At 35.0% G+C, this 53,521-nt stretch carries 75 protein-coding genes (1 of these 75 running past the window's edge); 63 read left to right on the forward strand and 12 right to left on the reverse strand.

Annotation, left to right across the window (positions count from 1 at the left end):
* Positions 1-801, reverse strand: partial view of a DUF4091 domain-containing protein gene (locus tag HMPREF0631_RS08480; protein WP_002844481.1) — the 5' portion only. Its footprint begins 1,035 nt before the window's first position; the window shows 801 of its 1,836 coding nt (coding positions 1-801); the start codon lies at positions 799-801; its stop codon lies off the left edge, out of view.
* A 175-nt stretch (positions 802-976) separates the two neighbouring features.
* Here HMPREF0631_RS08480 and HMPREF0631_RS08485 point away from each other — a divergent pair, with 175 nt between their 5' ends.
* From HMPREF0631_RS08485 to nox, 6 genes are all read left to right on the forward strand, one after another.
* Positions 977-1,300 (forward strand): hypothetical protein, encoded by a 324-nt coding sequence (locus tag HMPREF0631_RS08485; protein WP_002844455.1) that lies wholly within the window; start codon positions 977-979, stop codon positions 1,298-1,300.
* Between the two features lie 70 nt (positions 1,301-1,370).
* Positions 1,371-2,378 carry an ORF6N domain-containing protein gene (locus HMPREF0631_RS08490; RefSeq protein ID WP_002844429.1) on the forward strand — a complete coding sequence of 336 codons (1,008 nt, stop codon included), beginning with the start codon at positions 1,371-1,373 and terminating at the stop codon, positions 2,376-2,378.
* A 232-nt stretch (positions 2,379-2,610) separates the two neighbouring features.
* On the forward strand, positions 2,611-3,840 hold the full coding sequence (locus HMPREF0631_RS08495) for an ABC transporter substrate-binding protein (RefSeq protein ID WP_002844521.1): 1,230 nt from the start codon (positions 2,611-2,613) through the stop codon (positions 3,838-3,840).
* 83 nt (positions 3,841-3,923) lie between these two features.
* Positions 3,924-4,808 carry a carbohydrate ABC transporter permease gene (locus tag HMPREF0631_RS08500; protein WP_002844413.1) on the forward strand — a complete coding sequence of 295 codons (885 nt, stop codon included), beginning with the start codon at positions 3,924-3,926 and terminating at the stop codon, positions 4,806-4,808.
* Positions 4,809-5,723 carry a carbohydrate ABC transporter permease gene (locus HMPREF0631_RS08505; RefSeq protein WP_002844502.1) on the forward strand — a complete coding sequence of 305 codons (915 nt, stop codon included), beginning with the start codon at positions 4,809-4,811 and terminating at the stop codon, positions 5,721-5,723.
* Between the two features lie 173 nt (positions 5,724-5,896).
* A complete protein-coding gene (gene nox, locus HMPREF0631_RS08510) occupies positions 5,897-7,237 on the forward strand; it encodes a H2O-forming NADH oxidase (RefSeq protein ID WP_002844435.1) in 1,341 nt (446 codons plus the stop codon).
* A 60-nt stretch (positions 7,238-7,297) separates the two neighbouring features.
* Here nox and HMPREF0631_RS08515 read toward each other — a convergent pair whose 3' ends face one another.
* The 5 genes from HMPREF0631_RS08515 to HMPREF0631_RS08535 all read right to left on the reverse strand — a co-directional run bounded on the left by HMPREF0631_RS08515 (position 7,298) and on the right by HMPREF0631_RS08535 (position 11,984).
* On the reverse strand, positions 7,298-8,329 hold the full coding sequence (locus HMPREF0631_RS08515) for a site-specific integrase (RefSeq protein ID WP_002844536.1): 1,032 nt from the start codon (positions 8,327-8,329) through the stop codon (positions 7,298-7,300).
* Between the two features lie 396 nt (positions 8,330-8,725).
* The gene (locus HMPREF0631_RS08520) at positions 8,726-9,460 is read right to left on the reverse strand and encodes a type II toxin-antitoxin system PemK/MazF family toxin (RefSeq protein WP_002844416.1); all 735 of its coding nucleotides are present in this window, start codon (positions 9,458-9,460) and stop codon (positions 8,726-8,728) included.
* A 26-nt stretch (positions 9,461-9,486) separates the two neighbouring features.
* Positions 9,487-10,053, reverse strand: a complete 567-nt coding sequence (locus tag HMPREF0631_RS08525) for a 3'-5' exonuclease (protein WP_002844497.1) — start codon at positions 10,051-10,053, stop codon at positions 9,487-9,489.
* 152 nt (positions 10,054-10,205) lie between these two features.
* Positions 10,206-11,150, reverse strand: coding sequence for an Abi family protein (locus tag HMPREF0631_RS08530; protein ID WP_002844405.1), 945 nt, complete (start codon positions 11,148-11,150; stop codon positions 10,206-10,208).
* A gap of 165 nt (positions 11,151-11,315) precedes the next feature.
* Positions 11,316-11,984 carry a LexA family protein gene (locus HMPREF0631_RS08535; protein WP_050774527.1) on the reverse strand — a complete coding sequence of 223 codons (669 nt, stop codon included), beginning with the start codon at positions 11,982-11,984 and terminating at the stop codon, positions 11,316-11,318.
* 180 nt (positions 11,985-12,164) lie between these two features.
* Here HMPREF0631_RS08535 and HMPREF0631_RS08540 point away from each other — a divergent pair, with 180 nt between their 5' ends.
* A complete protein-coding gene (locus tag HMPREF0631_RS08540) occupies positions 12,165-12,383 on the forward strand; it encodes a helix-turn-helix transcriptional regulator (protein ID WP_002844488.1) in 219 nt (72 codons plus the stop codon).
* Positions 12,384-12,604: 221 nt separating this feature from the next.
* On the opposite strand, the gene HMPREF0631_RS09925 is transcribed toward HMPREF0631_RS08540, so the two are convergent.
* Positions 12,605-13,192, reverse strand: coding sequence for a hypothetical protein (locus HMPREF0631_RS09925; RefSeq protein ID WP_002844407.1), 588 nt, complete (start codon positions 13,190-13,192; stop codon positions 12,605-12,607).
* Between the two features lie 70 nt (positions 13,193-13,262).
* Between HMPREF0631_RS09925 and HMPREF0631_RS08550 the strand changes: the two genes are divergently transcribed.
* Positions 13,263-13,469, forward strand: coding sequence for a hypothetical protein (locus tag HMPREF0631_RS08550; RefSeq protein ID WP_002844463.1), 207 nt, complete (start codon positions 13,263-13,265; stop codon positions 13,467-13,469).
* On the forward strand, positions 13,470-13,721 hold the full coding sequence (locus HMPREF0631_RS08555) for a hypothetical protein (RefSeq protein ID WP_002844493.1): 252 nt from the start codon (positions 13,470-13,472) through the stop codon (positions 13,719-13,721). It abuts the gene before it with no gap.
* Positions 13,722-13,724: 3 nt separating this feature from the next.
* On the opposite strand, the gene HMPREF0631_RS08560 is transcribed toward HMPREF0631_RS08555, so the two are convergent.
* Positions 13,725-13,946, reverse strand: coding sequence for a hypothetical protein (locus tag HMPREF0631_RS08560; RefSeq protein ID WP_039866502.1), 222 nt, complete (start codon positions 13,944-13,946; stop codon positions 13,725-13,727).
* A gap of 97 nt (positions 13,947-14,043) precedes the next feature.
* Here HMPREF0631_RS08560 and HMPREF0631_RS08565 point away from each other — a divergent pair, with 97 nt between their 5' ends.
* Complete coding sequence (locus HMPREF0631_RS08565; protein WP_002844432.1) at positions 14,044-14,238, forward strand: hypothetical protein; 195 nt, start codon at positions 14,044-14,046, stop codon at positions 14,236-14,238.
* 108 nt (positions 14,239-14,346) lie between these two features.
* On the opposite strand, the gene HMPREF0631_RS08570 is transcribed toward HMPREF0631_RS08565, so the two are convergent.
* The gene (locus tag HMPREF0631_RS08570) at positions 14,347-14,814 is read right to left on the reverse strand and encodes a hypothetical protein (RefSeq protein WP_157755929.1); all 468 of its coding nucleotides are present in this window, start codon (positions 14,812-14,814) and stop codon (positions 14,347-14,349) included.
* 162 nt (positions 14,815-14,976) lie between these two features.
* On the opposite strand from HMPREF0631_RS08570, the gene HMPREF0631_RS08575 reads away from it, so the two are divergent.
* The 48 genes from HMPREF0631_RS08575 to HMPREF0631_RS08795 all read left to right on the forward strand — a co-directional run bounded on the left by HMPREF0631_RS08575 (position 14,977) and on the right by HMPREF0631_RS08795 (position 44,841).
* A complete protein-coding gene (locus HMPREF0631_RS08575) occupies positions 14,977-15,162 on the forward strand; it encodes a hypothetical protein (RefSeq protein ID WP_002844545.1) in 186 nt (61 codons plus the stop codon).
* Positions 15,163-15,164: 2 nt separating this feature from the next.
* Complete coding sequence (locus HMPREF0631_RS08580; RefSeq protein ID WP_002844444.1) at positions 15,165-15,344, forward strand: hypothetical protein; 180 nt, start codon at positions 15,165-15,167, stop codon at positions 15,342-15,344.
* A 23-nt stretch (positions 15,345-15,367) separates the two neighbouring features.
* On the forward strand, positions 15,368-16,081 hold the full coding sequence (locus tag HMPREF0631_RS09595) for an ORF6C domain-containing protein (protein WP_002844490.1): 714 nt from the start codon (positions 15,368-15,370) through the stop codon (positions 16,079-16,081).
* A gap of 116 nt (positions 16,082-16,197) precedes the next feature.
* Complete coding sequence (locus HMPREF0631_RS08590; protein ID WP_002844525.1) at positions 16,198-16,419, forward strand: hypothetical protein; 222 nt, start codon at positions 16,198-16,200, stop codon at positions 16,417-16,419.
* A gap of 116 nt (positions 16,420-16,535) precedes the next feature.
* Complete coding sequence (locus tag HMPREF0631_RS08595; protein WP_002844441.1) at positions 16,536-17,075, forward strand: hypothetical protein; 540 nt, start codon at positions 16,536-16,538, stop codon at positions 17,073-17,075.
* Between the two features lie 8 nt (positions 17,076-17,083).
* Positions 17,084-17,941, forward strand: a complete 858-nt coding sequence (locus HMPREF0631_RS08600; RefSeq protein ID WP_002844505.1) for a phage replisome organizer N-terminal domain-containing protein — start codon at positions 17,084-17,086, stop codon at positions 17,939-17,941.
* 2 nt (positions 17,942-17,943) lie between these two features.
* Positions 17,944-18,171, forward strand: a complete 228-nt coding sequence (locus tag HMPREF0631_RS08605; RefSeq protein ID WP_002844427.1) for a hypothetical protein — start codon at positions 17,944-17,946, stop codon at positions 18,169-18,171.
* A complete protein-coding gene (locus HMPREF0631_RS08610; RefSeq protein WP_039866505.1) occupies positions 18,158-18,550 on the forward strand; it encodes a YopX family protein in 393 nt (130 codons plus the stop codon). The genes HMPREF0631_RS08605 and HMPREF0631_RS08610 overlap by 14 nt, the downstream gene beginning before the upstream one ends.
* A complete protein-coding gene (locus tag HMPREF0631_RS08615; protein WP_039866506.1) occupies positions 18,540-18,746 on the forward strand; it encodes a hypothetical protein in 207 nt (68 codons plus the stop codon). The genes HMPREF0631_RS08610 and HMPREF0631_RS08615 overlap by 11 nt, the downstream gene beginning before the upstream one ends.
* A complete protein-coding gene (locus HMPREF0631_RS08620) occupies positions 18,736-19,041 on the forward strand; it encodes a hypothetical protein (protein WP_002844436.1) in 306 nt (101 codons plus the stop codon). The genes HMPREF0631_RS08615 and HMPREF0631_RS08620 overlap by 11 nt, the downstream gene beginning before the upstream one ends.
* Positions 19,042-19,043: 2 nt before the next feature.
* Positions 19,044-19,313 carry a type II toxin-antitoxin system HicB family antitoxin gene (locus HMPREF0631_RS08625; RefSeq protein WP_002844467.1) on the forward strand — a complete coding sequence of 90 codons (270 nt, stop codon included), beginning with the start codon at positions 19,044-19,046 and terminating at the stop codon, positions 19,311-19,313.
* 47 nt (positions 19,314-19,360) lie between these two features.
* A complete protein-coding gene (locus HMPREF0631_RS08630; protein ID WP_002844510.1) occupies positions 19,361-19,789 on the forward strand; it encodes a single-stranded DNA-binding protein in 429 nt (142 codons plus the stop codon).
* A gap of 250 nt (positions 19,790-20,039) precedes the next feature.
* Positions 20,040-20,456, forward strand: a complete 417-nt coding sequence (locus HMPREF0631_RS08635; protein ID WP_002844482.1) for a hypothetical protein — start codon at positions 20,040-20,042, stop codon at positions 20,454-20,456.
* A 65-nt stretch (positions 20,457-20,521) separates the two neighbouring features.
* Complete coding sequence (locus HMPREF0631_RS08640) at positions 20,522-21,337, forward strand: hypothetical protein (protein ID WP_002844498.1); 816 nt, start codon at positions 20,522-20,524, stop codon at positions 21,335-21,337.
* A gap of 142 nt (positions 21,338-21,479) precedes the next feature.
* On the forward strand, positions 21,480-22,028 hold the full coding sequence (locus tag HMPREF0631_RS08645) for a site-specific integrase (protein ID WP_002844501.1): 549 nt from the start codon (positions 21,480-21,482) through the stop codon (positions 22,026-22,028).
* 190 nt (positions 22,029-22,218) lie between these two features.
* On the forward strand, positions 22,219-22,635 hold the full coding sequence (locus HMPREF0631_RS08650; RefSeq protein ID WP_002844543.1) for a hypothetical protein: 417 nt from the start codon (positions 22,219-22,221) through the stop codon (positions 22,633-22,635).
* Between the two features lie 151 nt (positions 22,636-22,786).
* Positions 22,787-23,638 (forward strand): ParA family protein, encoded by an 852-nt coding sequence (locus HMPREF0631_RS08655; RefSeq protein WP_002844491.1) that lies wholly within the window; start codon positions 22,787-22,789, stop codon positions 23,636-23,638.
* A gap of 3 nt (positions 23,639-23,641) precedes the next feature.
* Positions 23,642-23,983 (forward strand): hypothetical protein, encoded by a 342-nt coding sequence (locus HMPREF0631_RS08660; protein ID WP_002844460.1) that lies wholly within the window; start codon positions 23,642-23,644, stop codon positions 23,981-23,983.
* A gap of 2 nt (positions 23,984-23,985) precedes the next feature.
* The gene (locus HMPREF0631_RS08665; RefSeq protein ID WP_002844424.1) at positions 23,986-24,699 is read left to right on the forward strand and encodes a hypothetical protein; all 714 of its coding nucleotides are present in this window, start codon (positions 23,986-23,988) and stop codon (positions 24,697-24,699) included.
* 44 nt (positions 24,700-24,743) lie between these two features.
* Positions 24,744-25,223 carry a phage terminase small subunit P27 family gene (locus HMPREF0631_RS08670; protein WP_002844528.1) on the forward strand — a complete coding sequence of 160 codons (480 nt, stop codon included), beginning with the start codon at positions 24,744-24,746 and terminating at the stop codon, positions 25,221-25,223.
* A complete protein-coding gene (locus HMPREF0631_RS08675) occupies positions 25,220-27,001 on the forward strand; it encodes a terminase large subunit (RefSeq protein ID WP_002844411.1) in 1,782 nt (593 codons plus the stop codon). The genes HMPREF0631_RS08670 and HMPREF0631_RS08675 overlap by 4 nt, the downstream gene beginning before the upstream one ends.
* Positions 27,002-27,022: 21 nt before the next feature.
* The gene (locus tag HMPREF0631_RS08680; protein ID WP_039866508.1) at positions 27,023-27,265 is read left to right on the forward strand and encodes a hypothetical protein; all 243 of its coding nucleotides are present in this window, start codon (positions 27,023-27,025) and stop codon (positions 27,263-27,265) included.
* 25 nt (positions 27,266-27,290) lie between these two features.
* On the forward strand, positions 27,291-28,532 hold the full coding sequence (locus HMPREF0631_RS08685) for a phage portal protein (RefSeq protein ID WP_002844449.1): 1,242 nt from the start codon (positions 27,291-27,293) through the stop codon (positions 28,530-28,532).
* Positions 28,513-29,259, forward strand: coding sequence for a head maturation protease, ClpP-related (locus HMPREF0631_RS08690; protein ID WP_002844431.1), 747 nt, complete (start codon positions 28,513-28,515; stop codon positions 29,257-29,259). Before HMPREF0631_RS08685 ends, HMPREF0631_RS08690 begins: the two co-directional genes overlap by 20 nt.
* 17 nt (positions 29,260-29,276) lie before the next feature.
* Positions 29,277-30,419 carry a phage major capsid protein gene (locus tag HMPREF0631_RS08695; RefSeq protein ID WP_002844415.1) on the forward strand — a complete coding sequence of 381 codons (1,143 nt, stop codon included), beginning with the start codon at positions 29,277-29,279 and terminating at the stop codon, positions 30,417-30,419.
* Between the two features lie 17 nt (positions 30,420-30,436).
* The gene (locus HMPREF0631_RS08700; RefSeq protein WP_002844548.1) at positions 30,437-30,730 is read left to right on the forward strand and encodes a head-tail connector protein; all 294 of its coding nucleotides are present in this window, start codon (positions 30,437-30,439) and stop codon (positions 30,728-30,730) included.
* Complete coding sequence (locus HMPREF0631_RS08705) at positions 30,731-31,105, forward strand: phage head closure protein (protein WP_002844448.1); 375 nt, start codon at positions 30,731-30,733, stop codon at positions 31,103-31,105.
* An 8-nt stretch (positions 31,106-31,113) separates the two neighbouring features.
* Complete coding sequence (locus tag HMPREF0631_RS08710) at positions 31,114-31,560, forward strand: HK97 gp10 family phage protein (protein ID WP_002844554.1); 447 nt, start codon at positions 31,114-31,116, stop codon at positions 31,558-31,560.
* A gap of 8 nt (positions 31,561-31,568) precedes the next feature.
* The gene (locus tag HMPREF0631_RS08715; protein ID WP_002844539.1) at positions 31,569-32,000 is read left to right on the forward strand and encodes a phage tail terminator family protein; all 432 of its coding nucleotides are present in this window, start codon (positions 31,569-31,571) and stop codon (positions 31,998-32,000) included.
* Position 32,001: 1 nt separating this feature from the next.
* Complete coding sequence (locus tag HMPREF0631_RS08720) at positions 32,002-33,102, forward strand: phage tail sheath subtilisin-like domain-containing protein (protein ID WP_002844538.1); 1,101 nt, start codon at positions 32,002-32,004, stop codon at positions 33,100-33,102.
* A gap of 10 nt (positions 33,103-33,112) precedes the next feature.
* Positions 33,113-33,541: a phage tail tube protein gene (locus HMPREF0631_RS08725; protein WP_002844492.1), complete on the forward strand. Its 429-nt coding sequence runs from the start codon at positions 33,113-33,115 to the stop codon at positions 33,539-33,541.
* Between the two features lie 133 nt (positions 33,542-33,674).
* On the forward strand, positions 33,675-34,076 hold the full coding sequence (locus tag HMPREF0631_RS08730) for a phage tail assembly chaperone (RefSeq protein WP_002844523.1): 402 nt from the start codon (positions 33,675-33,677) through the stop codon (positions 34,074-34,076).
* 17 nt (positions 34,077-34,093) lie between these two features.
* A complete protein-coding gene (locus tag HMPREF0631_RS09930; RefSeq protein ID WP_157755930.1) occupies positions 34,094-34,252 on the forward strand; it encodes a hypothetical protein in 159 nt (52 codons plus the stop codon).
* A gap of 42 nt (positions 34,253-34,294) precedes the next feature.
* Positions 34,295-36,607 (forward strand): phage tail tape measure protein, encoded by a 2,313-nt coding sequence (locus HMPREF0631_RS08735; protein WP_002844542.1) that lies wholly within the window; start codon positions 34,295-34,297, stop codon positions 36,605-36,607.
* Positions 36,608-36,622: 15 nt separating this feature from the next.
* The gene (locus HMPREF0631_RS08740) at positions 36,623-37,321 is read left to right on the forward strand and encodes a LysM peptidoglycan-binding domain-containing protein (RefSeq protein ID WP_002844423.1); all 699 of its coding nucleotides are present in this window, start codon (positions 36,623-36,625) and stop codon (positions 37,319-37,321) included.
* A complete protein-coding gene (locus HMPREF0631_RS08745) occupies positions 37,321-39,276 on the forward strand; it encodes an XkdQ/YqbQ family protein (RefSeq protein WP_002844433.1) in 1,956 nt (651 codons plus the stop codon). The genes HMPREF0631_RS08740 and HMPREF0631_RS08745 overlap by 1 nt, the downstream gene beginning before the upstream one ends.
* The gene (locus HMPREF0631_RS08750; protein WP_002844531.1) at positions 39,276-39,605 is read left to right on the forward strand and encodes a DUF2577 family protein; all 330 of its coding nucleotides are present in this window, start codon (positions 39,276-39,278) and stop codon (positions 39,603-39,605) included. Before HMPREF0631_RS08745 ends, HMPREF0631_RS08750 begins: the two co-directional genes overlap by 1 nt.
* Positions 39,602-40,039 (forward strand): contractile injection system sheath initiator, encoded by a 438-nt coding sequence (locus tag HMPREF0631_RS08755; RefSeq protein WP_002844540.1) that lies wholly within the window; start codon positions 39,602-39,604, stop codon positions 40,037-40,039. Before HMPREF0631_RS08750 ends, HMPREF0631_RS08755 begins: the two co-directional genes overlap by 4 nt.
* Positions 40,039-41,067 carry a baseplate J/gp47 family protein gene (locus HMPREF0631_RS09600; RefSeq protein ID WP_002844519.1) on the forward strand — a complete coding sequence of 343 codons (1,029 nt, stop codon included), beginning with the start codon at positions 40,039-40,041 and terminating at the stop codon, positions 41,065-41,067. Before HMPREF0631_RS08755 ends, HMPREF0631_RS09600 begins: the two co-directional genes overlap by 1 nt.
* Positions 41,067-41,621 (forward strand): putative phage tail protein, encoded by a 555-nt coding sequence (locus HMPREF0631_RS08765; RefSeq protein ID WP_002844534.1) that lies wholly within the window; start codon positions 41,067-41,069, stop codon positions 41,619-41,621. The genes HMPREF0631_RS09600 and HMPREF0631_RS08765 overlap by 1 nt, the downstream gene beginning before the upstream one ends.
* Position 41,622: 1 nt before the next feature.
* Positions 41,623-42,048 carry a hypothetical protein gene (locus HMPREF0631_RS08770; RefSeq protein WP_002844500.1) on the forward strand — a complete coding sequence of 142 codons (426 nt, stop codon included), beginning with the start codon at positions 41,623-41,625 and terminating at the stop codon, positions 42,046-42,048.
* 3 nt (positions 42,049-42,051) lie between these two features.
* Positions 42,052-42,699, forward strand: coding sequence for a hypothetical protein (locus HMPREF0631_RS08775; RefSeq protein WP_002844515.1), 648 nt, complete (start codon positions 42,052-42,054; stop codon positions 42,697-42,699).
* Between the two features lie 11 nt (positions 42,700-42,710).
* Positions 42,711-43,169 carry a hypothetical protein gene (locus tag HMPREF0631_RS08780; protein WP_002844551.1) on the forward strand — a complete coding sequence of 153 codons (459 nt, stop codon included), beginning with the start codon at positions 42,711-42,713 and terminating at the stop codon, positions 43,167-43,169.
* Complete coding sequence (locus tag HMPREF0631_RS10310) at positions 43,169-43,282, forward strand: CD1375 family protein (protein ID WP_002844537.1); 114 nt, start codon at positions 43,169-43,171, stop codon at positions 43,280-43,282. The genes HMPREF0631_RS08780 and HMPREF0631_RS10310 overlap by 1 nt, the downstream gene beginning before the upstream one ends.
* A gap of 11 nt (positions 43,283-43,293) precedes the next feature.
* Entirely contained in the window at positions 43,294-43,494 is a 201-nt protein-coding gene (locus tag HMPREF0631_RS08785) for a CD1375 family protein (protein ID WP_039866511.1), read from the forward strand.
* An 86-nt stretch (positions 43,495-43,580) separates the two neighbouring features.
* Complete coding sequence (locus HMPREF0631_RS08790; protein ID WP_002844526.1) at positions 43,581-43,976, forward strand: phage holin family protein; 396 nt, start codon at positions 43,581-43,583, stop codon at positions 43,974-43,976.
* The gene (locus HMPREF0631_RS10055; protein WP_002844547.1) at positions 43,976-44,116 is read left to right on the forward strand and encodes a hypothetical protein; all 141 of its coding nucleotides are present in this window, start codon (positions 43,976-43,978) and stop codon (positions 44,114-44,116) included. Before HMPREF0631_RS08790 ends, HMPREF0631_RS10055 begins: the two co-directional genes overlap by 1 nt.
* On the forward strand, positions 44,116-44,841 hold the full coding sequence (locus HMPREF0631_RS08795) for an N-acetylmuramoyl-L-alanine amidase (RefSeq protein ID WP_002844530.1): 726 nt from the start codon (positions 44,116-44,118) through the stop codon (positions 44,839-44,841). The genes HMPREF0631_RS10055 and HMPREF0631_RS08795 overlap by 1 nt, the downstream gene beginning before the upstream one ends.
* 14 nt (positions 44,842-44,855) lie before the next feature.
* Here HMPREF0631_RS08795 and HMPREF0631_RS08800 read toward each other — a convergent pair whose 3' ends face one another.
* Complete coding sequence (locus HMPREF0631_RS08800) at positions 44,856-45,053, reverse strand: hypothetical protein (RefSeq protein WP_002844507.1); 198 nt, start codon at positions 45,051-45,053, stop codon at positions 44,856-44,858.
* Between the two features lie 1,220 nt (positions 45,054-46,273).
* Here HMPREF0631_RS08800 and HMPREF0631_RS08805 point away from each other — a divergent pair.
* The 5 genes from HMPREF0631_RS08805 (at position 46,274) to HMPREF0631_RS08820 (ending at position 50,882) form a co-directional block, all read left to right on the forward strand.
* On the forward strand, positions 46,274-46,480 hold the full coding sequence (locus tag HMPREF0631_RS08805) for a DUF1659 domain-containing protein (protein ID WP_002844471.1): 207 nt from the start codon (positions 46,274-46,276) through the stop codon (positions 46,478-46,480).
* A gap of 43 nt (positions 46,481-46,523) precedes the next feature.
* Complete coding sequence (locus HMPREF0631_RS08810; protein ID WP_002844553.1) at positions 46,524-46,754, forward strand: DUF2922 domain-containing protein; 231 nt, start codon at positions 46,524-46,526, stop codon at positions 46,752-46,754.
* Positions 46,755-46,757: 3 nt separating this feature from the next.
* Positions 46,758-46,913, forward strand: coding sequence for a YvrJ family protein (locus HMPREF0631_RS09795; RefSeq protein ID WP_002844546.1), 156 nt, complete (start codon positions 46,758-46,760; stop codon positions 46,911-46,913).
* Positions 46,914-47,268: 355 nt separating this feature from the next.
* A complete protein-coding gene (locus HMPREF0631_RS08815; protein WP_002844421.1) occupies positions 47,269-48,171 on the forward strand; it encodes a hypothetical protein in 903 nt (300 codons plus the stop codon).
* Positions 48,172-48,620: 449 nt separating this feature from the next.
* Complete coding sequence (locus tag HMPREF0631_RS08820) at positions 48,621-50,882, forward strand: cell wall-binding repeat-containing protein (protein ID WP_002844404.1); 2,262 nt, start codon at positions 48,621-48,623, stop codon at positions 50,880-50,882.
* 234 nt (positions 50,883-51,116) lie between these two features.
* Here the strand turns inward: HMPREF0631_RS08820 and HMPREF0631_RS08825 are convergent, their stop codons facing one another.
* Positions 51,117-52,427, reverse strand: a complete 1,311-nt coding sequence (locus HMPREF0631_RS08825) for an ISL3 family transposase (protein ID WP_002844533.1) — start codon at positions 52,425-52,427, stop codon at positions 51,117-51,119.
* A 192-nt stretch (positions 52,428-52,619) separates the two neighbouring features.
* On the reverse strand, positions 52,620-53,447 hold the full coding sequence (locus HMPREF0631_RS08830; protein WP_039866512.1) for an undecaprenyl-diphosphate phosphatase: 828 nt from the start codon (positions 53,445-53,447) through the stop codon (positions 52,620-52,622).
* Positions 53,448-53,521: the final 74 nt, after the last annotated feature.

Below are 53,521 nucleotides of genomic sequence, written 5' to 3' on the forward strand. Positions count from 1 at the left end.
GAGCCTTGAAGGATTCTTATCTACAGCAAAACACATTTGACCAGCCCAAGGAAAGTCAGATACTATTAGGTCTATTACCTTTTGACCTAGTCTTTTCATGCCCCATAGGTATTTTTCTATCAGTTCAAAGTGTTCATTACTATAATATTCAAGATCCGCTTGTCTAGCCCATGACGAAGGATGCTGCCATAGATCCATATAGAAATAATCGTCATCATCTTCTAGACTAAAATCTAGGACATTGATATTAAATCGTGAGCTATCAACAATTTCTTCTGAATCGTATCCATCAGACCTATAGAGATTAATGTCAAGATAAAGGTCTTTTGAATTTTTGTATTCAGTATATATATTAGATGATGAGTTTAAATGTTCAACAGATACATATACAAGGACCTGAGATTTGGAGCAGAGCATACTTTTTTTATCTAGGAGTATATCTGCTTTTTCAATATTGTCATCATCTACAACAAATCCTACGAAATTGGTACTAATATTTAGACTTGGAGATGATGATTTTACAGCCAACCTGTAATTTTTATCCAAACCCCACCAACCAAGATCTTTTGATGAATTTATATTCACTTGTGATTGCTCTTCAAGGTCTAAAAGAATAAAGAAACCAACTTCTTCGTTTGATATTACTTCAAGTCCGTATTTTGGTTCAAGACTGTATAGGTCATCTAGCCTTGTATCTGCAATATTTGTTATTGTGTTATTGCCACAAGCTCTATTGTTGATACAAATTAAGCCTGATTTATCCGACTTACTAAAATTAGTAATTGAATTATAGAATCTCATAAGTACCCCCCTTTTTTTATAAAACACATTAATAATAGCATATAAAACAATCAATAGCAAGAATCAATTAGAAACTTGACATTGTCGCTTAAAATTGCAGTATGGAAAAAATATCGTATTCATGATAAAATGATAATGATATGGTAATAAACTCAGTTATAAGGAGAGGATATAAATGCGAATTCAATTTACTGTAACCGATGAAGAACTTGAAATTTTAACTAAAAAAACAATAGAGGGAGGTTTCCCAAGCGTTACTGAATATTGTAAGTGTAGCAGTTTACAAGAAAATACAAGCTATGCTGACCTATATACTACCTTATTAAACAAAATTATCTCTTTACCAAAGGACAAAGAATTTGTTTTAAGAGAGTTAATCGCAACACCGCCGGCATTGATTGGCAGATGGTTTTATGAAAATGTAAATAAGGGACTTGTAAAAAATGTAGAACACATCGGAAAAGCTGAAGGTGGAGTAGAAAAATATAAAAGAATATAAGACTTATTCAAATAGCTACGCACTGCATAGCAAATTGGAAAAGGATATTTAGATAATGTTGGAGGGCATCATGGCAGAAGAAAACAGAGAGATCGTTATTGTGGATAATAAAACTATACAAGAAAAAATATATTTTATTCGTGGGCAAAAAGTAATGCTTGATTCAGATTTAGCCGAAATATATGGGTATGAAACTAAAAACTTTAATAGACAGGTGAAAAACAACGCAGAAAAATTTGAAGGTGAAGACTTCATGTTCCAATTAACGGACCAAGAAATGGTAGAACTTTCAAGGTGCAAAAATTTCACCTTGAACAGAGGTACTGGTAGAGGAAGTAATATTAAATACAATCCTTATGCCTTTACAGAACAAGGAATCTATATGCTCATGACTGTACTAAGAGGTGAACTTGCTGTTAAGCAAAGCAGAGCCTTAGTTAGAACATTTAAGCAAATGAAAGATTTTATCATAGAAAACCAAGATTTTATTGGTTCAAAAGAATTAGTTCAAATAATAGTACAGACAAATCAAAACACAAAGGATATAGCTGAAATAAAGTCCCAAATGGCTACAAAAGAAGATTTGAAAAAAGTTATGGATAATTTTATAGATCCGGACACATACAAGCATTTCCTTTTAATGAACGGAGATAAAATTGAAGCAGATGTTGCCTATACAAAAATATATAAGTCTGCAAAGAAAAGTATTTATGTGATAGACAACTATATAGGATTGAAAACCTTAGAGTTATTAAGGGCTGCAAAAGACAATGTTGAAATTATAGTCTTTAGCGACAATGTGAAGAACAAGGATATGCTGACAAAAAATATCCTAAACGATTTTAGAAAAGATTACCCTAATATCAATCTGAAGATGAAAATTGCAGGTAAAAAATATCACGATAGATATATTGCCATTGACTATGGAACAGACAGTGAAGCCTTTTATCTTTGCGGAGCTTCATCAAAAGATGCAGGAAATAAAATATCAAGTATTACAAAGATAGAGGAATCCTCTAAGGATATGTATCATACAATGTTTGGCGGAATGCTGAGCAATAAGGATTTGAAAATTTAATATGTAAATGCTAAAGCGTTATTCGAGGTTGTAATCTCTATTTTTTATTTCAAAAACTCCATACTTATTTTACACTATCTTAAGATAATTAATTGGTATATATTTTATATATAAGTGAATACCTAAATATAGATAAAAACAATCATACATAAACTAGTTTAATATAACAAACATATATATAAATATTTGAAATAGTGGTATAATTGATATAATTAATTATGGGAGGTAAGATATGAAAGGATTATTTGCAAAAAGTTTGGCAGTTACTATGGCTATGTCTATGGTCTTAACTGGTTGTGGCAAGTCTGATGATAAGAAAGCGGACAGCAAAGAAGCAACTACGTTAAAAATGTTAGTACCTGGTTATGATGGAGGTTACCTAAAGAAGGAACTAGACACAGGTATAGCAGGATTTGAAAAGGCAAATCCAAATACTAAGATAGAAATAGTATCTGTTGGATGGGAAGAACTAAACTCAAAGGTTGTACAGATGTATCAGTCAAAGGAAGCTCCGGACATCATGCTTGTAGGTACTAGAACATTACAGCAGCTTGGAGAAATGGGAGCAGTAGAAGACCTATCTAAGTATATGAATGATGATTTCAAGGCTAAGAGAGTAGAAAATGTACTAAATACAGCAAACTTCTCAGGTAAGCAGTATGGTATACCAATGGCATTTTCATCAAGAGCCCTATACTATAGGACTGACCTAGTTAAAAAGGCACCAACAACTTGGGATGAATTACTGGCTACTGCTAAGCAGGTTCACGCTGACAATCCTAAGGTATATGGTTTTGCTATACCTACAGATATGGAAAGTGGTACAGATGAAATATTGAACTTTATATACCAGAACGAAGGTAGAATGGTAAATGAAAAGGGTGAATTTACTCTAAATGATTCAAAGAATGTTGCAACTCTTGAATACCTAAAGAAGTTCAATGCTGATGGTGTAATACCTGATCCAGTATCTATGAAGAGAAATGACCAGTCTAAGCTATTCAAAAATGGTAACTTGGCTATGTTCATATCAGGTCCATGGGAAAAAGAAACAATGGACTCAGGCAAGGAAAAAGCTCCATATGCAGTAGCTCCACTTCCAAAGGGTGCAGTCGCAGCTGAGACACTAGTTACTGACTCATATGTTATATCTTCACTAAGCAAGAACAAGGAAACAGCATGGAAGTTTGTAGAGTTTATGGGACAGCCTGAATACCAGAGACCAGTATCAGAAGCATTTGGATGGTTCCCAATACTTAAGGACGAAGAAAATGACGCTCGTTTCAAGGATGACTTTATGAAGCCATTTGCAGCATCAATACCAAATGGTGTTGCTGAGCCACACGTTCCAAACTGGGATGATTTCAACAAGAGTTTTATAACAGCAGTTCAGAAGACTATAACAGGTAAGATGGCTGCTAAGGATGCACTTGATGCAGCTCAGGCTGAATTAGCTAAATAAGCAATATAAAACTAGCGAAATAATAAGAAAAATATTAGCCTGATTAGTTTACTAGTCGGGCTTTTATTATACGAGGAGGTAGTATGGAAAGTAAAAAAATAAATAAAATGATGCCATACATACTAATTGGTCCTGTGCTATTGATAATGCTGGCTCTTTATGTATACCCAATAGGTCTAGTATTTTTGGAGTCAGTTTCAAAGACATCTATCTTGACTGGACAAATGGATTTTGTAGGTCTTGATAACTTTAAGGCAGTACTAGGTGACAAGCTATTCAAGGACACTATGCTATTGACTCTTAAGTACACTATTATAACTGTTATTATAAAAATGGTGCTAGGATTTTTCATGGCTATGTTTTTGAACAGTGATATGTATTTTACCAAGACACTCAGGTTCTTATCCTTGCTACCTTGGGCTATACAACAGGTCAGTGTAGCAATAGTATGGAAGTGGATTTTGGACGGCAACTACGGATACTTGAACTATTATTTGATCAAGTTTGGAATTATAGAACACAATATAGTATGGTTATCAGATCCTGACATAGCATTTATATGTGCAGCATTTGTAGATGCATGGCTGGGTGTATCCCTTGTGTCAATGATATTCTTGTCAGGTCTTACATCAATAGATAGGTCATTATATGAGAGTGCCAAGATAGATGGCGCCAATATATTCCATAGGTTTAAATTTATAACATTAGAAGAGATGAAAAAGCTGATTCTTGTGACAGGTCTTTTGGTTACTATATGGACCTTCAACTCATTCAATGTGATATTTGTACTGACAGGTGGTGGCCCAATGAGGTCTACAGAGACCATAGTGATCAGGATATACCAAGAAGCATTTTCTAGGTTTGACCTAGGTGCTAGTTCAGCCCTATCAGTAATAGTATTTACATTTTTGCTTATGATAACATTTATCTATATTAGACTCATAAGTAAAATGGACAAGGAGGCCTAAATGAAACATATAAAAGATAAGAGCTTGAAAACTAAAAATATAGGATACAATAGTTTTAAAAAGGGTTCAAGCTTTAACTACAAGAAGAGGTCTGATTGGTACAAGCTTATAAGGACACTTGTCTATTTTGTCTTTGTAGCTTTACTCATATCTCCTATATTCATAATGCTAAATACATCCCTAAAGACCTACAATGATGTGACTGTATGGCCACCTACTTGGTTTGGTGGTCAATTACAGTGGTCAAACTACTATGACATACTAGCAGGGGACAAGTCTATAGTAAGACCCCTTATAAACAGCCTTATAGTATCAATAGTACCAGCAATAGTGTGTGTAATACTGGGGACTTTTGCAGCCTATGGTGCCAATAGGTATAGGTTCAAATTCAAGAATTATTTTTTGATGATAATTGTAGTGACACAGATGTTTGCTGCAGTGGTACTCGCCAACCCTATGAGTATTATATTTAGGGATATGGGAATCTTAAATACCCACCTGTCACTTATAATCGCCAACACTGCTGTGAGTCTACCTATGACAGTATGGTTGATGTATTCATATATATCGTCTATACCAATAGATCTAGAAGAGGCAGCATGGATAGATGGGTGTTCAAGGGTCAAGGCAGTCAGGATAATATTGATGCCCCTACTAGCTCCGGGTATAATAACTGCTGGTCTCTTTGCCTTTATAGTTTCATGGGGAGACCTCTTGTTTGCCAATGCCTTTATAGTTGATCCAGCTATGAAGACTATACCCCTAGCCTTGACAGATTTTCAGTCACTTTACAAGACTAGTTGGGAACTACAGACAGCAGCCAGTCTAGTTGCTACCCTACCTACATTTTTTATATTTATTTTGATACAGAAGCATATAGTCCAAGGTATTGCAAAGACTGGGGTCAAGGGTTAGGCTAATGCTATAAATAACCTCGGTTATAATTGTTATAATAAAATTTTATCAGATACTTGTTTAAAACAAAAACTTGTGGGGTAATATAGTACTAGCATTAAATGGTTGTGTAGAGAAATGCTTTTCACACCAAATAAGCTTTAACTAAAAAATAAAAATTTTGGAGGATACTTATGAGCAAAATAGTAGTAGTAGGAGCAAACCACGCTGGTACAGCGGCAGTTAAGACATTATTAGGTAACTATGCAGACAAACATGAAGTTGTTGTATATGACAGAAACAACAATATTTCATTCCTTGGATGCGGTATGGCACTTTGGATTGGTAACCAGATATCTAAGCCAGATGGTCTATTCTACGCTGACAAGGCATCTCTAGAAGCTATGGGAGCTAAGGTAACAATGGAAGCTGAGGTATATAAGGTAGATTACGATCAGAAGAAGGTATTTGTAAAATTAAATGATGGAACAGAAGTTGAAGAGTCATATGACAAGTTAATACTTGCAACTGGTTCTCTTCCAATAATACCAAACATACCTGGTAAGGACTTAGAAAATGTACAGCAGGTTAAGTTATACCAGAATGCTGCTGAAGTAATAGAAAAGATAAAGAATCCAGAAATAAAGAATATAACAGTTGTTGGTGCAGGTTATATAGGTGTTGAATTAGCAGAAGCATTTGAAAGACATGGCAAGAACGTAACTATGATTGATATAGCTGATACTTGTCTTCCAGCATACTATGACGAGCCATTCACTAGCATGATGAAGGAAAACCTAGCTAAGCACAACATAAACCTTGAGTTTGGCCAGATGGTTAAGGAACTAAAGGGCAAGGATGGTAAGGTTTGTACAGTTGTTACAGACAAGAAGGAAATACCAGCAGAAATGGTAATTCTATCAATAGGATTTAGACCAAATAACGCTCTTGGTAAAGAATCATTAGAGCTATTTAGAAATGGTTCATACCTAGTAAACAAGAAGCAGGAAACTAGCATGAAGGATGTATATGCTATAGGTGACTGTGCTACTGTATACGATAATGCAATAGACAATACAAACTACATTGCACTTGCTACAAACGCAGTTAGAAGTGGTATCGTAGCAGCTCACAATGCAGCAGGTACAGAAATAGAATCAATAGGTGTACAGGGATCAAATGGTATCTGTATATATGACCTAAAGATGGTATCAACTGGTATAACAGTTGGTAAGGCTGAAAAGCTTGGAATAGAAGTAGAATACACTGACTTTGAAGATACACAGAAGCCAGGATTTATAGAAACTACTAACCCAGACGTTAAGTTGAGAATAGTATATGACAAGAAGACTAGAGTAGTACTAGGTGCTCAGATGGCATCAGAATACGATATGTCAATGGGTATCCATATGTTCTCACTAGCAATTCAGGAAAAGGTAACAATAGACAGAATAGCTCTTCTAGACATCTTCTTCCTACCACACTTCAACCAGCCATATAACTACATTACAATGGCAGCTCTAGGAGCTAAATAATAGATATATCAATAGTTTCAGCCGAGGGATTTCCTCGGCTGGCAATGATTTGGCAAAGTTTTATAAATTAGCTAATTTATTCAATAGGTCTACTGCTTCAGTAGATCTATTTTTGTACAGATGAGAATAGGTATTTAAAGTTGTTGTTGGATTAGAATGTCCTAGCCTATGACTGATGATCAGTACATCAATGCCGTTGTTTATTAGTAATGTAGCGTGGGAGTGTCTAAGATCGTGTACTCTTATTTTATGTAGGTTGTATTTTTCGCAAGTTACCTTTAGCTGACGGCTTAACCATGTATTGGTTGTTTTAGAAAATAGGCGGTCTTTTTTGCCAGGTTTGTATAGGGTAGATATGTAGGCTCTAATATCGTCCATAATTTTATCGGGCATTACAACCTGTCTTACGGACTGCTTATTTTTGGTAGGACAGAATTTTTTTGATCTATAGTCATATGATTTATTGATATCTATATATGTATCATAAATATCTCCTATTTGAAGTCCTAACAGCTCTCCATATCGTATGCCACCATAGAATAATATTTTGAATGCTAGAGACTTCTCAGGGTCCTCTACAAAACCTAGGAATGTGTTGAACTCATCTAGTGTCCAGTAATCCATTTCTTTTTTTTCTGTGGGCAACTTTTCAATAGCTTTTACTGGGTTGTGTGTGTTAGAATACATTTTGCAGTTGTGTTTAAATATGCCGTATAAGACTTCTGTAGACTGATTGATAGTTTTGTTAGACTTTCCTATATCCTGCATATGTTTTTGCCAGTCTAAGATTGTTTTGGGGCTGATGTTAAGTAGATTTATGTGTTCTATGTACTCTAAGTTTTTTGCATACCATCTTTTATTTCTGACTGTTGACTCTCTAAGACGAGTAGATATATAGTCGAAGTATTCTTCTTTTGCTTGTTTCAGCGTAATATCCTTTGTGAATTTAGATAAAAAATCTCTCTCAAATTCTTTTGCTTCTCTCTGCGTTTTAAAACCTCGTTTTTGTTTTATGTGTGGTTCACCCCTGTAGTCTTTGTAGTAGATGAGGGTTCTCCATTTGCCTGTTTTTTTATCTTTATAAGTTGGCATTTAAAAATCACCTCCGTTATGGTATAATGTAGGTACAACAAATAGACCTACTGTGTAGGTATTTGTGTACGTTAAAGAAGTAGTCTGGTCGCCAAACTTGATCTACTTCTTATTTTCATTCATAAAAAAAACTCCTTATAACACTATTTTGTTGACGTCAACAAAATAGTGTTTTTCAATGCTTTGAGTGGTATTTTCAATTTTGGAAACAATTATACTTTCAATAATGTATATCGTTTTTATAAAAATCGATATTTTATATTTATTTGTTTTAAAACAAAAGGGTCACATACGATTAAGTATGTGACCCTGTGCCGCAAAGGGCATTGTCTTTAATTAGAGCTCGCAAGGAGCTATGTTCTACTCACTCATTATACCGAATATTTTATATGGTTGTCAATATTTAAAGAAAAATTTCTTTATATTTTCATCAATTAAATCCAATGTTTCGTCAGAAAATCTAATACCATGTAAAACATCTCTAGTTGTTTTGGGGTCATATATTCGTATCTTACTAATAGTTGTAATTTGATTTATCATACAGATACTACCAGTTTTCATTTTTCTTATTTCATCTAATGTTTTCTCGACATCTTTTTTGTGGTGACTAAACTCTTCAAAAGTACGTTTTATATCTTTATAATTTTGTGGATTTGTTTTATATGCACCATCAATTTTTTCTATGCAAGAGTTACACCTGTCAATTTCTGATTGACACTTTTTGTTCAGCATTTGAAAAAGTTCATCACCTAAATTTAGTTCTCCTGGTCTAAATCCTTTGTTTGAGTTTCCAGAAGAGTCTATAGATGTTAAAGGTGCTACAGTTATGACTGGTGATGCCTGTGAGTTATTCTTTTCTAACACAACAGCATAGTGTAAACCACCTTGTTCGCTTCCAATATTAAAACCTAGGTTCACCTTGATTACATCGCCCTTCTTATACCTCTTATTTTTAGTAGGTTTGAATTTATCTTCAAAATCAATCATTCTAGTAAAATCGTGCATCCAATAAGATATAAGTTCAGCTTTTTTGGGATGAATAGCAATTAAATCGTGAAGATATTTATCGATTTTGGACACAGCTTTGTTTATGTGGTCTTCTAAGTCTTTTCCAATTTTCTTTGATTTCATTTATACCTCCGTGAATATATTTAAAATTAAAGAGTTTCAAGTTTTTTTAAGGGTTCTTTCATTTTTTGGTAACATAAATGTGTTGCATTACAATCGCTAATACTTCTGTGATTTGGTTCGGGTATTTTATAATGATGACAGATGTCTATTAACCTATGTCTCTTAATCTTCAAAAGTTTTCTAGCGAGTGGCAAGGTGTCAATATATTTATTTCTTATTGGGAGTTGGTTACGGATGAATTCCAAATCAAATTCTATATTGTGTCCGATTAGAACATCTTTACCTAGGAAATCTTTGAAATCCCATATCACATCTTCGACAAAAGGTTCATCAATTAACATTCTCTTAGTTAACCCATTCACTTTTGTTGCTTCTTTGGATATTGACTTACGTGGTCTTATAAGTTGCTCATATTCAGCGACTACAATGTTATCTCTAACTCGTACAGCTCCTAATTCCAGAATCTCGTTTTTTTCAGGATTTAGTCCAGATGTTTCAATATCTATTACTGTGTAGTCGTTTTTTAGGTTTTCATATATGTATTTATTTAATTTCTTATCTTTTCTGTTTTTTATAAACTTACTGAGAAACATAAAAGCCTCCTTTTTAATCTAAATTCACAATATACTTACAAAACAGCTTTTATTATTGTAAGTATTAAATTTATGACAGTTAATATCAAAGTAGCAACAAGAATTTTATATGTCTTATCTCTATCCATTTTTTCACCTCCTAAATATAATAATCATTTATTATTCAATATCCAACTTGCATCATACCCCATTATATCTTTTATTTCTTTAATATTAACGGCATTAAACGAGCCGTTGTATTTATTTACACATTTTTCAAGTTTTCTCATAAATCGTCTATAGTCATTTTTAGGTATAAACAACTTAAGTATTACAACTGCAGAAAACACAGATTTATTTTTTAATTTTGGATAGCTTAAGGTTTTAACTAGAGCTCTTTCTTTAAACTTACACCTATAGTTATATAATCTTTCATCGTGTGCACATACATTTCTAAGCATTACGGCCATACCTAAACACTCATCAAGCATTTCAGGCGATATATGTACCTTTTCTTTATAATTATTATAGTAATGTTTTGATGCTTCTTTAGCAACATTCAGCCTAACAGTAGCATTACAAACCTTATATAATTTTGAAATGTTACCGAATGTTAAATAGTTTGACAAAACCCATAGAGGGCAGTGCTGGTATTTCTCTATATAATAAGTAACTGCATTATTTTTCTGTTTTGAAATTTTATTAGATAGAGTCGCAATAGTCAACAAAATATCTTTCGTTTTTGTTGTGTCAGAAGTATAGTTCTCAAAGGCTAAATAAGAGTTCTTTTCCGGAAAAGATTGGTGAAAGTAATATGCTATTGCAGTTTTCATAAAACTTTCAAATCGTATTAATTCAGGTAAAAGTATATTTCTTAAATCTCTATCGAGGTTGAAAAGTTCAAAAATCTCAAATATATTGGCATCATCTTTGTATTTGTCGTCATTTGATTTATTTGTTTTATCTAGAAATAATTCTTTATACCCATTTATAACACAATAATAGTTTTCTCTTTCTAAAAATCTTTTAGCTTTAGATCCATCCTTTATGACTAAATTTCTTCCACGAAGTTTTTTTAGCATTTGATTCGTAGTTTTAAAAGGTTTTTCGTTTGTCATTCTTTTCCTCCATAAAAAATGCCTAACCCCGCATAAGGATTAGGCTTAATCTGTTAAAACTTCCCTGTTCCCACGTAAGGAACAAGGTTAATCTGTAAATTAATTATAATCCTTGCAACAATGAAAGTCAATAAAAAATAAAAAATTGACATATTGAATTCTTCCCTAGTCTAAATTTACTATATATTTAACAACTTTACCAATAAGTTTTAAATTTGATGAATTTTCATATTTAACCTCTATAGCTGTAAATGTATCATCTGTACTATCAGGTTTAAATAAAAATCTTTCGTTGGCAATATCATTCACATATCTTTTGACGCTGTAAGAGCCGTTTTCAGAGAATACAACTATATCTCTATCACTTATATCAGTTACTTTTGTCTTATATGTATCTACAACGATATAAGAGCCGTCAGGTATGACATTGTTCATGCTCTCACCATTTACTTTTAGTAGTATAATTCCTTTTCTGCCTGCGTATTTACCCATGATTTCATCTGCTATGGTGACAATGTCGTACGTATCAATTGCTTCTATATCTTCAAGGCAACCAGCTGAGATACTGACAGGGAACATCCTGTATTCGTTGTGATTGTTGCCTGTATTTATTTCATCTATATCAAAAGCCATCAGCCATTTTGGATCTACATTAAAAATTAGTGATAATTGTTTAATTGTACTTCTTTTCATATTTTCGACAAGCCCAGATTCATACTTATTAACTGCAGCTCTTTGAGTTCCTATCATTTTGCCTAATTCCTCTTGCGTTAGTCCTAATTCCAATCTTTTTTCTTTAATTCTTTTAGCCATTACCTCTGTTGAACTATGCAAATAAATCACCACCATTCTAAATTGTATCTTTATTTTAACATTTACTTTAATAGATTTCAATATAATTTTAAAAAATCTAAAAAAAAGATACAAAGACTATTGACTTATATAATTCTGCGTGTTAGAATTTAAGTATCTTAAAAAGATACAAAATGCAGAAAAAAGAAAGGTGGTGACACAATGAATAAAGCTAAACTAAAATCAGTAATGGCTCTGATGGGATTTACCCAAAGTCAACTTGCAGAAAAGCTTGGAATTTCAGAACAAAGGCTATCTGCTAAGATAAATGGCAAATGTGGGGCAGAATTTAATCAGGGAGAAATATCAAAAATTAAAAGAATATTTGAATTATCAAGTGAAGATATAGATAATATTTTTTTTGATGACTTAGTATCTTAAATAGATACAAACTAAGGAGGTGAGAGGAATGCATGAATCTATTTTAAAAGAACTATCACAGGTAAATTTGGATAGTTCTTCAGGAGCAACGTTACTCATTAAAAGAAGGGATGGAATTTTAAGTAAAAAATATATGTACTCTATCACGGCAATGTTAAACCATGCTATTTTAAAAGAGTTTATAGAGATGTCAGTTGAACTATCTACTGAAAAAATAGAAGCTATTCTGTTGGTAATTCACTGTTCATATCAAGGCGAACCAACTCATGATATTCTTTTAAGGTCAGGTCAACCTTATAAGTCTTACGAGGTGTTGATATAAAAAGTTTGTGGGATTTTCTATTTATATGAGAATCAAAAGGTATTTTAAAGCAATGAGATTTAGTGTCGTATGGCTCGATTCTAAGAGGTAATGTTGCATCACTCAAAGGTTCTATTGAATAGGAGAGGGCTTCATGAGGCGTTTTAAAATAGCTAATAAATTTTGAATTTGGTATTTCAGGAACAGTATATTTCAATTCATTGTAATGTCCACCATTTAGAAAACGTTCATTGAGATAGACTTCATCAATGGTGATAGGCAGTGATGATACATTACTTATTTTTACTGAAATTAAAGCAAAATACTCTGATTCAAAATTAGTTATTGAAAAATCCTTAGCTTTGCAGTAGTAAGAATTGGATAGAATTTCAAATTTCATTCTGGATTGTGAGGAACGATAATTTAAGTAATGTATAGTAAGTGAAACTAAAGAAAGTATTAAACCTATAGTTGATATAAAAGTAGTTAACGAAAAATTATTGTACATATTAACCTCCTAAAATAGTCTTTTATAAGATTATATCACGCAGGGAGGTAATAGTTAAGGGGGTGAGAGGATGACAGCGATAGCAATTTTAGCATTACTAGCAACTAATATATACGCAGTATCAAAATGGGTGTATTGGTCTAGAGGTTTCATTGGTGCTTTCTGTATATACCAAGAAAAATACGGCAAGCTAAGTGATGATGAGCTAAGAAGATTAATGAAAAAAGCCGTTGACTGTGGCATTAAAAACACAATCAACAGTAAGGGGGTGAGATAAATGAGAAAATACGTTAGACAATTTCCGGGAATGCTTACTTTTACACAAGCAGTAATTACAGACGAGTCTGTAGCAGTAAACCAAGGGTTTTTGACTAAAATCATAACTGAAAGGGAGCTACTTATAGCTATTGTTAATGATTTTTTGAATGATGACCGAGTGCCAGAAGAAGTAATAAGAGAAATTGCATCTTGGGCGGATAAAAGAGTAATGGATATAAAAGAAAAACCCTACTTTTGGGTAGGGCTTTAGAAATTATGCATTACTTTTTTGGATACTATTTTTACCACTTTTAAATATTGGACATTCTGAATCAAGATTGCAAATATTAGAATGTTCACAGTCGAAAGAAATGACTTTTTTGCCAGAAGTAAGACTTCTTGGAATTGGAATTTCGACATAAAAAATAGTAATGGTATGCTTTTTATCCATAACAGGGCAATCCCCACTATGAAATGAAGGAATATTCATTTTCATAAACAGTACCTCCTTTCTATAGATTTCAGTACTGCAATACTGATAATTAGATTATAGCATAGGGGAATATAAAAACAAAACTAAGGGGGTGAGATGAATGAAAGATTTAATAGCGATTTATTATGAAAATGAAAAAGAGCTTGCTGATGAGTTAGTATGCGAAGAACTAAAATCTGAAATCAACAAGCTCACACCTAAGGAATTAACGAATAACTTGGTAAAAGTATTATTCATTCCTGAGACTGAAAGATATCAAGGTATTTTAAGTTTTGACGCTCGCAATAATCCATAGCTTTGTAGGTCAACTTAAATTCAAAAAAGTGCTATAACATCAGCTCTTTTTGTAATCTAATCAGAAGGTTAGGTGAAAATAAAAAACCACCCATGAGGGTGGAAAGATTTACTTACAGTTTTCAATGTGACTTTCGATGTATTTCAACACGAAAAACACACTAAATACTATAAACGAAATCAGAAAATCATGATCTGGGTGATATGAAATCAATGTTGACTCAACACACCAAGATACAAGAAATTCTAATACATCAATAGTATACGTCCCGATGAAATCGAAAACGCTGTAAGTAATCTTTTTTAAGAATTGAGGTGGACCTCTAGTATTTATAGATTCTTTGAACTCTTGTGGCTTGAATGGCTCATCAGTAGATGGAGTGAAAGAAGGCTTTGCTATAACTGGTTTGTTATAAAGCTTCAGATACTCAGTGTATATACGTCGAAGCATTTCAAGTTCTTTAAGAAAAGGCTGGATATACTTGTATATCTCTCTGATATTACGAACTTCACTAGGAAATTTATTCAACTCTCTTATTTGAGTTTGGTGGGCTCTTAGAAAGTTGATCTGATCCATTAGATGTTTGTTATTGAGTATATCACGCAAGGATCTATAACTACTAAATAGGTCATCATAGGTATGACTAATGATGTCACCTCCTCTCTGATTAGATTTCAACAGGAGCTGATAACTAGATTATAGCATAGAGAACATAAAAAATTAGGAAAGGTTGAAGATATGGAAAAATTAATTATTAAATCAGAAAAAAAGCCTTGGCAACAGAAAAAGCCATGTGTAGGTGTAAGTGAGGATGTATACAATAGGCTAAAAGAATTGTCTGAAGAAACAGGAAAGAGTATGACTGTACTCGCAAATATGATATTTGAATTTGGATTTAAAAATATTTGCATTGTGGAGGAATAGATATGAGTGATCAATATTTAAGAGTTAAGGACATTGAAAAGATTTTAGATAGGTCTGAGTCACATGCTTATGGTGTGATACGGAAGTTGAACGCTGAGCTAAAAAGTAAGGGCTACCATACAGAAAGTGGCAGGGTGCCAAGGAAGTATTTCTACGAGAGATACGGATTGGAATGTCAGTAAGAATAGAAGGGAGATACAGAGATATGAATAATGTACAGGTTTTTAATAATTTAGAGTTCGGGGATGTAAGAACTGCAAAAATAGGTAATAAGCATTGGTTTATGTTAAATGACATATGTAGAGTTTTAGAGATAGGAAATTCAAGACAAGCAAGAACTAGATTAAATCAAGATGGGGTCATTACTAATGACGTCATAGATTCTTTAGGAAGAACGCAGCAATCAACGTTTATAAATGAATCAAATTTATACAAGCTAATCTTCCAATCTCGTAAGCCACAGGCAGAAAAGTTCTCGGATTGGGTGACTGGTGAAGTTTTGCCTACATTGAGGAAGCAAGGCACTTACAGCATGCCAGCCATGAGCAAGGAATTGCAGGCTATATTGATGGTCGATAACAAGACTGAAGAATTAAGAGAAGATTTTCAAGACTTTAAGGATAACGCACCGCTTTTCAATATTGAATGTGACAAACTGACTAAGGCGGTCAGGAAGAAAGTGATCAAGCTGATAGGATATAAGTCACCGGCTTATAGAGACAAGTCACTAAGGGCAAAGGTATTTAGTGATTTACAGATACAGATCAAGAGAGAATTTGACATAGATAGCTACAAGGCTATCAAGAGAAAAGATTTTGATATTGCACTTGAAATAATTGAAAGCTACAGACTGCCTATGGCTCTTGAAAATTCTGTTCACGAGTTAAATATCGGAGGTGGCTATTGTGAGTTGGGATAGGTTTGCCTGGAATATCACAGGAGCTTGCTACTATGCAGTATTGATTGCTTGGGAGTACATCAAGATGTGGTGGATTAAGTGGCAGAATATTTAAGATTAAGAGAGGAGAAGTAAGAATGGTTAGACTGGATGATTTTGACAAGGTAAGAAAGTATGTAAAAAAGTGGGCAAAAGAAAATGGAATAGAGGTAGCTTATATAAGTGTCGATGATGAAGAACTTAATTTTTATGAAGAAAACAGAGACTGTACAACAACACTAATATGTACTTATTGGATAAAGGATTTAGAATTGGAGTTAGATCACGGAGATACAACAGTCTATATAGGTGATATATAGGTGATATGTAAAAGAGGAATTTAACAATGGTCGTATACATGAATTAAAAAGCCGACCCTAAGGCCGACTAAACAAAAAAATCAAATTAATTATAACATGTACAGGAGGATTATGCAATGAAAAAGACAGATGTAATAAATTTTATAAAATCAGAAAAAGCAAATGCTTCATATAGCATTTACGAAGAATATAAAGTCAAGAAGGAAGTTGCAGAAAAAAATCTGTTTAAGAGGACAGGGCTTGATGAACTTATTGAAGAAATACAGCCACTTATGAATAGAGTATATAAAATCTACTCTAAATTTAAAGAGCAGGAAGAGATAAAGCAAATCAGCTACTGTACTGATGCCTTAGAAAATCAGCTTAAATATTTTAGTACAAAAGAAAATGCAAAAGAACATATTATATATCAATATGCAGTATACAAATCACCAGAAATTTTTAAGCTAGAAGATAAAGAGAATAAAATATCAATAAAAACAATGCATGAATACGAAAGTTTGATTTTGAATATAAAACGGGTTTGCAAAAATGGAAAAGAAGCTGAGGCATATGTCAGAAATTTAGGTTTTGACATAGATCAATACAATATAAAGAATGAATGCACTGCCTTGATGAAACCTATTGATATAAGCTTACTAAGATTAAATAAGTAGGTGATATTATGAGTGACAATAAAAAATACTACTATCTGAAATTAAAGGAAAACTTTTTTGAGTCAGACGAAATAATATATCTTGAAAGTCTGCCTGATGGACATAAGTACTCAAATATACTACTCAAATTATACCTACGCAGCCTCAAAAATAGTGGCAAGTTGATGATGAATGATGTCATTCCATATAGTCCAGAAATGCTTGCTACTGTTACAAGACATAGCGTAGGTGATGTAAAACAAGCGATTGTACACTTCATGAATCTTGGACTCATAGAGCAACTGGAATCGGGTGCTATGTATATGCTTCAAATTCAGAATTTTATAGGTAGGTCAAGTACTGAGGGAGATAGGAAGAGAGAGTATAGACAGAAGATTAATCAAGAGAAGTTAAAAGGACAAGTATCGGGACATTTGTCCGACATTCGTCCACCAGAGATAGAGATAGAGATAGAGTTAGAGAAAGATATAAATTTAAAGGAAAAGGGGAAAAATAAACCTGTTGATAATGTGGATAATGTTGATAAGTCAAAAAAAGAGGAAGTTGCAAATAGCACTGACTATATAAAGTTATTAAAGTCTAATAATCTGAGCGAAGAAAATATAAAAAAGATATTATCACTAGACATCTACAAGAAAGGGGTTGACTATCTAAAAGAAAAGATAGACACGACATTAGTTAAAGGTGATTTAAACGCAAATATAGGCTACTTGCTAGGGGCATTAAAAAATGATTGGAAGGTGCAAGCTAAGAAACAGGATAAGATCAATCTTCCTAAGACTAGGTTTCATAATTTCAAGAGTGCTACCTACACGGAAGAGCAGTTAAGGAAGGCAGCAGGGCTACCTGCTAGGAAGGCTAGGTGATTATGCTTGATGGAGATTACACAGCTAAGGACAGATGTAAGTTTTGTGATAGCTGTCTTGTTGTGATTAAGATAACTGATAAAGGATACCTAGTTCAATGCGAAAAATGCGGGGTAATATCTGAAACTAGATACGCTTATAAAAATAATTCTAAGCCATCAAGAATGGCTAAAGTTAGAAAATTAAAAAAGAAATATTATGATATGGAGGTGGATTATGAAAATTACTAATTTGAGAGTGGCGAAAGATGGAAAGTTAGAAAAAATAATGACCATATACTGCGAGAGAAATGCTGCACTACTTAAAAGTGGCGCAGTCGTAAATTTGGATAAAGCAAGATTGATTAGGCCTACTGGGTTAGTAGATAAGAACGGGCAAGAAATTTTCGAAGGTTCTATACTTGCATTTGAAGATTCAGTATATAACGCAAACATGGATGATTTTTATGAAGACACAAATACTGCTGTGGTCGCATATATCGACAATAGATTTACGCTAGTTAATTTTGCTAAAGAAGGTTTGGTTAAGCAATTGATAAGTGAATCGAACACCATTTTAGTGAATACGCTACAAAGGTCTGTGATAGTGGGGCACTGTAATGAACGCTAGAGTGGATGCACCTTGCAAGATGTGCGAGAATCGAAATGTGGGTTGTCATTCTAAGTGTAAGTCTTATGCAGAGTATAGAGATTTAAAAGAGGAGCTCTACAAGAAAAGGCAAGTTAGTATAGATATACAAAGTTATGTACATGATGAGTTGTCTAAGAATATTTATAAGAGTAGGAGGAAGAAACATGGATTTTAAGAAAAATTATAAAATAATCAATAGCATATTCATAGCGTTTACGATAATGTTGGTGTTTATACTTGGATTTGGAACTGGTTATTCAATGCATAAAGAGCATTGTAGGGAGTACCTAGGTGTTGTACTGGAAAAGGAATATCTACCTGAGGAGATCGTGGAAGAGAATGGGAAAATGGAGAGATATGATGAGCAGTATAATTTGATACTTAGAGATAATTCGGATGAGCGTATATGTATATCGGTTGATAAAGATAAGTTTAAGCAGATTGAAGTTGGGAACTTGGTGAGGAGATAGTCATGAAAAAAGTATTTACATATCCTATTGTTGCGAGAGAAGTTGAAAAAGATTGGATTATTTATATACCGGATTTTGAAATGTTTGGCGGAGTGACTCAAGCTAAGAGAACTAGGGATATTAGGAAAATGGCGGCTGATTATATAGAGGTTGCTATAAAAGAATTGCATGAGAGTTGCGAAAGTATTCCTAAAGCATCGAAAATTAAAGATGTGAAAAGGGATGATTCGACTGATTACAGGATGTATGTAAGCGTTGAGATAGATTTATAAGGGCGGGCAAAGGAGAATATTAGAAGAATTATTTCAGGAGGGTGAAGATGAACAATGTAGTATTGGTAGGAAGATTGACTAAGAATCCGGAGTTAAGGTATATACCTGGTTCTGGCACACCGGTAACAACATTCACGTTGGCCATTGATAGAGATTATAAGAATAGGGACGGGTCAACAACAACTGACTTTATTCCTTGCGAGATAATGGGAAAGCCAGCTGAGTATACAGCTAACTATGTTGGCAAGGGCAGACTGGTGGCTGTACAAGGTAGTATTAGAGTCGATAAATATGTGGCTGATGACGGAAATAATAGATCATTTACGAAGGTCGCTGCTAGAAATATTCAATCGCTGGAGTCTGCTAAGAAGTCTGGTGTCCAAGGTGAGAATTTTGAGGGACCAAAGTTTGAGCCGAGCAATGTAGTTAGTCCTAGTGAGTTTGATGTGGTTAATGATGGTGACGTGCCATTTTAGGAGGTATAGATATGAGCAGTAGCATAATTTCAGCAATAGAGGATCTAATAGACGTAATGTGGGTAAAGTATGTAATACACCATATGTGCAGATGGGTCTTTGTTCTGTGAGGAGGAAATAGATGGAGAGTGGAGAATTGACAGCATTCTATCAGCTATTCGGAGAACTGGTAGAATTTATAGGGGATGACAGGTGGAACGACTATGTCAGATATAAGAGAATTACAGAAGGTTACTAAGGAGGGGAGTAGATGACGGCTAAAGAATATTTGTCAAGAAAGTATAATCTTGATAAATTAATTGAATCAATGGAATATCAGTTACTTGAATTAGAAACTATGATTCATGGTGGTGCTATCAATTATGGCGATAAAATACAGACAAGTGGCAGGTCATCTACTGAAGGACTTATGTGTAAGGCTGTAGACTTGAAAAGTCAAATCAATGATAGGATTAAAGAGAAGTTACTAGTTATTGAGGAAATTATGATTACAATAAGTAGGGTAGGGGATAATACATTAGAGTATATTTTGTTGGAAAGATATGTGCACTACAAGGAGTGGGAAAAGATTGCGATTGAACTTGGATATAATATTAGACATATATATAAATTGCATAGGGAGTCATTAGAGAAAATTCAGAAAATAATTGATGAAAACATTGTATAGGTGTTGAATAAAACATTTTCCTTTGGTATAGTTGAAATAGAATACATTAAAGGAGAATAATTAATATGGATGATATTTTGAAAATTAAATTTGAGGGTGAAAATGATATTAGTATTGATGACTTAGCAATATTTTTAAAATACACATCTAAATTCCTAAATAATTTAAGAGGTAATTTGGACATGGATAAATCTGTTACGTTAAATACAAAAATAGTAGCCTTTGAAAAAGGTAGTTTTACGATCGATATAAGTCCAATATTAGAGTTTGTATGTTGTTCAGCGCCACTTATACCTACAATTATAAGTTCCACTAAAGAATTCATTGATGTTGTAATGTTTGTTATAGAAAGTAAAAAATTTTTAAAAGGTAAGGAGTATAGGGAAATGTATGGTAACACAATTATAAATCATTATGGAAATTCTATTACCGTTAACGATTCTACTATTAACATATATAGCGGTAATAATGGTATTTTTGAAAGTTTGGATAAAATGATTAATAGCGCACCGCAAGATAGAGCTATTGAAATTAGTTCCCATAATTGTAATGATATAAAAAAAGTAAGGATTTTACCAGAGGATCGAATATATTTTAAAAATAAAAAAGATAATGAATATAGAATAAGTTATTCAAGAATAACGTTAACAGTTAAAAAACCAGACTTGGAAATGAAATCTAAATGGTTAGTATGGTACGATAAACAAATAATGGTTGATATACTAGATGTAGATTTTACAGACAAAGTGAGAAATGGAGAGGTAAACTTTGTAAATGGAACTCTCATGGACGTGGTTTTACAAATAAAAGCACCCATAAAGGATGATGGAAGTGTTAAACCGGAGTATAATATTATAAAAGTTCATAAAATATGGCACTAAATGGCAGTTGAGTATGTGGTATTATAGTATTGTGGAAGTAGTGATAAAAGACATTATTCCTCCTGTACATTTATTTAAGTAGCGAGCTAGGGATACGTGAGAGCGTATCCTTTTTGCTTGCGTGAAAGTGAGGTGATGATATGTGAACTATGTAGAACCAATACGAGATACGAATAAGCTTGAAGACATATTAATGTATCTTGAGAAGACTAACGAAAGAAATTATATACTATTCAATCTAGGCTTGTACACTGGTCTACGAATATCAGACATACTCAGACTACAGGTCAAACATGTTAGAGGTAAGTCTAATATAAGATTGAAGGAGAAGAAGACTGGTAAGTACAAGGACATCAAGATAAATAAACGGTTGAAGAAAGTACTTGATAAATATATCGAAGGCAAAGAAGATTATCAGTACTTGATATACAGTAAGAAAGATGGAGTTGAGCCAATGACTAGACAACATGCATGGAAGATAATCAAAGAGACTTGCATGATGTTTGGTGTTGAGCATACAGGTACACATAGCTTGCGTAAGACATTTGGATATCATTACTATCTCAAGACTAAGAATATAGCAGTACTACAGAATATATTTAATCATAGTGAGCCAAGCGTTACACTAAGATACATAGGAATTAATCAGGACACGTTGAGTGATGCTTATGATTCAATGTGTTACTTTTAATTTATAAGCAACAAGTTACATAATGAGCTGGTGTAATATTTATAGTCAATGTATATACAGTCAAGATGGTTGGAAGTTATAGAAAATCAAAGACCACAGGCTGATAAGTGAAAGTTAGAATATATATTACAGAATAGCAGATATGTAACATTTGAAAGAGGGGGGAGGTGTCCTACCTAAAGGGGGTGGTATGATGTTAACTAAACTTTGTAGGTGCGGGGCTAAGGTCCCAGTTGGAGAAGTCTGTAAGGTGTGTGGATATGATAGACACAAAGCATATGACAAGCAGGTAAGAGACGAGAAGACCAAGAAGTTTTACAAGTCTACTCAATGGACTAGCTTGGCCAAGCAGACTAGATATAGATACCATAACCTTGATGTATATCAACTATACAAGTACAACAGGTTAGTTCCATCTGAGATGGTGCATCACATCATACCAGTCAGAGATGATTGGAGTAAGAGATTAGATCCTGACTACTTAATACCTCTTAGCAATCAGTCACACGCTGAGATCGAGAGAGAATACGATAAAGGACATGAGTTTAAAGAGGCAAAGGCTAAGGAACTCCTAAGTTTTTTAGAAAAGTTTAGGGAGGGGTACTAAAAAAAGTTTGAAAAAACTTTTTCTAGGACCGCGGGGGACTTTTCTCGCGGGAAAATGCCAGAAAGTTCAAAAATAATTTTAAAAATCTGAACCGATATAAACCTCAATATGGTATAATGGTGGTAATTACTATATTAATACGGAGGAATTTATGGGCAAGGTTATTTCGGTTATAAATATGAAAGGTGGAGTTGGAAAAACAACGCTAAGTATAGGAATAAGTGACTATATATCAGATATAGGGAAAAAAGTTTTAATAATAGATGCTGATCCACAGTTTAACGCAACACAAGCACTATTAGATACATATAAGAGTAAAGATAAAGACGATGTAAATGGAAATTTTTATACTACATATGTTCAAGCTAAAGAAAAAACTATTTTCAGACTTTTTGAAATGGATAGAAATATAAGAGATAAGTTTGAAATGCCTAGTTCAGATGATATAATAATATCTTTAAAAGATAATTTAGATATATTATGTGGTGATTTGAGTTTGGTTTTAGCAAATTCTATAAGTAATCATCAATATGTCAATAGGATAAAAAAGTTTATTAGAGATAATAAAATTAGAGAAAAGTATGATTATATATTTATAGATTGTCCACCCACACTAACAATTTATACAGATAGTGCACTCATGGCATCTGATTATTATTTAATACCAAATAAGATTGATAGATATTCTATAGTTGGTATTAATTCATTACAAAGAGCGATTGATAATTTAGTAAGTCAAGAAGATATTCAGTTAAAATGCTTAGGGCTGGTATATACTATGGTTGATAAAAACAATTCTGTTAAGCAAAACCAAATAAAAGTTGATTTTGAAAGTAAAGATATTGTTAATGATATATGCATTTTTACATCTGTAACAACTATAGTAAATGACATACAAAGAGGTAAACGAGGTCCTTTGCCGACTAAGTATAAAGCTTCAAGGGAAGATATTGAATCGATAAGCATGGAACTTATTAAAAAATTAGAGAATGATGAGGATTAAGGCATGTATTCTAGTTTGGTAATATTTAGAAATGAATTAAAAAGTAAAAATGTGCAAAAGTATAAAATAATAGGTATAATATCTGAAATTATTTTATCAAAAAAACTATTTGTTAAAAATAGCGAAATAGATGAATTTGTATATGAAATCTTAGGAGTGTCTTTTAAAGATTATGTATATAAGTCTAGAACAATGGTTGTCGCAAAAATCACTAGAATTATATATAATTCAGATGAGATGCATAAGTTTCAAAAAAGTACATATGTGTATGTTAGTAAAAAAATAGAAGAATATAAGGAGCTAAACAATAAAGGTAATGGGAATTCATTTGATGGGTGGATTTAGAAATGAGCGACATACTTTTAAAACAAGAATTGGAAAAGATTAAAAGAAATGTAAATAATTTTGTTGATTATATATGCATGCAATTAAAAAATGATTCAATTGAAATTGAACAAAGTGATAAAGATTGTATTCGATTTATAGCCAAGCAGATTATTTTTATGAAAAATGTTAAATTAGATAGTGAATTTGATATATATAGAATGAGTTTGATATCAGATTTATACTTTTTTATGGATAGTATATTAAAAAATCAACTGAGATATATATATTTAAATAAACGCTCCATAATAGAAAACTATATAAGGATTATTAAAAAAATAGAAGATGGAAGAGTTACGGTAAGCGTATTTGAGGAAATGAATAGTAATGCATATAGTGAATATAGTGATTACTTATCGCAAGGGTACTATATGTTTTTAAAGGGTGAATATTCAGAAACCTGTGAATATATTCATGGGGGCAAGAAATGGCAAGCTGATTTAGTGGAGGAGTACTTATCTTGCTGTAAAGTTTATAGTAAAGTTGGATATGTTTTAAATAATAAAGAAAGTTTTTATAAAAATTTTTACAAAATTGTTAGATTGTTAAATATGATAACCTTTATTGAACATTATGACAATATAATATCGTGTTTCCATAGAAAAACAGGTGTTGTACAGTATTTGCAAGGTGATAAATATTGTTTATTATACGATAAGATAAAAAATGAGAGCTGAAAGGCTCTTTTTTTGTGTAGAGATTTATGAAAGGAGGGATTGAAATGACTAAGACTGGTAGGCCACCTAAGTTATCGGTGGTGTCTAGTGGAAAGATAGGCAAGGAGAAGAAGCTGCAAAGGGAAATTGCTGAGTCTAAATTGAAAGTGGCTAGGGATTTGAGAGTACCTACTTGGTTGTCTAAGGAGGGTAAGAAGGAGTTTAAAAGGATAGTCAAGGAGTCTGGGCCATTGGAGCTAATTGACAACATGGACTTGTCTGTGCTTGCGATATATTGTGATTCCTATGCTACATACATTGATATTACTAATAAATTAAAGGGGGCTAGTATAACTAATATAGATGATGATGCCAATCTTATAGTAAATGAATGTGCTAAGGACTTAATAAAGCTAAGAAAAATACAGGTTGATACAATTATGCAGTGTTCATCTAAGTTAGGTCTTGCCACCTCGGATAGGTTGCGTCTCGTGATTCCAAAGACTGAGGAAAAAGAATCTAATCCTTTCTTGAAATATCTATGATAAAAAACTTTAAAAATGTTGAAATAGATAGAACTACTAGATATGCCATGAAAGTGGCCAATAGAGAAGTGTTAAAAGGCGAGACAGAAATACAATGTTGTCAAAGGCATCTAGATGATATTGAAAAGTCAAAAGGAGACTGGCCCTACTATTTTGATGTTGAAGAGGCAGAGAAGTATATAGATATAGCTAATGAATTGAAAATAGCTGAAGGTGAGGAAGAAATGCCATTAAAGACTAGGGGCTTTCAGGACTTCATAATTGGGTCACTACATGGTTGGAAAAAGAAGTCTAATGATGCACTCAGATATAGGGAAGGCTATATACAAATAGCTAGACAGAATGGTAAGTCCTTTTTGGCTGGTGTTGAGGGCAATGCGTGGGCAACATTTAGAGGATATAAGTTAGGTAAGATATACTGTGCAGCCACTAAGCAAGACCAGGCTAATATAGTCTGGGACGAGTTGGCCAAGTTTATCAGATCAGACAAATGGCTGGATAAGATGTATAAAATAAGGGAGCATGACAGGATAATCAAAAGTTATGTGACTGGTACTGAAATCAAGGCAATTGGGAGAGATACCAAGTCAGCTGATGGTTTTAGATCGGTGCTGTCTATAGTTGATGAATATCATGCACATCCTAATAGCAAGATGTATCAATTATTGCTTGATGGTCAGATAAATGTAAAGTCTGCATTGACCTTAATCATAACTACAGCTGGATTTACAATCGGTGGTGCTTGTCATAAGAAGTATCTACTATGCAAAAAGATACTTGAGGGTATAGTTACTAAAGATTCGCAGTTCATATATATCTGTGAGATGGATAAGGATGATGATATATGGGACCCAGTCAACTGGGCAAAGACAAGTCCTCTAAGGCTGTGGAATGAGGATGATACACTTGATGAGGAAATGATAGACAAGATAAGAGAGAAGTCTATCACGGCCAAGGAGACAGGTGGTAATGAGCTTGTAAACTTTTTAACCAAGGAATTAAATTGCTGGGTAACTAATGCAGGTGACCAGCTACTTGACAATAAAAAGCTGTTAAAGTGTAGATCTAAGAGGACCCTAGGAGATTTTAAGGGGAGAGAGTGCATACTGGGCATAGACTTGTCGAGTGGTGGCGATTTAACGAGTATAGCGCTGATTTTTCCACCTCTGAAAGGTGAAGATAAGGTATTTATCCACCATCATTCATTTATGCCTATTATGAGGCTGCAGGAGCATATAAAGACAGATGATGCACCATATCAGTTGTGGGCTGACCAAGGTTTATTAGACTTGACCACTGGCGGTGGTGGTTATAAGACTGACTATAGTTTTATAACGGCTTATCTAAGGAAAATCAAGGAAGAATACGGCATCAAATTTATAGATTGTGGCTATGACCCACACAATGCTGGTGCTTTTATCAGTGATTTAGAATTCTTAGGTTGTGACTTGACTGAGATAGTGCAGTCAGCAAGGTCACTATCTGATGCAACTATAGACTTTAAGTTGACAGTTGATGCACTAGGAATTGAATATAACAAGTTAGACGAGCTATTTAGCTGGTCTTGTTCTAATGCAGTTACAACAAAAAATAGTTTTGGTGAGACTAAGATAGAAAAAAATATAGCAACAGGTAGGATAGATCCTATAGATGCCGTGGTGGATGCATGGAAGTTATATGTAAACAGCAAGAATAACATTAAATACAATGCTGATGATGACTTCGACGAGTGGGAAGACATGATGAAGGCATTTAAAGATAAGAGTAAAAGTAAGTAGCAAGAGAACAGGGGGGAGATAATGAGAAAAAATCAAGGAAACACAGCTAATAATACTGTCAGCATAATAGGATTAATACAAGTTGGGTTAGTGCTGCTAAAAGTAACTGGAAAAAGTAAATTATCGTGGGTAATGACTTTTATACCACTATACATTGAATTAGCTATAGTCTTGATTGTTTTTTTAGTATTTTTTATAAAGTCATACAAGCTAAATGATCAGATTAGAAAATACAAAATAAAAAAGAATGAAATGCTAGATTAAGAATGCAGGTAGGTGATAATAAGATATGGGAATATTTGGAAGGTTTTTGAATAAAGAAACAGATAGCGAAAAAACTGTTAGCCTATCCGAAATCAATGAGTATTTTAGGCGAAAGGACGAAGGTGTTGGGAGTGACTTATCAGAGGTTACTTATTTTACTTGTCTAAAGGTACTGAGTGAATCTTTGGGTAAGCTGTCAATACACTTAAAAGATGGTGATGGTAACAAGGTCAAGGACAATGGGGTATTGGAGCTACTGGCCCTTAGACCCAATCCTTTTATGTCTAGTGTAACATTTAAAACCTTGATGGAGTTTAATCGTAATCATTATGGCAATGCGTATGCGTATCTCAGGTATGAGAGAGGCAAGTTGAAGAGTATAGTCCCTCTTAAACCACAAAATATGAGCATACTAGTAAATAACACTAGAGATATTACAGTGGATTTCAGTCATGTATATCAATATTCTGAAAGTGGAAAAGCATATTATTTTAAGCCCGGTGAGATATTGCATATGAAGGGTGGCTTGGCTATAGATGGGCTAGTAGGTAAATCTGTAAGGGAAACACTAGCAGGTACTCTATCAGGCTCTAAAGAGGCCCAGAGGTATCTTAATAATTTATATAAAAATGGATTAACGGCTAATGCTATCATAAAATATGTCGGGGATCTTAATAGAGACAAAAAGGAAAAGTTGGTCAAAGAAATTGCTGATTTTGCTAGTAATGATACCAACGAGAGGATAATTCCAATACCGCTTGGCATGGATCTAGTGCCTTTGGATTTGAAATTGACTGATAGTCAGTTCTATGAGTTAAAGAAGTATTCAGCACTACAGATAGCAAGTGCTATGGGTGTCAAGCCTAATCACTTGAACGACTATGAAAAGTCATCATACGCTAATTCAGAGGCACAGAACTTGACTTATTATGTTGACACTTTGTTATACATACTAACTCAATACGAGGAAGAATTTAATTATAAACTCTTGTCTAGTGACGAGAGGAAGAAGGGGCTACATTTTGAGTTTAACGTAGCTACGATATTGAGAGGTGATATAAAATCACAAGCTGAATTCTTGGCTAAGCTGACAACTGGGTCAGTCTACACAATAAACGAAGCAAGAAGCTATCTAGGAATGCCTAGGATTGATGAGGGTGACGTAGTAATGGTGAATGGATCATATGTAGACCTGTCTGACATTGGACTGGCTTATAAAAAAGATGATAGTGAAGGAGGTGAGAAAAGTGATAAGAGTACAGAATAATGCTGATAGCACTGATATCTATGTAGTAGGTGACATAGTTGATGACAGCTGGAAAGGTTGGTCATGGGGTGAAGATATGGATACATATCCATCTGATATCCGTGATATGCTATCTGAGGCTAACAACAAGACCGTCAATGTCTATATAAACTCAGGTGGTGGCGATTTGTTTGCTGGGATTGCAATAGCTAATATGTTAAAGAGACATAATGCCAGCACGAAGGCTATAATAGATGGACTGGCTGGTAGTGCTGCATCAATCATAGCTTTTGGGTGTGACACTATTGAAATGCCTGAAAATGCCTACCTGATGATACACAAGCCATCAAGCTGGTGTAGTGGTAATGCTGATGACTTCAAGAAGATGGCTGATACGCTTGATACCTTGCAAGAGGGGATAGTAAATACCTATATGGCTAAGGTTGTTGAGGGGGTAGATTCTGAGACAATCAATAGCATGATTAATAACGAGACATGGCTGACTGGTAAATCAGCTAAGGACTACTTCAAAGTGGATATAGTGGATAAAAATGCAGTAATCGACAATAAAGTTGGTAACTGCATTTTAAATTGTGCAAAAATACCAGAGGAGTTAAAAAAGTCATTGGAAATGGAGTCAGGTTCAAGCATTGATAATAAAGGTCAATCAGATAAGGACCTTGAAGGTACACAATATCAGGTAGCTGACAAGATGGCTAAGGAAATTGAAATAGCATTGATGTTATAGGATAAGGAGATAAGAATATGTTACTAAGCGCAGAAATAAGAAGAAAAATCGAAAATAAAAAGGCTGAAATGAAGAACCTTAGAGACAAGGGAGAAATAGAAAAGGCTCATGCAATAATAGGTGAGATTGAAAACCTAAATAAGGAGTTAGAAATTCAGCTAAAAATTGAGGAAGACGAGAAGAATAGTGTTGTAAATAACTCTAGTACTGCTGTTGTGTCTGATAAGGTTGACGAAAATAGGGCATTTAACAAGGCACTAATGAATAAGTCTATGACTGATGCAGAAAAGAAATATGTAGCTGACAATCTTGTGGAAAACAAGGCAGGGGATACTGGTGTGATAGGTGCTGATGATGTAAGAGGTGGATATCTACTGCCAACAACTCACGAAACACAGATTAAGGAGCTAAGAAGAAAGAGAAGGTCTTTAAAGGAGCTTGTAAATGTAAAGTCTGTAACTACTAGGACTGGTAAGTTCAATACTGAGGGTGAAAATGCATTAGAGCTGCTTAACTTTGAGGAATTGAATACTCTAACTGCTAAAGACTTGAAGTTTGCTCAGAAGTCATGGGCTGTAAAAGATTATGGTTTACTAATACCAGTTGCTAATCAGTTCATTGAGGATACGGATGTAAATATAGTGGACTACATAGGAAAGGAGTTCGTAAAGGCATCTGTAAGGACTGAAAACAAGGCTATAATAACAGAATTCAAGAAGTTGGAGGCAAAGACTATCAAGGGTGTAGATGGACTGTTAGAGGCATTAAATGTAACTCTTGACCCTGCGATTGCTGAAAATGCCAAGATAATCACTAATCAGACTTCTTTTAACTACCTGGATACTCTTGAAGACAAGCAGGGAAGGAAGTTGTTACAGCCTTGCTTAGCCGACCCTACTAAGATGATGTTAAGAAACAAGATAATAGAAGTGTTTGCTGATGAAGAGCTAACACCTAAGACATCAAATAATTTGACATTCTATGTTGGAGATGCAGAAGAATATCTAAACTTCTATGAAAAGAAGGGCATAGAAGTTGCAACAAGTGCTGAGGCAGGATTCAAGGAGTATGCTACATGGTTAAGAGTGGTTGAAAGATTTGATGTAGGTGTGGTTGATGATAAGGCTCTAGTGCTTTGTGAAATGGCTAAGCCAGTATAGGATAGGTGGTGTGGTTAGTGGATTTAGAGTATGTAATGAATTATTTAAGGGTTGATGCAGATGAGGATATTCCACTAATCGATAACCTCATGGCTGCATCTGAAGCGTACCTGTCAGGGGCTATAGATGACTATGCTGAGAAGATGAAAGACAGCAAGTTTAAATCTATGGCCGACCTGGTCAGACTAGCTATGATATCTGAGTGGTACGATAATAGGGTCTATGTCAAGAATGATAGGTATGACAAGGTCAGTACTATGATAAGATCACTAATACATCAACTACAGTATGCAAGTGTAGAGGTGATATAGATGGTGATAGGCATAGGAAAGCTTGATAGAAGGATAGAAATCATTTGGAAAAAGATAGTATCAGGAAAAGGTGTACTAAATGACCTAGGTGAGTATGAAGTTGAAGAAAATGAGCTAGGAGAATTTGAACAGGGGCAGAGTAAATCAATAAAGTTGTGGGCAGAAGTAACTACCATGCGTGGAAGTGAAAAACTGACGGCTACTGGGATAATAACCGGTGATGAGTATCTGAAAATAGTAATCAGATATAGGAGTGATATTGATAGAAAATGCCTAGTCAGATATCAGAATAGCGAATATGAAATAACATCAGTAAGCGAGCTAGGGCGCAGGGAGTACTTAGAGATAATCTGCAACAGGGAAACTAAGGACTAGGTGATGTCATGGATGTAAAGGTAGAGGTAAGAGGTGCTAAGGAGTTTGAAAGAGCAGTAAAAGAAGTCGAGAGGAGATTTCCAGGGGAGGTTATAAAATTGCTTGATGAAAAAGCTGTCAAGTTAGAAGAATTGGTAGCTGAAGATTCTGAAAATCAAGGAATTGTAAAGACTGGAAAATTGAAAGATTCTTATAAGCATTTTCCACCTGAAAAAAAAGGAGGAGAATACACGGTTACTGTTGATTCTAAAGTGCCATATGCTCACTTGATAGAAGAAGGACATGAACTAGTATTATATAGACCTAAAAAGAAAGATGGTGGCAAGGCTCATCATCTAGGCAGAGTAAAGGGGTATTTTCCTGTTGAAAATGCAGTGGATAAAATGAATGATACTTATGATGAAGATATAGAGAAGTGGATATATGATCTACTGGATAAAAATATAAATTGGTAGGTGGTAGTTTGATTACAGTCATGGATGTGAAGAAGGCATTCAATGAAAAACTTAAGAGGGTTACTGGAGTGGGTGTTGGGTCTCATGCTATTGATGAAGATATTGCAGGGCCGATTTTTTTTACAAGTATGAATGTAATCAGCTCCAGTGCCGTCAATAAGACACTTCATAGAAATAATCTGAGGCTGAGGGCTCTGTATTACCCTGCTAAGAAGCTAGACAAGATAGATATGTATAAAGTCCTAGCTGATCTAGAAAAGGAGTTTAGGCTGAGTCTGGAGGTCAAGGACAGGGTCTTGAATGTGGAAGATATCAAGTTTGATGTCGACGAGGAAGAAGGGTTTATGTATTTCACTTTTAGAGTGGAGTACATGACAAGATACGAAAAGGAAGAGTACGATACTATGGAAGTATTGGAAGTAAGGGAAAGAGAGGTATAGGATGGGTCTACAGTCCACTAAGATTGATTTTGTAGCTAGGACAGAAGAAACTGTAAGATTACTACAGAGGGGCAGCGTTGCTATTTTATTAAAGGCTGCATCGACAAATGTGTATAGTTTTAAGAATTATGATGAGGCTAAGGAAAAGTTGAAGGCTGACAAGGTCAATTTGTCTGCTGATGGCGAAGAGGCATTAGAGCTAGTTTTTAGAGGGGCAGTAAATATGCCTTACAGGGTACACATAGCATTTGTAAATGATACTGAGGCAATAGCTACAGGACTAGAGGTATTTGAGGGTATCAAGTTTGACTGGTTCTGTGCACCTGAATTTGAGGCAAAGGGTGTTGAAATTGGAGAATGGATAAAGAGTCTGAATGAGAAAAGAAATATGGAAGTAAAAGCTGTGCTATCGAATACAAAGGCAGATTGCGAGTATGTAGTTAATTTTACTAGCAAAAAGGTTGTGGTAGCAAGTCTGGGAAATAAGCAAAATATAGAGGTGACACCTGCAATAATGACTGCTAGAGTCGCTAGTGCGCTGGCTGGCACTCCTCTGACTAGATCTATAACAAATCTACATCTAGCAGATATTGTGAGCGTTGAGAGGCTGACTAATGAGCAGTATGATACTAAGATAGACCAGGGCGAACTTGTGCTGTTCAACGATTGGGACAAGGTCAGATTTGGTCGTGGAGTGACTTCACTAACTACTCTAGGTGACAAGTCTGTTGAAAGAAAGAAGATACTAATAGTGTCTAAGATGCATATGTGGAAGAGAGAAGTCAAGGAACTTAGCAACGAGAAATATCTTGGTGCTATGCAAAATGGAATCAATGAAAAAATGTTACTGGTAACTAGTATCAAGCAGTATAACGCTGAGCTAGTTAAGAAAGGTGTAATCCTAGCATCTACTAGTGAGAGTGATGTAGATATAGATGTTGCAGCACAGGAGAAATATTTAAAACTTGAGAAGAACATCGACACATCAAGTATGACTGAGAAGGAAATCAGAGATGCCAAGACTGACAGTCATGTTTTTATCAAGGCTGACTTGATGTTTACAGATGCTATGGAAGATATACATATTACAGCTGTGTGTTAGGAGGTAGAGCATGAAAAATTATAATACAGATCAAACACTGTGCGGCACTCATGGTGAACTATGGATAGATGATGCTGAGTATGAAGAAGTGACAGGATTTAAGGCTGAACTAAATCTAGACTTTGGTGATGTCGACAAGGCAAAGTCAATGGCTAAACATAAGAAGTTGGTAGGCTATGAGCTAAAGGGTGAAATCACTATGAATAAAGTGACATCTACTATCATGAAGAAGGTAGCTGACAATACTAAGAAGGGTAAGGCTACTAAGTGCAAGATTGTATCTAACCTGGATGATCCAGACGGACTAGGAAATGAAAGAATAGTAATCTATGATGCACTGTTCGAGAAGGCTGCTCTAGCAGACTGGCAGACAAAGCAGATAGGGGAAGAAAAGATACCATTTACTGCTACAGAGTGGGAGATATTGGAGTTCATATAGGATACAGACCATAGATTCAAGTAATCTATGGTCGAAATATCTTGATAAGAATAAAAGAATTAATGAGCTGAAGTTAGAACTCAGCAGACTAGAGATAAGAAATATTAATGATTTGAAAAGGAGAAAAAGACTAATGAGCTTAATAGATAATTTAATGAAAATAGATGCAGGATTAGTAAAGAAGAATGAGGGAACTCTTAAGATGAAGCTTAAGAGAATTGGTCAGGTAATGGAGTTTAAATGTGTTGAAGTAGACTCTGAGAGGGCTACTCAGTTAGATGAAGATGCTCTAAATATGTCAATGAGTGGTAGCATAGAAGTGTCTACTTTTGATACTAAGATAAAGATGATATTGCTAGGTTGCAAGGACTTAAGAGATGAAGGGCTACAGACTCACTTTGGTTGTCAGACTCCTAAAGATCTAATCAAGAAACTGATGACTAAGGAAGAGATAGGGAAGTTGGCAGACTTCATATCAGAGCTAGGTGGTCTTGCTGAAAATACTGAGGACGAGCTTGAAGAAATAAAAAACTAATATGGGCAGATGGTAGAGTGAACTTCATGTATTTGATGTTCAAGGAAAAGAATATTATGCCATCTGTGACATATGGGATGAAGCGAGGAGAAAGGAAGATTGCAACAGCCTTTCTCCGTGAGGAAATCGAAGAAAGAAATAAGGCAAATGAAGAGATGGAAAAAGGATTTGGTTAGGGACCTGCAAGCGGTCCTTTTTTTTGAAAGGAGATGTAGGCATTGGCAAGAGTAATAGAGACGGTGCTAAAACTAAGGGATGAAGTCTCCAAAAATTTAAAGGGCGCTGAGAAGGCTATACATGGTTACACTGGTAAGATGATGACTACTGGCAAGACTATGAGAAAAACAGGTGCCAATATGGAGTCTCTAGGACGAAATATATTAGCTCTGAATGCTCCATTTATTGCTGTAGGTGGAATGGCTCTTAAAACTGGTATGCAGTTCGATAAAGCAATGTCTCAAGTAAAGGCAGTCAGTGGAGCTACTGGCAGTGAATTTACTAGGCTGAGAGAAAAGGCTAAGGAGATAGGTGCAACTACTTCTAAGAGTGCTAGTGATGCAGCTAACGGCATGATATATCTATCTCAGGCAGGATATAGCGTAGCGGATACACTAAAGCTAGCTAATCCACTTGTCAAAACAGCAATAGCTGGAAATATGGACATGGCACAATCTGCAAGTTTGTTAGCTGACTCAATGCATTCTGCAAATATTCCAATTGGTGATTCAACTAAGTATTTAGATCAAGTTGCTAAGACTGCTAACTTGTCTAATACTAATATATCTCAACTGATGGAAGCATGGATAGGTGCTGGTGGATCATTGAGAACAGCTAATATATCTATGAGTCAGACAAATGCATTACTAGGTATTCTTGCAAATGCAGGTATAAAGGGTAGCGAGGCAGGTACTTCGTTATCTAGGATATTTATGAATCTAAATGCTACTAGCTCTGAAGCTGGCAAAGCTATGAAGAAATTAGGCATAAATGTTGCCGATTCTTCAGGTAAGATGAGGTCTAAGATTGATGTTCTTAAAGAGTTGAAATCCAAAACGGATAAGATGACTGAGGCAGAACGAAATCAATATATACAGATGATAGGTGGCAAACAGTATGCTAATGATTTGAAGATACTACTAGATGGTATGGGTGGCACTTTTGATATTTTAACAGGGAAAATAAATCACTCTAATGGAGCTTTAGATAAGATGGCTAAGACTATGGCAGACAACCTATCAGGTGAGATAGACGGGTTAAAATCGACCTGGGAGGCATCATTAATACATATATCTGATGCACTTGTACCACTTGCTAGAGATACAATCAAAAACATAACTAAAGTTGTGAAAAGTCTACAGAGTGTAAATCCTGCAGTAATAAGAGTTGTAGCTAAGATAGTTATGTTTACTACAGTATTTGGACTGCTCAATATTGGTGTGGGTAGGTTTTTGAAAACTATTGGAAGTTTGTTGCTGACTACTGGAAGACTAATAAGATTATTCGCTGGAATGTCAATGACTACTCTTGGTGTAATGGCTGGGATACTTGCCTTAGTAGCAGTTGGGTATCTACTATATAAGAACTGGGACAAGGTCAAGGAAATTGTAGGAAAAGTAAATGATAAGCTACTTGAATTTGTAGATTCAACTGTAGGCATTGATAATGTAAAGAAGGTCATAAATGATTTAAAGGATAAATTTGTTGACCTAGGTAAACAAGTTGAGCCCGTCATAAAATTTATAGGTGATTTGCTATTATTCTTATTTGAGCTTGGCAAGGCAATACTTACACCTCTTGCAGAGATAGTTGTAGGAGTGCTAGGATTTGCTTTTAAGATACTTGTAGGCATTGTCACAGAGGTTGTGTTAGGAATTGCTACTGCATTTGGTGGCATTGTCGAAATGCTATCAGGGGTGATACAAGTTATAGTAGGAATATTCCAAGGAGACTACAAGAAGGCATTTGAAGGACTAAAGAAGATAGTAAAAGGTGCTGTTAATTTTATAAAGGGCATTTGGAGAGGATTACAAGCGTATCTAAAAGTACCTATAAAGGCCGTAGTAAAACTACTGTCTAAGCCTTTCCACAGTGCTGTAAATAAGGTTAAGAGTGCTTGGACTGCTCTTAGGTCACTTCTAAGAAGGGCTATACGTGGTACTATATCTGCTACTGCAAGTAGGTTTAACAGTACTATTAGGAGTGTCAAGAAGGCTTGGAATGGTCTGAAAGAATTCTTAAGGCATCCTATCCGTGGGACTATCAACCTAATTAGGCATGGGTCTGTAAATGGAGAGCATAGGACTGGTAAGGGGAGGATACCTTTTGACGGTTATCATGCTTTGCTACACAAGGATGAAATGGTCTTAAATAAGCATGATGCAGATGAATATAGAAAGGGCAGGACATCAAGCAAGGGAATTACTAAAATAGTGAATGTAGGCAAGCTGGCTGATGTGCTGCAAATCAGGGAGAAGTCAGACCCTGAAAAAATTGCAAGAGATATGGCTAAGCAGATTGTTCTGCTAGCTTAGGTAGGAGGGAATCTAATGGAAGCATGGTTAAAAACTGAAGGTAAGTCATTTAGGTTCCCTGTTGTGCCTCAGGATATTGAGGTAACGGGAGCCTACAAAATTGATACTGAATACCTTGCAAATGGTGATGAGGTGGCTATGTATGGTGGTAGAGCTTTGAATAGGACTTCTCTAAGCTCTCACTTCCCATCTGACAAGGACAGGACATATCTAGATTTTTATGACTTTCCAGATCCGTTGGAGTGCGTGAGGATAGTTGACGAGATTGCCAAGTCACAGTCTGAGATAAGATACATAGTGACTGAATCTGAAATCAACTGGCCAATAAAGATAGTGAACTTCAGTAGGGGGCCGGCTGATGGGTCTAACGATATAGAGTTCACATTAGATATTATAGAATATCAACCACCCAAGGCAGTAAGTTGGGCTCCAAGCCAGCCTAAGCCTAGTGGAAAGATTGACATAAAGAAAACTGGCATGGATACTCAAACTTTAAAATCTTTTAAGAAGATAGAGAACAAGCCAAAGTCAAATAGCAAAGTGAGATATCATACAGTAAAGCGTGGGGATTGCCTTTGGGACATAGCATTTAAATATTATAGAAATGGCAGCCAGTACAAAAAAATAAAAAATAATTCTGAAAACCAAAAGAACTATCCTAAGTTAAAAAAATCTAATGTTATTTATGTTGGGTGGAAGTTGGTGATTCCATAATGAATAAGGTAAAACTGATAGTTCATATAAGAGATGGAGCATTCTGGGATGTCAGCAATATGATACCATCTGTCAAGATATCAGGATCCACAAGCTCTGTTGCAAGGACACTAGAGACAGAAGTGTTTCAGACTATCAATGACAAGCAAATAAAGCAACTGGGTATAGTGGAGGGGTCTACACTATGCTTTTATGTTGATGGTAAAGAAATCTATAGAGGCAATATAGTAGATGTAAGTAAGGCTAGTAACTCTAATACGACTAAGATAACTGCTAAGGATATAGGTTATACGCTAGCTAATGCTAAGTACAGTAAGAATTATGTAAATATGACGGCTGAGAAGGTCGCTGATGAAATGACTAAGCTATCTAGGTTGAAAGTCGGTAAATTCATAGGGACTAATATCAAGCTGACTAGGTATTTTAGAGATGTGTCTGCTTATGAAATTATAATGACTATGTATACCTTGGCAGCCAAGACGACTAAGAAAAAATACATGCTAGATATAGATCTTGATAAAGTCAATATCATAGAGCGTGGGTTGGCTCTTACAATAGCATTTGACGAGGATAGTAATATATATTCTGTTGAGCATACTTCAAGTGTAGAGAATCTAATCAATCAAGTGACTGTAGTAGATAAAGACGGCAACAAGATATCTGAGAATGTCAACAAGGATTTGCTGAAAGTATTTAACCGCATGAAAAATGCGGTGCTGGAGGTCGAGGACAAGTCTAAGGTCAACAAGGCTATGATAGATGAACTCTATCATGGAGTAGACTATACAAGCAAGCTAGAGGGCTACGGCAACTACACTTGTAAGAGTGGTATGAAAGTCCATGTAAGCGACAAGCATACAGGACTGATAGGAGAATTCTATATAGATTCAGATACTCACGAGTGGATTGGTGGAAATTATAAATGTAGCCTTGATCTAAATTTTAAAAATATCATGGACGATAAGGATGCTGGGTCAGATACGCTAGATAAAAATAATGATGAAGGTGGTACAACCACAGGCACTAAGGACTGGGGGCATGGTGTCACTGCTGAAATGCTAAACAAGGTACTGCGTGGGCCACTGGCAGGCAAGGGTGATTTGTTTGTAAAATATGGCAATATGTATAAAGTCAATCCAATGTTGATGTTGATGATTTCAAGGATGGAAACTGGTGCAGGTTTTAATTCTAACTTAGCCAGAAATTGTAATAACTTTTTTGGTATTAGAGATCCAGACCCAAATATCAGAAAGACTAGTGGAGGGTTTGGGATATACTCTAGTATAGAGGAAGGTATAAAAAGAGGATTTCACTTTATAGGCATATCTCATATACACAAGAAGAATCGCTCCTATGACCAGATTATATCTACATGGGCACCGAAATCTGATGGCAATAATGTCGCTGCTTATATAGCAAATACAAAGAAATGGTATAAAGAGTGGACTGGCACAGACTGGAATGATAGCAAGCGTGGTTCTGGAGTGGCATCTGATGCAGAGGCTGAGAAGAATGTAGTAATAACAGGTTCAAATGGAACAGGTACTATAGAAGGTGTAAATGGTTATAAATTTGTAAATCAAAAGCAGAAAATTATAGTAGAGGAAGCTCTGAAGATGGTAGGTAAGGGCAGATACACATATGCAGGTAGCAGGTCAAATATATATGCTACTGACTGTAGTGGATTTATTCACATATTACACAAGAAGGCTGGGATAAGAATTGGCGAAGGTACTGGAAGCCAGTTGAGTGCAGGTAGAGGAGTATCTCTAAGTAAAGCCATGGCAGGAGACATAATAGTCATGGATAGCAAATACTCACCATCAGGCCGTCACGTAGTACTATGTGTAGGCAATGGTAAGATAGTACATAATGGTGGTCCTAAAGGAGCACATATAAGTATGAGGAGCATATATACATATGGTAAATACTATGTTAGGAGGTGCTGGGAGTAGTGAGTGGATATGAAGATTTGAAAAGGGCATTTACAAATATAGCTAGAGATAGAGAGGCTAGGCAAAATAAAATCTACATGGCTAAGGTGGTGTCAGTCGAACCACTCAAAATATCTAACAACTATTTTGGGATACTTGACAAGAGTCAGGTATCAATACTTGATAAAGTAAAAAGGCAGCTAAAAGATATAGATACTACAGTAAGCGACAAGCACTCACACAAGATAAAGGCATCACCCTTTAAGATTGATGATGAAGTGTTGGTATTGCTGTATGAACAAGAGTTAGAACAGAAATTTATAATAATTGACAAGGTGGTGAGCATATGATCGATGGTTTTCCTTTTGCTGGAGTTCCTGAGGACTATAATATCAGTGAAGATACTGATCTACCTGTACCCGTTGAGGCTGGGATAGATTTTGAGACTGGTGAGGTCTTGCTAGATGAATTAGGACAGGTCAAGTTAGTCGAAGGTATTGAGGCTATAAAGGTCTGGTGCTATCTAGCTATCAAGACACAGAGATATGCTCATCAGATATTTACTGAAGAGTACGGAAGTCAGCATGAGGAGTTGATAGGATATGAGTACACTAAAGAGCTGACTGAGACTGAGGCATATAGGTATATCAATGAGTGTCTGATGAAAAGTCCATATGTGCTAGGTGTGAAAAACCTAGGGGTTCACAGGACAGGTGATAAGCTGAATATAAATATTGAGATAGAGACAAGCTATGGTACAGATAGATTGAAGGGGGTGGCATAGTGAAAGTAAGGAGTAAAGACGAGATACTAGACTCTATGGTATCCAACTTCAAATTAGACATACCAGTCTACGAGGGGACTTTGACATATGCTATATTCTCAAGTGTGGCAAATGCAATAGCTAGGGAATATGCTATCAAGGATGAGGAAGAAAAACAGGTGTTTCTTGTAGATGGTAGGGCTGAATTTCTTGACAAGAGGGCTAGTGAATTTGGCTATGACAGGAAAGATGGAGAGTTAGCAAGTGGTAGCGTGGTATTTGCTGGGGCACCAGGGACGCTTATAAAAGATGGGTTGATAATAAAATGCAACGGACTAGAATTTGTAGTGACTGAGGGAGGATCTATTTCAAGTGAAGGAGAAGGCAGGGCAATAGTAAAGGCCCTAGAAGTTGGGTCTGCTGGCAATATCAAGGCTGGGAGTGACTTCACTTGTGAGGAGATGGAGTTCGATAGGATATTTAATGAGAATGAATTTAAGAATGGTATAGATATAGAGTCAGACGAGGACTTTTATACGAGATTTTTCTACACTCAGAGGCACAAGGGAACTACAGGAAACGAGGACCACTACAACGAATGGGCCAAGTCGGTTGATGGTGTAGTAGATGCCAAGACCAAAGGGCTAAAGGATGGACCTGGCACAGTAGAGGTAGTAGTGGCTGGCAAGAACAATGTAGTAAACGAGGACACTATCAGAAGAGTCAAGGAATATATAGAGGTTGTAAGGCCTATAGGTCCTAAAGTGACTGTAAAATCAATGTCAGACTATGTAGTCAATATATCTGCTAGAGTCAAGAGTAAAAGTGCAATGGCTACAATCAGGAATGAGTATACTGAGGTAGCTAATAAATATCTAAGTGATGTGAGATCAAGTGTAGTCTACAGTAAGCTCTACTCACTCATAGCTGGACTAACTAGTGTAGATGATGTAGTAGACTTGACTATAAATAGCGGTAAGTCTAATCTGAGCATCACATCAGAGCAAAAGGCCAAGGTCGGCACTGTGACAATAGAGGTGGTGGAATAATGTATAAGATTAAGGATTTAATTGAGTACTTCCCGTACTGCTATAGAAGTGAATATCTAAGTGATATTGTAAGGTGCTGCCAAGTCGAGGTGGAGCAATTATTTAGTGATATAGTTGACTCTGAGAAGGAGTATTGCGTATCTACTGCTACATATACGCTAGAATACTGGGATAAGTTTGTAGGGATAGACTACATCAGTGATGTTGATATAGACACTATGAGATCAAGTATCATGGCTAGCATGAAATCAAATGGAACGACTACAGTGGCTTTGGTAAAGTCTATAGCTGAATCCTATAGTAATGGGACATGTGAGATTATAGAGGATTATGCCAACTACAAGTTCACTGTAAAGTTTACAGGCACTGTAGGAGTGCCTAGCAGGATTGACGAAATAAGAAAGATAATTGATAAAGTCAAGCCCGCACACCTTGCATACGACTTTGAATTTAAATATCGTACTTGGAATGACATTAAGGCATATGGTAAGACTTGGAACGAGTGGAAGGCACTAGGAAAAACTTGGAAAGACTTGAGAGAGGGGGAACTGTAGCATGGAAGGATATAAAAAGACAGATAATATCGGGTTTAATAAGATTACTGGTGATAATATCGTTGACATAGAGGCTGTAGCAGAAAACTTTGAAATAGCTGATGAAACCCTCGGAGATATAAAAGGGACCGTCCTAAATGGCTATGACGAGGTCGAGCACGGTGAGAAGTCGGCTGCTAACTTTGTAAAATTTATATGGGGCAAACTTGGCAGCATTGAACTGACAGACTTGAAAGTCAAAGTTACTACTTGGGGTGGCAAGATGTTAAATGTGGTGCTTAAAGAACTAAAGGATAAGGATACTGAGATAGTGGATACAATGGGCGAGTACAAGGCATCAGTAGACGAATACAGCAAGAACTTAGGTATTTATGTTGAGAGGCATAGGGTTGCTAATGATAGGCTAGAAAAACTGTTAAGGGGGTAGAGTATGAGTAACTATAAGACTGAGGTTGAAAGAACTGAAAAGCTATACTCGGATTACGAATCAACATTTAAAGATATATTTGCTGAAATAAAAAAAGATGATAATTTGTCTCCTACAAAAATCTTGGATATAGTAGGAAATATACAAAGCGTTAAGAAATCTAGAAAAAGATGGGCGTTTGGTGGGATGACACCAGTTATAACTAAGAAGTACGAAAGAGGCATGTGCGAGTATATCAAAATGCCTCTTAGCTTTAAGCCAAGTGTCATTATTGCAAGTCTTGCTAATGCATCTAGCGTTGGTAATGAAAGTTATAATCGAGATATGGAGGCAATCCCTGCGCTAATGATTGACACAAATGGATTTTATATGAGAACTCTTGTAGGAGTAGGGCATGACAAAACTTATAATCACAATGAACCATTTGTTTTAACTATTAAAAATTCAAGTTATGTCGGATACTTCGACGAAGTTAAAAATCAATCACCAATTGAAATCGCAAGTAAACGAAAGATTCAATTTAAATATGAAAATAGAGAATTCATTGTTGCTTGGAGTGATTCTTTGGATATTGAAAAAGCAGAGCCGCTCTATGTTAACAAAAACAAATTTGGCGAGGACAAAGTTCAATATTGGATTGCATTTGAATAGGGGGTGAAGGTATGAAAAAAATAGGATCTAAAATATATTATTTAAAACCCAATGGTAATAAGATATTAGAAATAGGCGATATGATGGGATATGTGGTTGAAACTTCTTTTGATGAGGATTATGAAAACTACAAAGTGCTAAAACAATATGAGAAAGATAAAATTGGCTATATACAGCTAGAATATGGGCGACTAAGTAAACTTTTAGAGGAAAATAAGTCCAATTCATATAAGGTCGATGTATCATCAGAGCCGCATAAGTTAATTTTTGAATGGATAGACTATGAGACTGGCAAGCCTACAGAACCGCCCAAAACCACAGAAGAGCTAATTAAGGAAGAAGCAGATAAGGTTAGACTGGAGTATGCAGTAGCCGTGGCAGAGCTTACAGAAAAGATTGAAAAGGATAAGGTGGAACTATCTACAGCTATAGTAGAAGCTATAGAGATGAAAGCAGGAGGTACAGTATAATGAGTGCGTTAGCAAATATTTATGTATATTTAATTAGACAAGGCAAAAGAACAATCGAACAAGTTCCTGAATTTCTTAGAAAAGAAGTTGAGGAATTACTAAAAACTGAATAGGGGTGCTATATATGAAGAATCTTATTAACAATATTAGGTTCTTTTTTTATATAAATTTTTATAAGATTGGAGGTGGAGAAGATATGGCAATGTGTTATGTAACTTGTATAGTAGCAGGTGTAAGAACTTATGCACAAGTTCCAAGGTTCCTAAAGGCTAAAGTTAAGGAACTTTTAATATCTATGGAGCTTGAAGAACTAGTAGTTGAGTAGTTGAAAACCACTCTAAAGCTTGAGTTTTTTATTTGCACAGACCTGGGCAAGTCTTAAAACTGCCTATTTTAAAGAAAGGTGATTTTATGGATATGGAAATAGCAAACAGTGTTTTTGGATTTTTAAAGCAGTGTACGCAGACGGAGGAGAGCAGGATATTATTTATTCTGATGATAATTGCTTTTGTAATGATAGTGGACTTTATTACAGGAACGATTGCAGCAGTTGTGAATCCTGATATAGAATTTAAAAGTAAGGTAGGTATAAATGGCATACTAAGGAAGATAGGAAGTATGCTGGCCTTGATCGTATTTATACCTATAAGTGTAGTAATTCCAAATGGGGCAGGTACGGCACTAGTATATACTCTGTATATAGGATATTTGATGATAGAGCTACGCTCAATCGTTGAAAATCTAAACAAGAGTGGTACAGATATTAAGATATTTGCAAATATATTAGACAAATTAGGAGGTAAATAATGGAAGTAAATCACATAATAGAATTTGATGAAGAACTATACAAGAAAAATTTAGAAGATAACAGCTTTTATGAAGAAGGTGAGCTTGGTGGCTTATCTGAAGAAGATATAGAAGATTTGAAGAAAGAGGGTCTGATATAATGAATAAGATTATGTGTGGTGTACCTATATACGACTTTCCAGTACCTAGCTGGAATAAAAGTAAAAAGCAGACATTTGTCATGAATCCTGAAAAGATAGTAGTACATAATACCTATAATTCTGCCAAGGCTAAGAGTGAAGCTAGTTATATGGTGGGAAATTCAAACTGGACTAGCTTTCATAGTGTGGTAGATGAATCTGCTATATATGAGTGCATACCATTTAATAGAAATGCTTGGCACTGTGGGGCGACATATGGCAATAGGCACTATATAGGTATAGAAATAGCTAGAAGTACAGGAAATATAAGTGAATTTTTAAAGGCAGAAGAAAATTGCGCCAAGTATGTGGCTGCAATCCTAAAGGCTAAAGGATGGGGACTTGATAGAGTAGTTACCCACCAGTATTGTAGTGGTAAATACTGCCCTCATAAGACACTAGACTTAGGTTGGCAAAGATTTATAGACATGGTTAAAAAGTACATGGGTCAAACACCTGTGCAGGTAAATACTAATATATCTAAGGGTGGTTACTCGGTCAAGACTAAGACACCAGGAGATGTATTAAATGTACGTATGGGTCCAGGTGTAGGATATAGAAAAGTGTCATCCTATAGAGATGGGTCAAAGATATATGTCGAAGAAGTAGTAAAGAACTTAGAAGGGACATGGTATAAGATACCTAGAGTAGGCTATGTGTCAGCTAGGTATTGTGTAGGTATATAAATATAAGAGGGTGGCTATATGCCACCCTTATTTTTTACTATTTTTATTTCTTTTTTTTCTTCATCAAAAGTGACACATACCTCCCTATCTTCTTTAGATATTCCCATGGATTTTATCCAGCTAGTGGGTAACCCAATTCTGGTTGTGACACTTCCCTTGGAAGCAGTACCACCAGATGTGGTAAAGCCTACTTTCAAAATTCTCTTATCCATCTTTACCTCCTATTATTTTTTGATTTTTAAGTAAAAAAAACATATTAAAAATATTGCAGTTGGAAATGCAAATATTAAATTTTTTGTAGTACTTAAGGCTATAACGGATATTAAACCCAAAATAGAAATTATCAAAGTTTTGTTATTTTTCATTTATCAATTGGCATGAGTATGGTATAATACCCTTAAAGGGTGAGGGGCTAAGCCCCTCATAAGAGTTATTTGAAATGGTTTTTTATCGATTCTATAAACTGTATCAGAGTTATTATAGTAATTAGCCATTCAAGTAACTCTTTGTTTTTTTCTTGTTTTAACTCCTTTCTTTTTCTTTCTCTTTTGATTCGATTGTGTAATCTGTTACTCATGCTTCCTCCTTTCTATACTTATAGCATACACTATTCTGCCCGAACGTTCAATACTTTTTATGAAAAACTATAAATATAGTTTTTTGAGATGTCTTCTATCAAAAAATATGATAAAATATATTAAAAAGAACGTACGTTCTATATAAAAGGAGGAGATAAATAATGATAGACATTTTTAATTATAAAATCAAAAAAGGCGATTGTTTGGAATTAATGAAAGGAATTGAAATGGATGAATAGTATTTTGTGATTGCTAAAAACGAATTGGAGAATCATATAGTAATATGATGTTTTAATATAAATGGCAAAGAAATGGCAAAGAAAAATTATGAAGAGAGTTTTTTTATAAAAATAATAAAAATGAAAGCTAGCAATACCAATGCTTGCAACTGTGAAAAATGAGTACAAAAATTTTTTTCACTACATTACAATGGCAGCTCTAGGAGCTAAATAATAGATATATCAACGAGTAAAGGGAGTCTAGAGACTCCCTTTTTACCGTCTATTTTCAAGGGCTACTGGGTCTAAAAGTCTGACCTACATGATTTTTTTCTTCATTAATATAGGTAATTGATAAGTGCAGGACTTGTTGACTGGATTAGGTAATTGATCAGTGCAGGACTTGTCGACTGGATATTGAGCTTTAAGGCACCATTTGCTATGCAACTTAAATGAGTGATGATAGGGTTATTCTGATAACCTTGTTATCACTCATTTTTAATAGGCTAAAAAAACTAAAAATTCCAAATTGTATGTTTATAGATATATATGCTTATGGGTTAGAATGGTCTTGTAGGAAAGAGCTAGTCCTACAGATCCGGATCAATAACAAATAATATTTAGGAGGAAAAGTAAATGGCAGCAATCGAAAAGACAAGTTTGAAACTAAGACTAGAAAACGGAGTAGACAAGAACAACAAGAAAAAGTATGCAACAGTAGTGGTCAATAGGATAAACCCACAGGTAGGAGTAGAAGACCTACAGGCTATAGGTAGGGCAGTAGCTGGACTACAGACACTCAACCTTGTGGATATGTCTAGGGTAGAGACAAAGGCAATATAGCTAGTATTTAACAAACTATTCGTAAAAAGAGAGGAGAATAACAATGACAAAGGAAAAGTATTTAGTATTTTATTTTAAGAACGAGGACAAGGTACAGACATCTATGACACTACACAGGGTTAGAGAGGACGTATCAGAGGCCAATGTAAAGGCAGTGATGGACCTAATGGTTGAGAAAAAGGCACTGATAGTCAAGGGCAAGCCAATAGTAGAGGCTGTATCAGCAAGACTGGTCGATACATCAATAGAGGCTATGGATTTAATCATAGAATAGTGATTGCAAGATCAAGTCATACAACTAGTACAGAACGTAGGATTTCCGATAGCTATGTCTGTATACCTACTAGTCAGGATGGAGAATAAGATCGACCAGCTAGCAGATAGTATAAAATCACTGACAAGGGCTATAGAGACTAGTCTAGCAAGAAATTAAGTCAAATGATAAATATAATTACTATATTAAAAAAGAAACAAGCAAAAATAGACAAATAGTATGTTTTATTAATGTAAGAATGAATATTATCATAATAAAATAAAGTTGTCAATAAAAAAATTTTATAAAGGGACTAGGCTGGAACTACCGGCCTAGATCTCTTTAAAAAGTCAAAAATCTTAAAAAAAATAACAAATGTTGCATTTTAGTTTAATAATATTTAGAGATTTTGCAAAGACAAAACATTAGAAAACAAGTTATTTCACTAACCATGGTGACAGGTTGGATTTTATGTGATAAATTATAGTTGTTGGGAAGAGTAAATACCCCAAAAAGTATAAATAGGAGGTAACTTATGAACTTCGATGATCGAATCGGCGAACTTATGAGTATAATGTCAAGAGAACAGGATTTGATTAATTACCAAGTATTAAGAGAAAGTGTATTTAGGACGAGGCTGGACAAGAGGATATTTGTCAGTAGCAGACCCGGATTGCACAATGTAATTAACAAGATCAATTCAGAGTATCTGATAATACAGGCACATGAGGAGCCGGACTCGATCAACAAGGACGGAAGCTACACAGATGATCAGTCAAAAGAAGACCTAGAGAAGGCCTTGGTAGACCTAGCCAAGCAATATATAGATAGCGAGTACCTATGTCTATCTATGGCACTGAGGATGTCTAACAGGACCACACAAGAGAACATAGATGATATGGTCGAGTTGGCTGATGAGCATAGGGGAGAGCAGGTCAAAATAGAAAGCCTCAAATCGATGCGTAGTGGCCTACTGAGCTTGGTGGTCGATATATTTATCAATATGTATGGCTATAGCAACAAGGAGATAGAGATTCTCACAGGCTATAGTAATGAGTATGTTAGAATATTGGGAGGTGCAGGTTGCGAAATGGATATAGTGAACAGGTTCTTTTATATGTTAAAAAAGCTATTGAAGGACAAGATTAGGACGTCTATGGACTATATAATAGAGTACCAGTGTGGATATATCTTTTTAAGAGAGAGCCACCAGAGTAGGTATTTTATAGTACTAAGAGAGCTTGAACCAAAGAAACTATATGAGCTAGGCAAGATACCAGAGGACGTGTTAGATAAGGTATTTGACTGTTTCATGGAGATAAGCGAATCCAAAAAAGATAATCCTGAGACAAATCTAAAAACAGATAGTCTAAGGGCAAAAGCAGATGCGATAATACAGACTAACCTATCAGATCGTAAAAAGATAGGGAAAAGATAAAAGTCAAAATCAAAAAAATCAAAAGTAAAAAAGATAAAGCAAAAAAGTCAAAAGCAAAAAAGTCAAAAGTAAAAAGTCAAAAGTAAAATAAAATTATTGTTAGTATATACTCATTCCAACACGGTAAAAGGTTACATAAAATAAAAAAATGTAACATTTGTGAATATGAACCTTATTACCCCTACCCCCTCCTTACTGTGAGGGGGTTTGTAATTTATTAAACAAATAGTTAAAACTAGCCCAAAATGAATAAACAGCTTGTAATACTTGCAAAAATATACTATAATGGATAGAGAAATACATAAAAAAACAGACAAATTTCAAAAAAAGACTTGATAAAATTACAAAATTGTAATATTATTATAGTGTGAGAAAGATATAGTGACTAGTGGTCACTATTTGTTAAATAATGGAATGTAATTGAATAATATGTTGGGAGGAATTATAAAATGAAGAAACAAATAGCTGTTTTAATGGCTGCTGCTACTGCTGTAACAACTGTAGCTCCAGCAATAGCAAATGCTGCTGTGAATGAACATTTAGAAGTATCTGCTGATACAGTGTCTGCTAAAATAAAGGAAGCTTTAGGTAAGCAGTACAAGGTTACAAATAATGAAGGTATAGGTAAAGATGACTACAAAAAGACTGATGACATAGAGGATTATCAGAAGTCTCAGTATTTAGTTGTATTATCAGTTAAAAATGTAATAGCAGATCAGGAATCAAATGGTCTATTAAAGGATGCTGATGCAGCAGCTTATACTCAGTTTATCAATGATTCAAAAGTAAAGAAAGTTCAGAGTGGTCATGAGTACATAGTAACTGATGCTGCGAAGGCTTCTTCTTTAATAGAAAAGTTAGTTCTTAATGATGAGGAAGTAATCGTATCAATAGTTGACAAGGGAGCTAATAAAGATGGCGAACCAGTTGAAATTACAACTGATAAGCTAATAAAGAAAGTTGTAAATGATTCAAAGACTGAACAGAGATTTGCTGATGTTGCTAATTTCCTAGCTAAGTTTGTTAAGGTTGATGAATCTAACAATAAGAAAAATGTCAGCAATAATAAGGCTGGATTCGTAGAAGAATTAAAGGTTGATGGTAATAAATGGACTCTTGACACACCACAATACAATAATATTGAAAAGCTTGAAGCAAAATTAACAAGTGGTGCTGTAGTTAAGCTTGAGCCAGGTGATAAGGCAATTGATCTTCATGATGTTATGACAGACAAGGCTGAACTTAAGGTTACTGATGACAAAAATAACCGTTTAGAAGGAATAGAACAGTCAGCTTATGATAAGGTTACTGGATTTAAAAATCTTACTAGTGAAGATGGTAAGAGAACTCAGATAGATGTTCCGACTGGTGACACAGAAGTTTATGTATTAAAGGATATCGTGACTAAGGAAGTTAAGATAGAAGATGTGTTTACTAAAGATGGTGGCTATACTAAGGAAGGTGCAGATTTTGTAAATAAGTTGAAAAAAGCTGCAAAGGGAGATGGTATATTTAACCACGAAGGTACTAGCTATAGGGCTGATAAAGCTAGATTATCAGAGGCTTTGAAGGGTGCGAAAATTGTTAATAGAGATGGTAACTTTGCACTTGAGATTACTGTTGCTACAGTAGATGCAAATGATACTGCAAGAAAGATTAACCTTAAGATAGCTCTTACTAGTAAAAATGCAGCAGACCTTCAGGTTGTTAAGAATGATTTAATTACTCCAGTTGATGTGGTTGTAGGTAAGTTTACTAAGTTAATTGGTGCAAATAGATACGAAACAGCTATTGAAGTATCAAAGGAAAGATTTAAAGATGGTGAAGCTAAGTCAGTTGTAATAGTTGGTGGAGAGTCTGTTATAGATGGTCTATCAGCGGCTCCTCTTGCATCACGTTTTGATGCTCCGATTCTATTAGCTGATAAGAATGGATTAAGCAGAAATACTCTTGCAGAAATAGAGAGAGCTTGCGATAAACTTTACAATAAGACTGTTTATATAGTTGGTGGAGAGTCTTCTGTTCCTGCATCTGTTAAAAAACAGTTAATGGAAAAATATCCTAATGTAGTAGTTGAGAGACTTGCTGGTGCAAATAGATTTGATACATCACTAAGCGTAGCAAAGAAGTTAAAAGCTAATAATGCTATGAAAACAAGTGTGTTTGCAGTAGGCGGTGATGGTGCGGCTGATGCTATGTCTATAGCTCCAGTGGCGGCTAATAAATCAGCAAATATGGTTTCACCAGTCTTGGTTGTGCCGAAGGCTAGCGTTAGTAAGGATGTTAGAGATTTCTTAGGACAGGCTCGTGTTAGGAATATAGTAGCAGTAGGTGGAGAAGCTTCTATATCAACTCAAGCACTTAAAGATCTTAAGGCTGTAGCGACAAATCCAACAGTTGATAGAATATCTGGATCTAATAGATATGATACTAACCTTGCAATACTTAAGAAATACTATCCTTCTGATATAGCTATAAAGGGTCTAATAGTTGCAAGTGGAGCTAATGATAAGTTGGTTGATGCTCAGACTTCAAGTGTACTTGCTTCTAAGAAGGGTTATCCAATAGTGCTAGCAGATGGAAAGTTAAACGATGATCAGGCTAAATACTTAAAGGATAATAAGGAAGTTCTAAATAAAAATGTTAACCAGGTAGGTGGAGTTGTAGCGGCTGACTTTATGAAGGCAGTTGTTGATAGCTTAGGATTATAAGATTCTAAAAAATATATAAAATACTGATTTAAATATTAGTGGATTTTACAGGAGTGGTTTTACCACTCCTGTTTTTACGAGGGACAACTAAGCCTTGTCTAATACTGATAAATCTTATGAGAGTGACATATAGTTGAATAATACATGTGATAAGCATATAAAGTATGTATTGATAAAATATGGTTCTATGTCAAATAACGTTGGTGATAATTTAAATCAACAAAATCTATTAAATTATGCGGCAGCATCCATAGCAAACTGATAACTATGGATGTTGCCCTTTTGTATCTTATACCTTTCCATTAGCATTATCCGTGCCTTAAAATTCCTAAAGCTCCTATATCCGTAGGATACTCTTTTAATTACCTTTATCTTATTATTTTTACCCTCGACCATAGCATTCGTATAGTCATATTTTAATGAATTAATCACATACTTTCTAAGCTTTTTAAGGCTTTTTATGCTCTTCCTAAAACACATTGGTATTTCATCAGTCCTAGTATTTAGAATATCTTCAAGCATAGTCACATCGTTTTTAGAGATACTTAATAGGAAGTTTTGATAAAAATCATAGGCCTCTTTTAAGTGGGGAAATTCCTTTAACATATAGTATAATATATCAATTGAACTAGTCATATTTTTAAAGGGCCTATTCTTGTAAAAATATATCCTATTTAATTCCCAGTTTTTAGCAAGTGGTATTTTCCAGTATCTTTTCAGTACTTTATACTCTCTAGACCTGGTATTAAGCTTCTTCATCTCATTTATCCTTAACTTGTTTAGCTCCCTCGTCAAGAGCTGTACTATGTGGAATTTATCGACCACAATATTGGCATTTGGAAAGACCTTTTCGGCAAGATCAATATATGGCCTATACATGTCTGTAGTCACATATTCTACACTTTTTCTAACCTTCAAGGGATATGAATTAAAATACTCAAAGAGGTATCTTTGTCTCCTATCCGCCAGAATATCAAAAATATGACCGCCTTCTAAGTCAGTTAAATTTACACTCATAGACGCATCAACTGTATTTACTGACTTGAATTCGTCTATTGATAGAACCCTAGGAAGATAATTTTTTCCTCTCCTATCTTCAGTTAAACGGAGTATCCTGGCAACACTAGTAGGAGATACACAGTGTTCTCTTGCAATTAAGTCCATTGACTTAGTCTCACATAGGTTTAAAACTATTGACCTCTTAACATCATTCGATATGAAGCACCCCTTATCTACGATAGGCGTTTTGGCCATAAATGTTGACTCACAATGCTTACAGAAAAACCTCTGCTTTTTAACCATCAATATCAAAGGGTTTGTATTAACCCTATTAAAAAGTATTTTTACAGTCTGACTTCCATTTTTAGTTATGTCATAATTTTCATTGACTATACCGCACTTAGGGCAGCAAGTCGGTCTATATGAAAGCTTTCCCCTTAGGACTGTATATTCTATACCTTTAATATTTTCTTTTTCGTTACTTAAAATTACTAAATTGTTATCGTTAATTCCCAAGATTTCTGTTATACTAGCATTAGAATACATATCATTTCTCCTTGTTTTTTTATTTGTCGTAATTTAAATTATACATGAGATTTGATGTGTATTCTTCTTTTTTTGCGAAAAATTTAGCGTTGGGAGAGAATTTTTTCTCTCACCAACGCTAAATATTATACAACCTATAAATACGGCGTTAGTAAAAGGAATTAGACCTTCTTACTAACGCCATTATTTTTATTAACCTGCAAAGGCAAAGTATACAAACACCAATATACCAAGGCATATCCTGTATATACCAAAGGATTTAAAGCTGTGCTTCTTGATGTATGACATAAACATCTTGATGACGATTACAGACACTACAAAGGCTGTCACAGAGCCTACAAGCATGATAAACCATTCAAACCCTGTAAAGGCAAACCCTGCCTTGAGCAACTTGAGTAGGCTGGCTCCAAGCATGGTAGGTATAGCTAGGAAAAATGAGAATTCCGCCGCTATAAACCTAGATGTACCTAGTAGGCTAGCACCTATAATAGTAGATCCTGACCTAGATGTACCTGGTACTAGGGCTAGGACCTGAAACATACCTATCATCAGGGCTGTCTTGTAGGACACCTGAGAGAACTTTGTGATATTAGGTCTCTTGTGTCTTGATTCTAGCCATATCATTATGATACCGTATACGATTAGGGCTAGGGCTACAACTGTAGGATTGAAGAAGACCTCGTCGATTTTCTTCTCAAATAATACCCCTATCAGACCCGATGGTATGACTGCTATTACAACCTTAATCCACAGGTCCCACGTGGCCTTTCTAGCCTTTGGACCCTTATTCTTGGAGAAAGGGTTAAGTTTCTCAAAATAAAGTATTAAAACGGCTAATATGGAGCCGAACTGTATGACGACTAAGAAAGTATCGACAAACTTTTTGCTTCCTGCCAAGTGTAGGAATTGGTCGACCAAAATCATATGTCCTGTACTAGAGACAGGCAACCATTCTGTGATTCCTTGGACTATACCGAGGAATATCGCTTTAAAAATTTCCAACAATTTATTACCTCCCATTTCTATAATATATTTAGTTTACAGTATTGGTTTCAAAAAAACAAGTATCCAGGACTATTAATAAGTTAAATTTA

The sequence above is a fragment of the Peptostreptococcus anaerobius 653-L genome (assembly GCF_000178095.1).
GTDB classification, from domain to species: Bacteria; Bacillota; Clostridia; order Peptostreptococcales; family Peptostreptococcaceae; genus Peptostreptococcus; species Peptostreptococcus anaerobius.

Coding starts and splice junctions, on each gene's coding strand:
- HMPREF0631_RS08485 (WP_002844455.1), top strand. CDS start 977: ATGCGAATTCAATTTACTGTAACCGATGAAGAACTTGAAATTTTAACT.
- HMPREF0631_RS08490 (WP_002844429.1), top strand. CDS start 1,371: ATGGCAGAAGAAAACAGAGAGATCGTTATTGTGGATAATAAAACTATA.
- HMPREF0631_RS08495 (WP_002844521.1), top strand. CDS start 2,611: ATGAAAGGATTATTTGCAAAAAGTTTGGCAGTTACTATGGCTATGTCT.
- HMPREF0631_RS08500 (WP_002844413.1), top strand. CDS start 3,924: ATGGAAAGTAAAAAAATAAATAAAATGATGCCATACATACTAATTGGT.
- HMPREF0631_RS08505 (WP_002844502.1), top strand. CDS start 4,809: ATGAAACATATAAAAGATAAGAGCTTGAAAACTAAAAATATAGGATAC.
- nox (WP_002844435.1), top strand. CDS start 5,897: ATGAGCAAAATAGTAGTAGTAGGAGCAAACCACGCTGGTACAGCGGCA.
- HMPREF0631_RS08515 (WP_002844536.1), bottom strand. CDS start 8,329: ATGCCAACTTATAAAGATAAAAAAACAGGCAAATGGAGAACCCTCATC.
- HMPREF0631_RS08520 (WP_002844416.1), bottom strand. CDS start 9,460: ATGAAATCAAAGAAAATTGGAAAAGACTTAGAAGACCACATAAACAAA.
- HMPREF0631_RS08525 (WP_002844497.1), bottom strand. CDS start 10,053: ATGTTTCTCAGTAAGTTTATAAAAAACAGAAAAGATAAGAAATTAAAT.
- HMPREF0631_RS08530 (WP_002844405.1), bottom strand. CDS start 11,150: ATGACAAACGAAAAACCTTTTAAAACTACGAATCAAATGCTAAAAAAA.
- HMPREF0631_RS08540 (WP_002844488.1), top strand. CDS start 12,165: ATGAATAAAGCTAAACTAAAATCAGTAATGGCTCTGATGGGATTTACC.
- HMPREF0631_RS09925 (WP_002844407.1), bottom strand. CDS start 13,192: ATGTACAATAATTTTTCGTTAACTACTTTTATATCAACTATAGGTTTA.
- HMPREF0631_RS08550 (WP_002844463.1), top strand. CDS start 13,263: ATGACAGCGATAGCAATTTTAGCATTACTAGCAACTAATATATACGCA.
- HMPREF0631_RS08555 (WP_002844493.1), top strand. CDS start 13,470: ATGAGAAAATACGTTAGACAATTTCCGGGAATGCTTACTTTTACACAA.
- HMPREF0631_RS08560 (WP_039866502.1), bottom strand. CDS start 13,946: ATGAAAATGAATATTCCTTCATTTCATAGTGGGGATTGCCCTGTTATG.
- HMPREF0631_RS08565 (WP_002844432.1), top strand. CDS start 14,044: ATGAAAGATTTAATAGCGATTTATTATGAAAATGAAAAAGAGCTTGCT.
- HMPREF0631_RS08570 (WP_157755929.1), bottom strand. CDS start 14,814: ATGGATCAGATCAACTTTCTAAGAGCCCACCAAACTCAAATAAGAGAG.
- HMPREF0631_RS08575 (WP_002844545.1), top strand. CDS start 14,977: ATGGAAAAATTAATTATTAAATCAGAAAAAAAGCCTTGGCAACAGAAA.
- HMPREF0631_RS08580 (WP_002844444.1), top strand. CDS start 15,165: ATGAGTGATCAATATTTAAGAGTTAAGGACATTGAAAAGATTTTAGAT.
- HMPREF0631_RS09595 (WP_002844490.1), top strand. CDS start 15,368: ATGAATAATGTACAGGTTTTTAATAATTTAGAGTTCGGGGATGTAAGA.
- HMPREF0631_RS08590 (WP_002844525.1), top strand. CDS start 16,198: ATGGTTAGACTGGATGATTTTGACAAGGTAAGAAAGTATGTAAAAAAG.
- HMPREF0631_RS08595 (WP_002844441.1), top strand. CDS start 16,536: ATGAAAAAGACAGATGTAATAAATTTTATAAAATCAGAAAAAGCAAAT.
- HMPREF0631_RS08600 (WP_002844505.1), top strand. CDS start 17,084: ATGAGTGACAATAAAAAATACTACTATCTGAAATTAAAGGAAAACTTT.
- HMPREF0631_RS08605 (WP_002844427.1), top strand. CDS start 17,944: ATGCTTGATGGAGATTACACAGCTAAGGACAGATGTAAGTTTTGTGAT.
- HMPREF0631_RS08610 (WP_039866505.1), top strand. CDS start 18,158: ATGAAAATTACTAATTTGAGAGTGGCGAAAGATGGAAAGTTAGAAAAA.
- HMPREF0631_RS08615 (WP_039866506.1), top strand. CDS start 18,540: ATGAACGCTAGAGTGGATGCACCTTGCAAGATGTGCGAGAATCGAAAT.
- HMPREF0631_RS08620 (WP_002844436.1), top strand. CDS start 18,736: ATGGATTTTAAGAAAAATTATAAAATAATCAATAGCATATTCATAGCG.
- HMPREF0631_RS08625 (WP_002844467.1), top strand. CDS start 19,044: ATGAAAAAAGTATTTACATATCCTATTGTTGCGAGAGAAGTTGAAAAA.
- HMPREF0631_RS08630 (WP_002844510.1), top strand. CDS start 19,361: ATGAACAATGTAGTATTGGTAGGAAGATTGACTAAGAATCCGGAGTTA.
- HMPREF0631_RS08635 (WP_002844482.1), top strand. CDS start 20,040: ATGACGGCTAAAGAATATTTGTCAAGAAAGTATAATCTTGATAAATTA.
- HMPREF0631_RS08640 (WP_002844498.1), top strand. CDS start 20,522: ATGGATGATATTTTGAAAATTAAATTTGAGGGTGAAAATGATATTAGT.
- HMPREF0631_RS08650 (WP_002844543.1), top strand. CDS start 22,219: ATGATGTTAACTAAACTTTGTAGGTGCGGGGCTAAGGTCCCAGTTGGA.
- HMPREF0631_RS08655 (WP_002844491.1), top strand. CDS start 22,787: ATGGGCAAGGTTATTTCGGTTATAAATATGAAAGGTGGAGTTGGAAAA.
- HMPREF0631_RS08660 (WP_002844460.1), top strand. CDS start 23,642: ATGTATTCTAGTTTGGTAATATTTAGAAATGAATTAAAAAGTAAAAAT.
- HMPREF0631_RS08665 (WP_002844424.1), top strand. CDS start 23,986: ATGAGCGACATACTTTTAAAACAAGAATTGGAAAAGATTAAAAGAAAT.
- HMPREF0631_RS08670 (WP_002844528.1), top strand. CDS start 24,744: ATGACTAAGACTGGTAGGCCACCTAAGTTATCGGTGGTGTCTAGTGGA.
- HMPREF0631_RS08675 (WP_002844411.1), top strand. CDS start 25,220: ATGATAAAAAACTTTAAAAATGTTGAAATAGATAGAACTACTAGATAT.
- HMPREF0631_RS08680 (WP_039866508.1), top strand. CDS start 27,023: ATGAGAAAAAATCAAGGAAACACAGCTAATAATACTGTCAGCATAATA.
- HMPREF0631_RS08685 (WP_002844449.1), top strand. CDS start 27,291: ATGGGAATATTTGGAAGGTTTTTGAATAAAGAAACAGATAGCGAAAAA.
- HMPREF0631_RS08695 (WP_002844415.1), top strand. CDS start 29,277: ATGTTACTAAGCGCAGAAATAAGAAGAAAAATCGAAAATAAAAAGGCT.
- HMPREF0631_RS08705 (WP_002844448.1), top strand. CDS start 30,731: ATGGTGATAGGCATAGGAAAGCTTGATAGAAGGATAGAAATCATTTGG.
- HMPREF0631_RS08710 (WP_002844554.1), top strand. CDS start 31,114: ATGGATGTAAAGGTAGAGGTAAGAGGTGCTAAGGAGTTTGAAAGAGCA.
- HMPREF0631_RS08720 (WP_002844538.1), top strand. CDS start 32,002: ATGGGTCTACAGTCCACTAAGATTGATTTTGTAGCTAGGACAGAAGAA.
- HMPREF0631_RS08725 (WP_002844492.1), top strand. CDS start 33,113: ATGAAAAATTATAATACAGATCAAACACTGTGCGGCACTCATGGTGAA.
- HMPREF0631_RS08730 (WP_002844523.1), top strand. CDS start 33,675: ATGAGCTTAATAGATAATTTAATGAAAATAGATGCAGGATTAGTAAAG.
- HMPREF0631_RS08740 (WP_002844423.1), top strand. CDS start 36,623: ATGGAAGCATGGTTAAAAACTGAAGGTAAGTCATTTAGGTTCCCTGTT.
- HMPREF0631_RS08745 (WP_002844433.1), top strand. CDS start 37,321: ATGAATAAGGTAAAACTGATAGTTCATATAAGAGATGGAGCATTCTGG.
- HMPREF0631_RS08755 (WP_002844540.1), top strand. CDS start 39,602: ATGATCGATGGTTTTCCTTTTGCTGGAGTTCCTGAGGACTATAATATC.
- HMPREF0631_RS08765 (WP_002844534.1), top strand. CDS start 41,067: ATGTATAAGATTAAGGATTTAATTGAGTACTTCCCGTACTGCTATAGA.
- HMPREF0631_RS08770 (WP_002844500.1), top strand. CDS start 41,623: ATGGAAGGATATAAAAAGACAGATAATATCGGGTTTAATAAGATTACT.
- HMPREF0631_RS08775 (WP_002844515.1), top strand. CDS start 42,052: ATGAGTAACTATAAGACTGAGGTTGAAAGAACTGAAAAGCTATACTCG.
- HMPREF0631_RS08780 (WP_002844551.1), top strand. CDS start 42,711: ATGAAAAAAATAGGATCTAAAATATATTATTTAAAACCCAATGGTAAT.
- HMPREF0631_RS10310 (WP_002844537.1), top strand. CDS start 43,169: ATGAGTGCGTTAGCAAATATTTATGTATATTTAATTAGACAAGGCAAA.
- HMPREF0631_RS08785 (WP_039866511.1), top strand. CDS start 43,294: ATGAAGAATCTTATTAACAATATTAGGTTCTTTTTTTATATAAATTTT.
- HMPREF0631_RS08790 (WP_002844526.1), top strand. CDS start 43,581: ATGGATATGGAAATAGCAAACAGTGTTTTTGGATTTTTAAAGCAGTGT.
- HMPREF0631_RS10055 (WP_002844547.1), top strand. CDS start 43,976: ATGGAAGTAAATCACATAATAGAATTTGATGAAGAACTATACAAGAAA.
- HMPREF0631_RS08795 (WP_002844530.1), top strand. CDS start 44,116: ATGAATAAGATTATGTGTGGTGTACCTATATACGACTTTCCAGTACCT.
- HMPREF0631_RS08800 (WP_002844507.1), bottom strand. CDS start 45,053: ATGGATAAGAGAATTTTGAAAGTAGGCTTTACCACATCTGGTGGTACT.
- HMPREF0631_RS08805 (WP_002844471.1), top strand. CDS start 46,274: ATGGCAGCAATCGAAAAGACAAGTTTGAAACTAAGACTAGAAAACGGA.
- HMPREF0631_RS08810 (WP_002844553.1), top strand. CDS start 46,524: ATGACAAAGGAAAAGTATTTAGTATTTTATTTTAAGAACGAGGACAAG.
- HMPREF0631_RS08815 (WP_002844421.1), top strand. CDS start 47,269: ATGAACTTCGATGATCGAATCGGCGAACTTATGAGTATAATGTCAAGA.
- HMPREF0631_RS08820 (WP_002844404.1), top strand. CDS start 48,621: ATGAAGAAACAAATAGCTGTTTTAATGGCTGCTGCTACTGCTGTAACA.
- HMPREF0631_RS08825 (WP_002844533.1), bottom strand. CDS start 52,427: ATGTATTCTAATGCTAGTATAACAGAAATCTTGGGAATTAACGATAAC.
- HMPREF0631_RS08830 (WP_039866512.1), bottom strand. CDS start 53,447: ATGGGAGGTAATAAATTGTTGGAAATTTTTAAAGCGATATTCCTCGGT.